A 56,175-nucleotide genomic window follows, 5' to 3' on the forward strand; every position below is an offset into this window, starting at 1 on the left:
CCCCCACCCGCCCCGCCATCCCCCATCAGGCCATCAGTACCTCCCCCCGCCGCCAGGCGAACGGCACGCCCGCCCGCCACCAGGCGAACGGCACGCCCGCCCGGCGCCGGACGAACAGGGCGTCCGCCCGGCGTCGGGCGGACGGAACCTGCGCCCGGCGCCGGGCCGACGGCATCCGCCCCCGCGGCCGAGCGGACCGTGCGTCCACCCGCCGCCAAGTCGACGGAGCGTCTACGCGGTGCCATGCGAACGGCGACGGAGCCGGAACCAGACCGCCCCGCCGGCCGCGGCCAGACCCACGGCGAGCGCGCCGGCGACCGGGCCGACCGCGGTCTCACGGGCGACTCCGCCACCGCCTGCCGGCGGGCCACCGTGCGGGGGCGGCGCCGTGGTCCGGGACGGGGACGGGGACGGCGTCGCGACGCAGTCGACCCTGAACACCTTCTGCTTGCCGGCGCCGCTGCCGCCTTCGATGTTCCAGACGAGCTTGTACTGGTCGTCCGGCAGGACGATGTCCTCGGTGTGGCCGGTGCCGTCCGGGTTCAGCGTGATCTCACCCGAGAGCGTCGCGCCGTTCGGGTCCAGGGGCTGGGTCTCGATGGTCCAGGTGATGTTCTGGCCGTCCGGGAGGTCGTCGAAGTGGGCGGCGTCGATGTAGAAGCTGCAGACCTTCGGCTCGTCCTTCGGGTCGCCGACCGGTGTGCGGGGGTTGGCCGCGGAGTGGATCTTGACGGTGCCGTTGTCACCGGGCGCCATGGGCACGGCGACCGCGGCCGGCGCCGCCGTGAGGGCGCCCCCCGCGATGGTGAGGGCCGCGAGGGCGGCGGCGCGGACGCCGGCGCGGCGTGGACGGGGCGTGGCGTGCATGCGAGTTCCTCCGAGTCTGGTGATTATCGTACAAATCACGCTTCACCTGACTCTTTTTCACATGTCGGACCACAACGGTGGGAGCATCGCCCGACGCCTCGTCAGTTGTCCTCCTTCCGGCCCACAGCGGACCCGGGACGAGGGACCTCGACGTCCGGCTCCGGCTCCGGCTCCGGTTCCGGCTCCCCGGCCGCCTTCACCGGTGACCGCAGCGCCACCCCCGACGACAGCAGCAACAGCGCCCCGAGCATCACGAAGGGCGCGGCCACCCCCGCGACCCCGGCGACCAGACCCGCGGCGGCGGGCGCGGCGACCTGGCCGAGCCGGTTGCCGGTCAGGCGCAGCGCGAGGGCCGTGGAGCGGGCGCCGTCGGGGGCGGCCTGGACGACTGTCGTCATGGACAGCGGCTGTCCGACCCCGAGGCAGAAGCCGAGCGCGGCGAGCATCACGGCGAGCGCCCACACCGGCACCGGCAGCGCGATCCCGGCGCACAGCAGGGCCGCCAGCAGACAGGTCACGGTGAGCAGGACCGTCCGCCCGAGCAGCCGCAGCAGCGGGGTGAGCACCAGTCGGCAGGCGATCGTGGCCGCCGCGCGCAGGCTGAGCAGAAGGCCGATGACGGAGGGCGCGATGCCCCGGTCCTCACCGACCACGGGGAGATAAGCGGTGAGGATGTCGGTCGCGGACAGCACGGAGAGGCTGACGAGGATGCCCGCGGGAACGCCCCGGGCGCGCAGGATACGCAGGACGGGGACGCGGTCACCCTGTGCCGTACGGGACTTGGGCACCGTGTCGCGGTGTTCGATGCGCCACAGCGAGGTGAACGCCACCGCGGCGCCCGCGCCCGCGACCACCAGGGCGAGGGCGCTGGTGCCGGCCATGTCGGAGCCGCCGATGAGGGCGCCCGCCGCGATGGGGCCGATCAACTGACCGAGGGAGGCGCCGATGGTGAAGTGGCCGAAGTTGCGGTCCTGTTCGTGCGGGGCGGACTGCCGGGCCACCAGGGACTGGGAGCCGATGACGAAGCTGAGGTGGCCGAGGCCCATGACCCCGCTCCACAGGGCCATCGCCCACAGGGAGTTCACCAGGCCGCTGAGCGCGCAGCCGCCGGCTATGAGGACCACGCCGACGGGCAGCAGGGGCGCACAGCGGCCGTGGTCGGTACGGCGGCCCAGCGGAACGGCGGCGAACAGCGGCAGCAGCGCGTACACCCCCGCGATGACGCCGATCGCCCGCTCGTCGGCGCCCAGCGCGAGGGCCCGGTAGGAGACGGCGGGCCGGGCCATCGACACCGCCCCCTGCGCGAAGCCGAAGGCGATGACGAGGCGGAGCAGCCAGCCGCGGTTCCCACCGGGCCTCATGTCGGGTCCTCCAAGGGGGGTTGTGGTGGGGTCAGATGATGCCGAACAGGATTCCGGCGCCGAGGATCACCAGCGAGGTGATCGCGGCCCACTTCACCACGAACCTGGTGTGGTCGCCGAATTCGACCTTCGCCATGCCGACGAGCACGTACACGGCCGGGACCAGCGGGCTCGACATGTGCAGCGGCTGGCCGACGAGCGAGGCGCGGGCGATCTCCAGCGGCGACACCCCGTGCGCGGCGCCGGCCTCGGCGAGGACCGGCAGGACGCCGAAGTAGAAGCCGTCGTTCGACATGAAGTACGTCAGCGGCAGACTCAGGAAGCCGGTGACGAGCGCCATGTGCGGGCCCATGCCGGACGGAATGCCGTCGACGATCCACTTGGCCATCGAGTCGACCATGCCGGTGCCCTGCAGGACGCCGGTGAAGACGGCGGCGGCGAAGACCATGCCGGAGACGTTGAGGACGTTGTCGGCGTGGGCGGCGAGCCGGGCCTTCTGGTCGGGGATGTGCGGGAAGTTGACGGTCAGGGCGAGCGCGGCACCGAGGATGAACAGCACCGGGATCGGCAGCCACTCCATGATCATGGCGGTGAGCAGCGCGACCGTGAGCAGCGCGTTGAACCAGTAGAGCTTGGGGCGCAGCGTCGGGCGGTTGGGGTCGAGGCCCTGGAGGCGGACGTCGTCGCCGTCGTCACCGTCGTCGGAGTTCTCCGCGTCGGTGCCGGAACCGGCGCCGCCGGTGGCCTTCGTCAGGCGGACCTTGTCGGAGCCGCCGGAAGCGCCGGCGCCCACGAGCACCGTCTCGGACTCCTGGTCCTGCTCGCCGTCCTTGACGATCTTCTCCTGCTCCAGGACCTCGTTCAGGCTCAGCACCCCGAGCCGCTTGCGCTCGCGCAGACCGAGGAAGTAGGCGAGGACGAAGACGAAGAGCAGACCGACGAGGAGCGCCGGGATCATCGGGACGAAGATGTCGCCCGCGTCGAGCTTGAGGGCGGTGGCGGCGCGGGCCGTCGGGCCGCCCCAGGGCAGGGTGTTCATGACGCCGTTGGCGGTGGCGGCGACACCGGTCATCACGACCAGGCTCATCTTCAGGCGCTTGTACAGCGGGTACATCGCCGAGACGGTGATCATGAAGGTGGTCGAGCCGTCACCGTCGAGCGAGACGATCGCCGCGAGGACGGCCGTGCCGACGACGATGCGCAGCGGGTCGGCCTTGCAGAACTTCAGGATGCCCCGGACGATCGGGTCGAACAGGCCGACGTCGATCATGAGGCCGAAGTAGACGATGGCGAACATCAGCATCGCGGCGGTGGGCGCGAGGTTGCCCACCCCCTCGATGACGTAGTCGCCGAGCTTGGCACCTTTTCCGACGAAGACACAGAAGAGTGCGGGGATCAGTACGAGCGCCGCGATCGGCGACATCTTCTTCATCATGATCAGGACCAGGAAGGTCGCGATCATGGCGAAGCCGAGGATGGTCAGCATGAGTGGATACCTAACGTTCGCCCTTGAACATCCCACCTGGGGGTCGGCGGTGCGTTGACGTTAGGGCCGTTCAAACGGTGTTAACAAGACGTTGACGCGCGAGCAATAAGCGCAAAACTCCTGGTCACAGCTTTGCTCAGGTCAGAGGCATGAGCTTTTCGGTCACGGAACGGCCTCTCTCAGTCCGCCGGGGCGACGTCGACGGGCACGCCATTGAGAACCGCGTTGCCCGACAGCGGGTCGAGCAGGCTGCCGTCGAGGAGCTGGTTGACGTTGACGCCGGGGTCGGCGGAGGCATGGCTCAGCCGGGTGCCGGGCCGGTCGTGGCCCCAGCCGTGCGGCAGGCTGACGACGCCCCGCCGCACGCCGTCGGTGACCTCGGCCGGGGCGGTGACCTCTCCCCCGGCGCCCTTCACCCGCACCGCGGAACCGTCCCGTACGCCCAGCCGCTCGGCGTCCTCGGGGTGGATGTGCACCGTGCAGCGGTTGGTGCCGCCGGTGAGGGCGGGCACGTTGTGCATCCAGCTGTTGTTCGACCGCAGATGCCGGCGCCCGACGAGGACGAGCCCGGCAGGCCGCTCCTCCCGTGCCCGCCGCAGACGCGGAAGATCGTCGACGATCGGCTGCGGCAGCAGTTCGATCCGCCCGCTCCTGGTCTTCAGCGGCTGCGGCAGACGCGGCTGCAGCGGTCCGAGGTCGATGCCGTGCGGATGCTCCAGCAGCCCGGCCAGGCTCAGCCCGTCGGGCCGTACGCCGAAGCCGTCGCCGTAAGGGCCGAGGCGCAGCATCATGTCCAGCCGGCGCTCGGGGCCGTTCTCGCCGGTGAGGTGCGCCGCGAGCTCCTGCGGGTCGCGGCCGTGCACCGGGGAGTGCGGTTCCCTGACCGCCTTGCCGAGGGTCTGGCCGATGACGAGGTCGTCGACGGCGGACGGGTCGGCGCCGTGCATTCCGGTCACGGCCAGGGTCAGCCGGGCGAGGATCTCGCTCTCGGCCATCCGGCCGGCTTCGAGGGGGACGGCGGGGCGGGTGTAGCGGACCTGGTTGCGGACGGCGAGGGTGTTGAAGGCGAAGTCGTGGTGCGGGCTCTGGGAGGGCGGGGGCGGCGGCAGGACGACGTGGGCGTGGCGCGAGGTCTCGTTGAGGTACGGGTCGACGCTGACCATGAAGTCGAGGGAGCCGAGCGCCTTGTCGAGCCGGTCACCGTCGGGCGCGGACAGCACCGGGTTGGCGGCCACGGCGATCAGGGCCCGGATCGGCTCGCCCTCCTCGGTGGCGGTGTCGATCTCCTCGGCGAGCGCGGACAGCGGCAACTCGCCCTTGGCCTCGGGATGCCGGCTCACCCGGGAGTGCCAGCGGGCGAGCTGGAAGCCGTGGCCGGGACCGGCGGGGCGGGGCGTCCTGTCGGTGGCCGACTGCGGGAAGAGGGCGCCGCCGGGCCGGTCGAGGTTGCCGGTGAGGATGTTGAGGACGTCGACGAGCCAGCTGGCGAGGGTGCCGTACGGGACCGTGCAGCTGCCGATGCGGCCGTAGACGGCGGCGGTGGGGGCGGCGGCGAGTTCACGGGCGAGGGTGCGGACGAGTGCGGCGTCCACGTCACAGGCCGGAGCCACGGCCTCGGGGGTGAAGTCCCGTACGGCGTCCCGGAGTTCGTCGAGGCCTTGGACGTGCTGGGTCAACTCCCCCAGATCCACGAGTCCTTCCTCGAACAGCACCTGTGCCATCGCCGCGAGCAGCAGGGCGTCCGCGCCGGGCCGGATCGCGATGTGCCGGTCGGCGAGCCTGGCGGTGCGGGTGCGGCGCGGGTCGACGACGGTGAGGGTGCCGCCGCGGGCCTTCAGGGCCTTGAGCTTGCCCGGGAAGTCGGGGGCGGTGCACAGACTCCCGTTGGACTCCAGGGGGTTGGCGCCGATGAGCAGCAGATGGTCGGTGTGGTCCAGGTCCGGTACGGGGATGGCGTTGGCGTCACCGAAGAGAAGCCCGCTGGAGACGTGCTTGGGCATCTGGTCGACCGTGGACGCGGTGAACAGGCTGCGGGTGCCGAGCCCGGCGAGGAGCACCGGCGGGTAGAGCGCGCCGGCCACGGTGTGCACGTTGGGGTTGCCGAGGACGACCCCGACCGCGTTCGGCCCGTACCGCTCGACGACCGGCCGGATCCCGGCGGCGACCGCGTCGAAGGCCTCCTCCCAGGTGGCCTCGCGCAGTTCCCCGTCCCGGCGCACGAGGGGGGTGCGCAGCCGGTCGGGGTCGCCGTCGACGGCCCCGAAGGAGGCGCCCTTGGGGCAGATGAACCCCTTGCTGAACACGTCGTCGCGGTCGCCTCGGGCGCCGGTGACCGTGGTTCCGTCGATGGTGAGGGTCAGCCCGCAGGTGGCCTCGCACAAGGGGCAGATTCGCAGGGCGGTGCGGGACACGGGTCCTCCCGGAAGGCGGCGGCTGTGGCGCTCTCGTCCCGCCGAGCATACCGACCGGTATGCACGCTGGGGAGGCCCCGGCAGGAGGGAGCCGCCGGCCGGGTCAGTCGAGCGCGCGCGCCAGATAGGCCCGCAGCAGCTCCCGCGTCTCCTCGATGACCCTCTCGTCCCCCTCCGGATCCATCCGGAAGGCCAGGTGGACGAGGGTGTCGGCAGTCTCCACGGCGATCAGGAAGGTGCGGCGCAGCTCCTCGTCGGGCTCCCGGCCGAGATAGCCGGCGAGCAGGTCGGTGAGGCGGTCGGCGACGCGATGGTTGGGTTCGGCGCGGGTGCCCACCGGGATCTGGTTGCCGAAGTCGACGAGGGAGAAGCCGGGCGCCGTGCGCTTCATGGCCAGGTACTCGTCGAGTACGGCGTCCATGGCGGCCCGCCAGTCCCCCCGGCGGGCGTCCTTCAGCCGCTCGGTGACGCGCTCCGCGTAGCGCTCCAGGTTGCGCTGGGCGAGGGCGTCGGCCATCTCCTTCTTGTTGCCGAAGAAGCGGTAGACGGAGCCGATGGGGACGCCGGCGCGCTGGGCGACGGCGCGGGTGCTCAGGGCGTCGTAGCCCACCTCGTCGAGGAGGTCGGCGCAGGCGTCGAGGATTCTGGTCAGCCGTTCGGCACTGCGCCGCTGCACGGGCGCACGACGGAGCGATGTCGCGTGGGGCACGGGCTTCATGATGCCTTTCCGCCGTGGTCGGGTGAACCTCGCCCCTCGGTACGGGGAAAGATGCCCGGTGCACTCAGTACGGAGGACGAGGCGGAGGGCGCGTTCTCCGGGGACGCCCCCGCCTCCGGGGAAGCCTCCGGCCCGGAGGGCCTGTCCGGCGCGGGGGACGCCTCCGGTTCCGAGGACGCCTCCGGTGCCGACGCCGTCACGTCCGCCGTGCTCTCGATCGGTTTGCCGTCGACCGCCCACACCGTGCCGTCGTCGGCGTACAGGCGGGCGGTGACCTGGTGGGTGCCGTGCGGGAGGTAGCCGGCGGGGAGGTCGCAGGCGGGGCCGCGCAGGTCGGCGACGGGGCGGTCGTCCACGAAGAGCCGGGCGGTGCCGCGGCCGCTGACGGCCCGCGCCTTCGTCCCGGCCGGCGAGAACCGGAAGTTGCGCACCTTCAGGCGGACGTCCCAGCCGCCGTCGGCGTCGGGCTCCACCTCGACCCCCACGTCCGGGGCGCCCTTCTTGTCCACCTCCCGGTAGCGCCGCCCCTCGCCGTCGGTGTCCTCGAGGACCTTGCCCACCGGCGAGGGCGAGACCGCCGCGCTCGCCCCGTCCCCCGGTTCGCGGGCAGCACCGGAACCGCAGCCCGCGGATCCGGTCAGCAGCAGGACACAGACGGCGAGCGCGGGGAGGCTTCCTCGCGTCCACGACATGCGGGCGAGCGTAGAACACCGGTACGACACGCGAATCCCCCTGGAGTCGGGTTCTCGCCACCCCGTGATCGTCCTCCCAGAGGAGGAGCCCCGGGCCTCTTGCGCCCCCGAAAACGTAATCCTACGGTGATGCATAGGAATCGGCGGCGCAAGGGAGCACGCATGAGCAGCGGGGACGCACGCAAGACGGCCGAGGGGCTGACCTACCTCTCGGGGTTCGGCAACGAGCACGCCTCGGAGGCCGTCCCGGGCGCCCTGCCCGAGGGCCGCAACTCGCCGCAGCGCGCCCCTCTCGGTCTGTACGCGGAGCAGCTCAGCGGTACGGCCTTCACCGAGCCGCGCGCCCACAACCGCCGCTCGTGGCTCTACCGGATCCGCCCGTCGGCCGCGCACCCGGCGTTCACCCGCACGGACCAGGGCACGCTGCGCACGGCCCCCTTCACGGAGACGGTCCCCGACCCCAACCGCCTGCGCTGGAACCCTCTGCCGGAACCGGCACCGGGGACCGACTTCCTGGCGGGCCTGTGGACCCTCGGCGGCAACGGCGACGCCACCCAGCGCACCGGCATGGCCGTGCACCTCTACCACGCCGACACCTCGATGGACCGGGTCTTCAGCGACGCCGACGGCGAGCTGCTGATCGTCCCGGAGCGCGGCGGACTGCTGCTGCACACGGAGTTCGGTCTGTTGCACGCCGAGCCGGGCCATGTCGCCCTGATCCCGCGCGGGGTCCGCTTCCGTGTGGAGCTCCTGGACGCCGCGTCCGAGGGCGGGCAGAGCCCGACGGCCCGCGGCTACGTCTGCGAGAACTACGGCGCCCCCTTCCGCCTCCCCGACCTCGGTCCGATCGGCGCCAACGGCCTCGCCAACCCCCGCGACTTCCGCGCGCCCGTCGCCGCGTACGAGGACGTGGAGGGCCCGGTGGAGGTGGTGAACAAGTTCTGCGGCTCCCTCTGGCGGGCCACGTACGACCACTCCCCGCTGGACGTCGTCGCCTGGCACGGCAACCACGTCCCGTACGTCTACGACCTGCGCCGCTTCAACGTCATCGGGACGATCTCCTACGACCACCCGGACCCGTCGATCTTCACGGTGCTGACGTCGCCGTCCGACACCCCGGGGCTCGCCGGCGTGGACTTCGTGGTCTTCGCGCCGCGCTGGCTGGTGGGCGAGGACACCTTCCGGCCGCCGTACTTCCACCGGAACGTGATGAGCGAGTACATGGGCCTGATCGAGGGCGCCTACGACGCCAAGGCGGCCGGAGAAGGCGGTTTCGTGCCGGGCGGCGGTTCCCTGCACAACATGATGTCGGCGCACGGGCCGGACCGGGAGACGTTCGACAGGGCGAGCGCCGCCGAGCTGAAGCCGCACAAGGTGGACGACGGGCTGGCGTTCATGTTCGAGACGCGGTGGCCGCTCACCCTCACCCCGCACGCGGCCCGCGCGGACCATCTGCAACAGCGGTACGACGACGTGTGGTCGGGCCTCGAACGCCATTTCCGCCCCTTGCACTGAGGATTCCCTGCCGGTACGGATGGCCCCGTGACCTCCTTCGCCCCGGACTCGATCGTCCTCAACCGCAAGCTGCCGCTCTGGTACCAGGTGTCGCAGTCGCTGCGCGCCTCGATACTCGGCCGCTCGCCCCGGGACCCGCTGCGCCTGCCCACCGAGGAGCAGTTGGCGGGGCACTACGGGGTGAGCGTGCTGACCATGCGGCAGGCGCTGAAGGAGCTGGAGCACGAGGGGCTGATCACCCGGCACCGCCGGCGCGGCACGTTCATCGAGCCGACCGCCCGGCGGGGAGCGCCGGTCCGCCTGCTGGGCTCGGTCGACGCGATCGTGGCCCAGCAGTCCGGCATGGCGACGCAGCTGCTCGACCGGGGCACGGTGGCGACCCCGGCCGAACTCGCCGAGTACTTCCCGGACCTGGCGGAGGTGGCGACGTACCACCGGCTGCGCGGCGACGAGAAGACGGGCGAACCGACCAACCACGCCCGCAACTACGTCCGTCCCGAACTCGCCGCCCTGATCGACCCCGACGACCTGGTCCGCTGGCCGATGACCAAGGTGCTGCGGGACGTCGTGGGCGCGGACATCAGCCGTATCACGGACACGGTCGAGGCCCGCCTGGCGGACCCGGAGACGGCCCGGCTGCTCCACGTCCCGCTGCTGAGCCCGATCCTGCACTACACGGGCGTGACGTACGACGCCGACGGCCGCCCGCTGGACGTGGCCGTCATCCACTACCGGGGCGACCGCTTCTCCTTCACGGTGACGCTGGACGCCACCTGACACGCGCACCCCGAGGTCGTCGTACGATGCCCGGCGTGACGCACGACGACGCTCCGCCGCTGGCGGACCTCATGCCGTGGTCCGTCGCACCGCCGCGGCTCGGCCGGGGGTGGCCGACGGCCCCCGACCCGGCTTCCCTCAAGGCCCGTTGGGACGCCCTGATGAAGGCCGAGGGTCCGGAGCGCGAGGCCCTGTTCGAGCCGACGCGCTCACGCACCCTGCACACGGCGGTCGGGCGGCTGCCCAGCCGATCCGCCGGCACGGAGAAACTGATCCGCGCCTCGGGCCCCTGCCCCGAGCCCGTCCGCGTCCTCGCCGCGCCCTTCGACGAGCAGTGGCTCCTCCCGGACCATCGCCTGATCGACGCGGCCCGCCCCGAGCTGTGGCGGGTGGCGGACGAGCACCAGGTCTTCGTGGTGGAGACACCGGACGCCCCCTTCCTGCTGGCGACCTCCCTGTTCCCGTTGCTCCGCACCGGCCGCGTCCGCCCGCTCCACCGCCGCCCGGGCGCCGCGGAACCCAACCTGGCCCCCGGCCTGCTGGCCCACCTGGGCCACTCCGCCGACCCGCTGGACTTCCTGGCCTGGACCCTCACCGCCGTCCGCCCCGACCTCACGGTCCCCCTCCCCCGGGACCCCGGCCTCTGGTCCCGGGGCGTCGAGCTGGGCCACCGCATCCTCTGGCTCCTGCGCCGCGACGGCGACCGCCCCAAACTCCCCGGCGGCCGCCGCCCCTACGTCCGCGCCCCGCTCCCGGCCCGCCCCCTGACCCTCCACTACGACCGCGAGGAGGAGACCCTCCACCTCGACGAGGGCCGCATCTCCCCGGTGCCGCCTCAGGCCTGGGACTTCGAGGCGGGAGGAGTGCGGGTCCTGGAGCAGTGGTTCACGACGCGGACGGCGGAGCCCGAGCCGGGCACCCTGTCGGCGATCCGCCCGACGACCTGGCCGCAGACGTGGACGTCCGAACTCCTGGAACTCATCACGGTGTTGGCCCTGCTGGCGGAAGTGCGCCCCCAGCAGGAGGAGTTGAAGGTGACGGACCCGATCACGACGGCGGAGCTGCGCGAGGCGGGCGTCCTCCCGGTCCCGGACCGGGCCCGCCGCCCTGCTTCGATCCTGGACCACGACGAGGAGGGCCCGGAGGGCCAGCTCGCTCTGATCTAGTCCTTGGGCGCGAACGCGTCCAGGACCCTGTTGAGCGCCAGCTCGAACACCGCCTCCAGATCGATCGGCCCCGGGTCCTCCCCGAACGCCGCGGCCATCCGTGGGAACGCCCCGCTTGCCAGCTGCCCCCCGAGATAGGCGATCCGCACCGCGTTCTCCTCCTCCTCCGACCAGGGCAGCGACCGCGACCGCTCGGCAGTGGCCAGCTCGTTGGCGACGTACGTCGTCACGGTCCCGTTCAGCATGCCGACGAGCTGCAGCTTCATGCCGTACGTCATGTCCAGCGGGTCCAGACAGGCCAGGCAGTGCTCCAGATACCGCAGCGCGTTCGGACTGAACCCGTACACGGGTGACATCAGCCGGGGCAGCCAGGGATGCCGTCGCATCAGCTCGCGCGTCTGCCGCCCCACCCGCAGCATGTCGGCCCGCCAGTCCCCGCTCGGCTCCCACAGTTCGTGCTCACCGCTGACCGCGTCGAACATCAACTCGTACAGGTCCTCCTTGCGGGGGACGTAGTTGTACAGCGACATCGTTCCGCAGTCCAGCGCGGCGGCCACGTGCCGCATGGACACCGCGGCGAGCCCCTCCGCGTCGGCGATCCGTACGGCCGCCGCCGCGATGTCGGCACGCGTGTGGGCCGGCTTCGGCCCCCGGCCCGTCCGCTCGGGACGGGCCCAGATCACTTCGGGTACGGCCGCTCGGCCCGCCATCGATCATCACCTCGGCCACCATCGTAGTTACGTACACCGTACGTAGTGCGCTATGGTCGACCCATGACAACTACGTACGCTGTACTTAGTGAGGGTCTGGAGAAGCGGTTCGGCGAGGTGCACGCCCTGCGGGGCCTCGACCTCGCCGTCCCCGAGGGCACGGTCTGCGGGCTCCTCGGGCCGAACGGGGCGGGCAAGACCACGGCCGTACGCCTGCTGACGACGCTGCTGCGACCGGACGCCGGCTCGGCCCGGATCGCGGGGCACGACCTGGTCCGGGAGGCCGCGGCCGTCCGGCGGGTCATCGGCGTCACCGGGCAGTACGCGACCGTCGACGGCGACCTCACCGGCCGGCAGAACCTGCGCCTGTTCGCCCGTCTGCACCGGGTGCGCGGGCCGGCCGAGCGCGCCGACGAGCTCCTCGACCGCTTCGGCCTGACCGAGGCCGCCGACCGTCCCGCGTCGACCTGGTCGGGCGGGATGCGGCGCCGTCTCGACCTCGCGGCGAGTCTGATCCGCCGCCCGGACGTGCTCTTCCTCGACGAGCCGACGACCGGTCTCGACCCGGCCGGCCGAGGCGCCATCTGGGACGCCGTCCGCGAGCTGAAGCAGGACGGCACGACGGTCCTGCTGACCACCCAGTACCTGGAGGAGGCGGACCAACTCGCCGACGACATCGCCCTGGTGGACCGGGGCCGCGTCGCGCAGACCGGTTCGCCCCGGCATCTCAAGGCGCTCATCGGCTCCTACGCGGAGGTCGTCGTCGCGGACGCCGGCCTCCTGGCGAGGGCGGCGGGCGTCCTGGACCGGCTCACGGGCGGCGAGCCGACGTTCGACCACGCCCGGCGCGCCGTCGGCGCGGTCAGCCGCGACACCACACTCACCCTCCCCCGCCTGGTCCGCGAACTCGACGCGGCGGGCGTGCCGTTGCTCGACGCGCGCATCGAACCGCCCACGCTCGACGAGGTGTTCCTGCGCCTCACCGACGACAAGGAGATCGCGGCATGAGCACCCTCGCGTACGACGGCTCGGCCATGCTGGGCCGGCAGCTGCTGCGGATCCGGAACAACCCGGCGCTGGTGATCCTCACCCAGACCATGCCGATCACCATGCTGCTCTTCTTCGGCTACGTCTTCGGCAGCGCGCTGGCGATGCCCGGCGCCGAGTACCGCTCCTTCCTCGTGCCGGGCCTGCTGGTGGCGACCGCCGCCAACGGGATCATGACCGGCATGTTCCAGGCGGCCCAGGACGTCCACCGGGGCGTGACGGACCGGCTGCGCACGCTGCCGGTGAGCAGGGCGGCGGTGCCGCTGGGGCAGGCGGTGGCCGACCTGGTCGCCACGGCGGCGGGGACCGTGCCGTTCCTGCTGGTGGGCCTCGCGGTGGGCTGGCGTGTGGAGGGCTCGGCGTTCGCGGCGATCGGGGCGGTGGCGCTCCTGCTCCTGTTCCGGTTCGCCTGCACCTGGGTCGGGATCCACCTCGGACTGCTCTCCCGCAGCGAGGAGGCGGCCGGCCAGCTCGGCAGCGCGACCTTCATGCTGCCGCTGCTGTCCAACGCCTACATCCCCACGGACAACCTGCCGGGCTGGCTGCGCACGCTCGCCGAGTGGAACCCGATCAGCGCGGTCACCACGGCCCTGCGGGACCTGTTCGGCAACGCGCCCGTCCCGGAGGGCGCCGCCTGGCCGGTGGCGCATCCGGTCGCCGGTTCACTGGCCTGGTGCGCGGTGCTGCTCGCGGTGTTCGCGCCGCTGGCGGTCCGCGCCTACGCGCACCCCCGTGCATGACAGATCCGCCGGTCGGGGGCCATGATCCACCTCATGGACCAGCTCCCCCTGCCCCTGGAGGGCATCACCGTCGTCGCCGTCGAGCAGGCCGTCGCGGCCCCGTTCGCCACCCGGCAGCTCGCCGACCTGGGCGCCCGGGTGATCAAGGTCGAACGGATCGACGGCGGTGACTTCGCGCGCGGCTACGACACCGCCGCAGGCGGCCTCGCCTCGCACTTCGTGTGGTGCAACCGCGGCAAGGAGTCCATCGCCCTCGACCTGAAGGACCCGCGCGGCCTCGACCTCGTCCGCCGGCTGATCGCGGACGCGGATGTGTTCGTGCAGAACCTCGCGCAGGGCGCGGCGGCCCGGCTCGGCCTGGACGCGGCCGCCCTGTGCGCGGCGCACCCGCGCCTGGTCGCCGTCGACATCTCCGGGTACGGGGCGTCGGGGCCGTACGCGGACAAGCGGGCGTACGACATGCTCATGCAGTGCGAGGCGGGGCTGGTGTCGGTCACGGGGACGCCCGGGCAGCCGGTGAAGGCGGGGATCCCGGCGGCCGACATCGCGGCGGGCATGTACGCCTTCTCGGGGGTGCTGGCGGCACTGGTGCGGCGGGGTGCGACCGGGCGGGGCGGGCCGGTGGAGGTGTCGATGCTGGAGGCGCTGGCCGAGTGGATGGGCCATCCGCTCCATCACACGATGCACGGGGGGACGGCCCCGGCCCGTACGGGTCTCGCGCACGCCGTGATCGCGCCCTACGACGCCTATCCGACGGCGGACGGCGGGCGGGTGCTGCTGTCGGTGCAGAACGACCGGGAGTGGCGGCGGCTGGCCGAACAGGTGCTGGGCCGGCCGGAGGTGGGCACGGATCCGGCGTACGCGACGAACGCGGCGCGGGTCGCGCGCCGGGAGCGTACGGACGCGCTGGTGGCGAAGGCGCTGGGAGTACTGGACACCGACGAGGCACTGGCGCGGCTGGAGGGCGCGGGCATCGCGTGCGCGCGCCTGCGGGATCTGCGCGAGCTGGCGGAGCATCCGCAACTGGCGGCCCGTCAGCGGTGGCGGGAGGTGGACTCGCCGGTCGGGCCGCTGCGGGCGCTGCTGCCTCCGATCACACTGCCGGGCGGGGCGGAGGCTCGGATGGGGGCCGTGCCCGCGCTCGGGGAGCACACCGGGGCGGTGCTGCGTGCCGTGGGGATGACGGACGACGAGATCGCAGCGCTGCGTCGGGATGGTGTGGCCGCCTGAGCGCGGGCCCTCAGTGCTTGTTGCCGCCGAACAGCGAACGGCGCAGCCGACGCAGCGGCGCGAAGAGCGAGACACGGCTCACTCGGGCGCCCCTGGGGCTGCGGCGTGCGGGCTCACGCGCGGTCAGTTCCCGCATCAGCGAGGTCGCCTCGGCCGTCTCCCGCTGCGGGATGGCGGGACCCGCCAGCACCGAGAGATGGCGGTCGAGGCGCGAACTGGTCGCGCTGCTCCCGCAGGTGATCGCAGGGACCCTGGCCCTGCTGCGCACTGTTATCTGTTCCATGTCACTCCCCACCCGTACGAGTCCACCCGGCCCGGGCAGGGTAACCCTATCGCCTGGGCGAGGCACACGTGTATCGCGGTCACAGGATTCACCTTCCCCGTAAGGGGGTTGACGACCCCTTGCCGGTCACTCTCCGAATCCGACCGATTTCAGGGTGAGTTGGACAACTGGCTGCGTAGTGGGCTGCGGTGATCCCCCGTCGGGTTCGACGGTTACGGCCAGTGACGTCGAGGATTGATCGAGACCGGTCGCGACCAAGGGCGTGTCGCCGTCGAAGAGGCCGAGGGAGCGTGGTTGCGCACCGGGGCGCACGACCCAGAGCTGGTGCACCTGTCCGCCGGCCGGCTCGCCGTATCCGCTCAACGTGACGACGGCCTCCCCCTCCGCAGCGGAAGCGATCACTCCGATACTGCGGCCCTGGGCGTCTCTGCCGGTGCTCGCACGGGCGTCCGGAGCTGCGAGAACGTGGGCGATCTCACGTGCCTGGGCCCGTTCGGCGTTCAGCTGGTCCTGGGTGCGGTCGGCCTGGACGGCGAAGAGCGAGGCGACGACGAGGGCCGCCGCCGCCGTCGCCGTGGCGAACGGCACGAACAGGGGGCGGCGCGCACGGGGCGCACGGGTGCGCGCGGGCGGCGGCTGCATGCCCCAGACGTGCGGCGGCAGTTGAGGCGCCCGCTCCCGCACCGGGGCGGCGGCCGCCGACTCCTGCGGCGTGGCCCGTACGGCGGCCAGCACCCGGTCGCGCATCGCGGCGGGCGGCGGGGCGGCCGCCGACCAGGCGAGCCGGACGGCGTCCTCGGACAGCTCCCGCACCTCGGCGGCGCAGCGGTCGCACTTGTTCAGGTGCTTCTCGAAGCGGCGGCGCTCGTCGGGATCGAGGGCGTCGAGCGCGTAGGGCGCGGCCAGCGAGTGCAGATCCTCACGGCGGAACAGGCTCATGCGGCACCTCCCAGGCAGTCGCGCAGCCGCGTGAGTCCGTCGCGCATCCGGGTCTTCACGGTGCCCAGCGGCAGGGAGAGCCGCTCGGCCACCTCACGGTAGGTGTAGCCCTCGTAGTAGGCGAGAGTGACGGACTGGCGTTGCAGGGTCGTCAGCCGGTTCAGGCAGCGGCGCACCCATTCGCGCTCCAGGCCGGCCTCGACCTCCTCGGACACCTGGTCGAAGGCGGGGTGGTGGGCGCGCTGCGCCTCGCGCTGCTCGCGTTCGCCGGCCGCGCGGGCGCTGCGCACCCGGTCGACGGCGCGGCGGTGGGCGAGGGTGAGGATCCACGACAGGGCGCTGCCGCGGCCGGGGTCGAACCGGGCCGCGGAACGCCAGAGTTCCAGCAGCACCTCCTGGGACACCTCCTCCGACTGAGCCGGATCCCGCACCACGCGCCGGACCAGACCGAACACCGGTCCGGACACCAGTGTGTAGAGCTGTTCGAATGCCTTCTGGTCGCCTCGCGCGACGAGCAGCAACAGCTCGTCCGCCTCCATCCGGTCCCCCTCCCTGCGGCCGCACCCGGACCGTCCCGTCTTACCAGGCATTCGCAACAGACACACCTCCGGTGGGGGTGTACGGATCCGAGGGCCCGAAACGCGGGTGAGCAGGAAAGAAAAAGTTTTTGGGTTTCGACCAATCCGATCACCCCCCTCGCTCCGTATCACTGTCCGTCAGGCAAGTTGGCACAGAGGACGGACGGCATGACAGCAGCTATCTCCAGGGGCGGAACCGGACGCAGGGGCGTCGCAACCCTCATATGCAGTGCGCTGGCCGCCGGGGGGCTCGCAGCCGCCGGCGTCGCCACGCTGGAACCGGGGGAGGCCGCCGCCTCCAGCCACCGGGAGGCCCCGCTCATCTCGGGGACCCCGCAGTACGACAACACCGACGTGTACGCCTTCGTGAGCCCGGACCACCCGGACACGACGACGATCGTCGCGAACTGGACCCCGTTCGAGGAGCCGGCGGGCGGCCCGAACTTCTTCCCGTTCGCCGAGGACGCCCAGTACGACCTGCACGTCGACAACAACGGTGACGCGAAGGAGGACCTGACCTTCCGTTACACGTTCAAGACGCACACGAAGAACAAGAAGACGTTCCTGTACAACACCGGCGTGGTCGAGAGCCTGGACGACGCGGACCTGAACATCCTGCAGACGTACGACCTCGAACTCCTCAAGTTGAAGAAGGGGAAGGTCGAGCACAAGACGAAGCTCGCGGACGACGTGCCCGTGGCGCCGTCGAACGTGGGCAAGGCGTCGATGCCGAACTACAAGAAGCTGCGCGACCAGGCGATCTACAAGCTGTCCAACGGCGCGAAGACCTTCGCCGGCCAGGCCGACGACCCGTTCTTCCTGGACCTGCGCGTCTTCGACCTGCTGTACGGCGGGAACCTCTCCGAGGTCGGCAACGACACCCTCAAGGGCTACAACGTCAACTCGATCGCGCTGCAGGTCCCGAGCGACCTGATCGTCGAGTCGGGGCACCAGCCGATCGTCGGTATCTGGTCCACCACCCAGCGTGAGAACGCGGAGGGCTACTACACGCAGGTCTCGCGCCTGGGCATGCCGCTGGTGAACGAGGTCGTCAACCCGATCAAGGACAAGGACAAGTTCAACGCGTCCGAGCCGAAGGACGACGCCCAGTTCCTGAAGAACGTCACCAACCCCGAGCTGCCGAAGCTCATCGAGGCGATCTACAAGATCAAGGCACCGGCCGAGCCGCGCAACGACCTCGTCGACGTGTTCCTCAAGGGCGTCAAGGGCCTCAACCAGCCGCCGTACGTGACCCCGTCGGAGGAGCTGCGCCTCAACACCTCGATCAAGCCGACCGCCAGCCCGAAGCGGCTCGGTGTGCTCGACGGCGACAACGCCGGCTTCCCGAACGGCCGTCGCCTCACCGACGACGTGATCGACGCCTCGCTGCAGGTCGTCGAGGGTGAACTGCTCGGTGCCAAGAACGACCTGGGTGACGCGGTCGACAAGAACGACAAGGAGTTCGAGAAGGCCTTCCCGTACGTCGCCCTGCCCACCGAGGGTTCGCGCGGCCCGCTCGCCAAGGGCACCGGCAGCGGCAACGAGGTCCGCAACCAGCTCGGCGACGCCCTCAGCACCGACGGCAACACCGGCCTGATCGCCGCCTCCGCGGGCGCCGGCGCGGCCGGAATCCTGCTCATCGGCGGCGGCCTGATGTGGTGGCGCCGGATGCGGGGCCGGGCGTACTGAGCCCTGACCCCCTGAACCGGGCCGGGGAGAATCCTGCGCTCCCCGGCCCACCCCACCGACTGGCGCGGCCCGCGTACCCATCCCCCACGACGCGGGCCGCGCCACCCCCACACCAGCAGGACGATCCACCCAGGCGACCGAGGAGAGGGCATGTCCCCGCGTACGAACGACGGCGAACCGGAGCGCGAGCACCCGGCCGACGGGCCGGGCCCCGAGCACCACGCCCGCCAGGACGGCGAGCCGGAGAGCGGGGCCGCCGAGGAGTCGTCGCAGGCATCCGGCAGGGGAGCCACCACCCCGGAGGCCACCGCACCTCGCACCGCGGCCGACGCCGAGGGGCCGGGCGAGGCGCGGGACGGGAAGGACGCCGGGACCGGCACCGAAAGCGCTGTGGAGACGCAGGGGGCCGAGGGCGCGCAGGCCGCTCCGGGTGCCGCCGAGAACGTCCAGGAAGCGCATGCGGGCGCCGGGACCGCGCAGGACACCGAGGGCGCTCCGGAGGCCGACGCCTCGGACCCGGCCCCGCAGGACACCACTCCCCGTACCGAGGAGGCCGTCGACCTCCGGGTCGCCGCCGTCCGCCGGGTCGCCGCCGCCGGTCGTCGCTGGCGGTCCGTCCAGCTCGGGGCCTGTGCGGCCATGCTGGCCATCGGGCTCACCGCCGGGGCGATCGCGTTCGGGGCGGTGCGGGACGGCAAGGAGACGCCGGTCGCCGCGGCCGCGGCGGTTGCGCCGGGGCTGCTCGCGGGGGCCGGCCTCGACACCGGGATCACCTCGCTGCAGGCCCATCTGCGCGCCCAGCCCAGGGACTTCGGTGGCTGGGCCACCCTCGGGCTCGCCTACGTCGAGCAGGCCCGGACCAACGGTGACCCGTCCCGCTATCCGCAGGCCGAGCAGGCCCTGAAGCGCTCGCTGAAGCTGCGTCCCGGCAACGACCAGGCCCTGTCCGTCCGTGCCGCCCTCGCCGCGGCCCGCCACGACTTCACCGGCGCACTGAAGTACGCCGACCAGGCACTGAAGCAGAACCCCTACAGCGAACGCGCCCTGTGCTCCCGTATCGACGCGCTCGTCGAGCTCGGCCGGTACGAGGACGCCGAACGGGCGGCCGAGACGGCCGACGAACGGCGGCCGGGCGTACCGGTGTTCACGCGGTACGCGTACGTCCACGAGCTGCGCGGCGACGTCGCCACCGCCCGCCGGGTCCTGGACCGGGCCCTCGCGGCCTCGACCACACCCGGAGACATCGCCTACGTGGCCACCCAGCTCGGTCAGCTCGTCTCGAGCCAGGGCGACCACACCGGCGCGCTCACCTTCTACGCCCGCGCCCTCGCCGCCGACGAGAACTACCTCCCGGCGCTCGAGGGCCGCGCCCGCGCCCAGGCGGCGGGCGGCCAACAGGCGGAAGCGATCGAGGGGTTGGAGAACGTCGTCGCCCGCTTCCCGCTCCCCGGCCCGCTCGTCGAACTCGGCGAGCTGTACGAGGCCCGGGGCGGCGAGGGCGACGCGGCGAAGGCCGAGGACCAGTACACGCTCGTCGACGCCTGGACCGCCCTCGCCCGCGCCAACGGCGTCAACGCCGACCTCGACACCGCGCTCGCCGCCGCCGACCACGGCGACAGGGCGGCGGCCCTGCGCGCGGCCCGCGCCGAGTGGGCCCGCCGCCACACCGTGCACACCGCGGACGCCCTCGCCTGGGCCCTGCACGTCAACGGCAGGGACGAGGAAGCCCTCCCCTACGCCCGGCAGGCCACGGCCACCGGCTACCGCAACGCGACCTTCCTCTACCACCGCGGTCTGATCGAACGCGCCACGGGCCACGCGGAAGACGCCCGGACCCACCTCACGGCGGCCCTGAAGCTGAACCCCGGCTTCTCGCCCCTGGGCGCCCGGGAGGCCCGTACCGCACTGAAGACGCTGGAGGCGGCCAAGTGAAAGCCCGTCGTGTGTTCGCCTCCTGCGCGGCCGTCCTGACGGCCGGCTGCGCGCTCGCGCTGATCCCTTCCACCAGCGCGAGCGCGCACCCCCTCGGCAACTTCACCGTCAACCGCTACGACGGCCTGGTCGCCGCCCCCGGGCAGCTCCGCGTCGACCACGTCGAGGACCTCGCCGAGATCCCGGCGACCCAGGCCGAGCGCGACGTCGAACGGCTCGGCCTGACCGAGTGGGCGCGGCAGCGCTGCGCCACGGCCGCCACGGACAGCAGACTGACCGTCGACGGCCGCGCGGTCGCCCTCACGGCCGGCGCCGCGAAGGCGGTCGTACGGCCCGGGCAGGCCGGTCTCGACACCCTGCGCGTGGAGTGCCGGCTGACGGCTCCGCTGCCCGAGGACGAGACGGTCTCGCTCGCCTTCCGGGGCGCGGGCGCCTCCTCCGGGCCCGGCTGGCGGGAGATCACCGCGCGCGGCGACCGGATGACGCTCACCGACTCCGACGTGCCGACCGAGTCCGTGTCGGACGAACTCGCCGACTATCCCCAGGAGTTGCTCTCCTCCCCCGCCGACACCGCGACCGCGTCCCTGCGGGTGCGGCCCGGCGGCGCCGCCCTCGCCGAGGGGGAGCGGGACGCGCCCGCCGCGTCCGTCCTGCCCCGCGGGGTCGACCGCTGGACGCGGGCTCTGGACAGCCTGGTCGCCCGGCAGGACCTCACCCTCGGCTTCGCCGCGCTGGCGCTGGTCATCGCGGTCGGCCTGGGCGCGATGCACGCGGTCGCCCCGGGCCACGGCAAGACCATCATGGCCGCGACCGCCGCCGCCCGGGGCGGCAAGGCCCGGATGAAGGACGTCCTGCCCCTGGCCGCGTCGGTCACGGTCACCCACACCCTGGGCGTGGTCGCCCTCGGCCTCCTGGTCACCGCCGGTTCGGCCGCGGCCCCCTCGGTGATCGCCTGGCTGGGCCTGGCCAGCGGTGCCCTGGTCCTCGTCGCGGGCGGGACGCTGGTCCGCCGCGCCTGGCACAACCGGGGACACGGGCACGGCCACACCCACAGCCACGGCGGTCACACCCATACCCATGGCCCGGGCGGTCACGTCCACACCCATGGCCCGGGCGGTCACACCCACCCGCACAGCCCCGGCGACGATCACCCGCACGGCCACGACCACGACCATGCCGAGGCCCCCGAGCGCCGGCTTGTCCTCGCCGGCGCGCACGCCGCGCCACACGCCCCCGCGCCTGTGAAAGCCCCGGCACACCCCCACGATCACGACCACAGCCACGATCACGCCCACAGCCACGACCACGGTCACCACCATCACGGTGACACCCACACCCACACCCACGGCGGCTCCACCCACACCCACTCCACCGCCCCCACGCTTCGCGGCACGATCCTCCTCGGCTTCGCCGGGGGTCTCGTCCCCAGCCCCTCCGCCGTCGTCGTGCTCGTCGGCGCGGCGGCGCTCGGGCACGCCTGGTTCGGTCTGCTGCTGGTCGTCGCGTACGGCGTCGGCCTCGCGCTGACCCTCACCGCCGCCGGGTTCGCCGTGGTCAGGCTGGGTACCGGCGCGGCCCGCTTCCTGGACCGCTCCCCCCGCTGGACCACGCACCCGACCGTGGCGCTGGTCCGCCGGAACATGCCCCTGTGGTCCGCGCTCGTCGTCGTGGCCCTCGGGGTCGGACTGGTGCTCAAGGGGGCCGCATCCGTCCTCGCCTGAGCTACGTTTGTGGAGGTATTCACCCGGATGCGAAGGGGGAATGGGGTGCGCGGTGTCCGAAGAACCGGGCAGTGAGCGTCTGATCGCGGGCCGCTACCGTCTGCTGTCCCCGCTCGGCGAGGGCGGCATGGGCACGGTGTGGCGGGCCCGGGACGAGGTGCTGCACCGCGAGGTCGCCGTCAAGGAGGTGCGCGCCCCGGCCGGGCTGCCCACGAGCGACGTCGAGCGGCTGTACGCCCGGCTGGAGCGCGAGGCCTGGGCCGCCGCCCGGGTCGCGAACCGGAACGTGGTGACGGTGTACGACGTGGCCACGCAGGACGGGCGGCCGTGGATCGTCATGGAGCTCGTGCGCGGCATCTCGCTGGCCGATCTGCTCGACGCCGAGGGACCGTTGGAGCCGGCCCGGGCCGCGCACATCGGCGCCGAGGTGCTGGCCGCGCTGCGGGCGGCGCACGAGGCGGGCGTCCTGCACCGGGACGTGAAACCGGCCAACGTGCTGATGTCGAACGACGGCCGGGTCGTGCTCACCGACTTCGGTATCGCCACCGTCGAGGGCACCTCCGCGCTGACCATGACCGGCGAGGTCATCGGCTCCCCCGAATTCCTCGCGCCGGAGCGCGCGCTGGGGCGCACCCCGGGTCCCGAGTCGGACCTGTGGTCGCTGGGCGTGCTGCTGTACGCGGCGGTCGAGGGCAACTCCCCCTTCCGGCAGAACACCCCGCTGAGCACCCTGCGTGCCATCGTCGACGAGGAGCTGCCGCCGCCGCGCCGGGCGGGTCCGCTCGCCCTCGTGATCGAGGGTCTGCTGCGCAAGGACCCGGCCGAGCGGCTGCCGGCCGACCTCGCCGAGCAGGACCTGAGAGTCGTCGCCGCTGGGGGTACCCCCTCCGGGGGAGGCACCCCGTACGCCGGCACCGTCCCGACGACGCCGTACACGCCGACGGTCGCGGGCCTGCCGGCGACGGGGGGCACGGAACCGTTCACCCAGCGGCAGCCGGCGCCGCCGCCTATGTGGACCGGGCCCGCGACGACCACCAGGACCGAGCCGGACGGCAACCGGCGTACCGCCGGCGTGCTGATCGCCGGCGTGGTGGCCGTGGCGCTGGCGGTGTCCGGGCTGACGTACGCGCTGCTGAACCGGGGCGACGGGAACGACGGCGCGAGCGGGGGCGTCACCAACAGCCAGTCGCAGGGGGTGAGTCCGTCCGCGTCGCCCGAGGAGAGCGCCACTGAGAGCAGTGAGGAGCCCTCGCCGAGTCCGAGTGTCAGCGAGAGCGCCACGAGCGAGGCTCCGCCGCAGTCCGTCGCGGTCACCGTCACCGGGGCGCACACGGACTACGCGGGAGCCTGTCCGCCGCCGGACGAGGGGGCGCCCGCCTTCACGGCGACCATCACGGTGGGCCGGCTGCCCGCACAGGTGTCCTACCGGTGGGTGACGGAGGACGGTGAGCTCGCGGACTCGGGCTGGAAGACGCTCGACTTCCCGGCGGACGGCGGGAAGTCGAAGCAGGACAAGGTGATCGTGACGACGTACGCGGAGAGCGGGACGTACCGGAACTCCATCGGTGTCGAGGTGCGTGAGCCGCAGCGGACGACGTCCAACTCGGTGCCGTTCTCGGTGACGTGTGAGACGGAGGCCCCGTCGGGCGAGGCCTCCCCCTCCGCGTCACCCTCGGAGTGACGGCTCAGGCCACGCCGTTGAAGACGGGCAGATAGCCACCCGACTGGCCGGATGCGGTCGGGTGGTACGACTCGCCGATGTTGAGCCAGTTGACGCTGTGCAGCCAGGCGCTGCCGGAGCAGATCTCGTGGCCGGTGAAGGTGGTGCGGACGTCACCGAAGGCGAAGCCGTGGGCGGCGGCGCGCTTGGCGATGGCGGTGTTGAGGTGGTCGGCCGCGTTGTTGATGGCGGTGCGTTTGGTCCCGGACAGGCCCAGGCAGGCCGTGCCGAGCTGGTAGAAGCGGGGGTAGCCGATGACGACGACACGGGCGCCGGGTGCCTTGCCGCGGATCGCCGAGTAGACGCTGTCGAGTTTGCCGGGGAGTGTCGAGTCGACGTAGGCGCGGGCGGTGTTGATGCGGTTGACGCAGGTGCTGTCGGAGCTGGTCACGCAGGTGGTCATGACGTCGGCGAAGCCCGCGTCGTTGCCGCCGACGGTGATCGAGACCAGCGCGGTGGAGGAGTTGAGCGGTCCGAGCTGACCGGTGAGAACATCACCCGTTCGGGCGCCGGAGCAGGCGGTGAACGCGAAGGACGTGGGGGCGTGCGCGGTGTTCCACAGGTACGGGTAGGCCTTGGTGCTGCGCTTGCAGTTGCCGCTGGAGCTGATGTAGCTGCCGGCCCCGACGCCGGAGGAGTAGGAGTCGCCGAGCGCCACATAGCCGCCGGTCGCGGCGAGTTGGGCGCTCTGCGCCGAGGCGGCCCCGGTGAGGGCGGCGCCGACGGCGAGGAGGAGAGAGCTGACGAATACGACAAGTCGGGAACGTCTCATGGAACCTCCGTTTAGCAGGATCTCTGCCACAACCGTCGTAGCAACTACGCGTGTTGACGGGAAGTGCTCATGTCAAGTCTTTTCGTGCCGTAACACGACTGATCATGCCCGCCTTGTTACGTGGCCATGTCAAATTTGTTGACAACGCTTCAACTCTCTTGTTCTACGCCTGTAGATGGCAGAAGCTTTGCCTCAGCCGAGAGCGGTACGCCGCGACGCTCGACGCCGTGTGCGCGAGACACCGCGCGCATCCCCCACAGACGTGCGCCCCACCCGGGCGCGCGCCGCCTAGAGGAGGACTCCCTCGTAATGGCACAACTTCGCAGCAACAAGGTCCGCGTCACCGCCGCCGCCACCGTGGTGGCCGCCGCCCTCGTCGGCGGGCTCACCGCGCTCCCCGCCCAGGCCGCCCCCGCCGAGGGCAAGGTGCTCGCGGCCGGCTCCCCCACCGCCGTCAAGGACAGCTACATCGTCACGCTGAAGCAGGACGCGGGCTTCAAGGCGTCCTCGGCGACCGGCAAGGACCTCATCAAGGAGTACGGCGGCACGGTGAAGAAGACGTTCGGCGCCGCGCTGAACGGCTACACCGCCACCCTCTCCGCCGCCGAGGCGAAGAGACTCGCCGCGGACCCGGCGGTCGCCACCGTCGAGCAGGACCAGACGGTCCACGTGGCCGACACCACGCAGTCGAGCGCCCCGTGGGGCCTGGACCGCATCGACCAGACCTCGCTTCCCCTGTCCGGCACGTACACCTACCCGGACAACGGCGGCAGCGGCGTGACGGCCTACGTCATCGACACCGGCGTCCGCATCACGCACTCCCAGATCAGCGGCCGGGCCACCAACGGCTACGACGCCGTCGACGGCGACAACGTCGCCCAGGACGGCAACGGCCACGGCACCCACGTCGCCACCACGATCGCGGGCACCACCTACGGCGTCGCCAAGAAGGCGAAGATCGTGGCGGTCCGGGTGCTGAACAACTCCGGCTCCGGCACGACGGCCGGCGTGATCGCGGGCATCGACTGGGTGACGGCGAACCACTCCGGCCCCTCGGTCGCCAACATGTCGCTCGGCGGCGGCGTCTCCACCACCCTGGACGCGGCCGTGCGCCGCTCCATAGCCAGCGGCGTCACCTACGCCGTCGCGGCGGGCAACAGCAGCACCACCGCCTCCTCGTCCTCCCCGGCGCGCGTCACCGAGGCCATCACGGTCGGCGCCACCACCAGCACCGACGCCAAGGCCAGCTACTCCAACTACGGCTCGGCCCTGGACATCTTCGCCCCCGGCTCCTCCATCACGGCCGGCTGGTACACCAGCGACACCGCGACCAACACCATCTCCGGTACGTCGATGGCGACCCCGCACGTGGCGGGCGCGGCCGCGATCTACCTGGCGAGCCACACCTCGGCCACCCCGGCCCAGGTCGCCACGGCGCTCGTCAACGGCTCGACCACCGGCAAGGTGACCAGCGCGGGCACCGGCTCGCCGAACCGTCTGCTGAAGATCGTTCCGTGATTCAACGCCGCTGAGGCGGCAGTGAGTTGACCCGTTCCCCGGAGGCCCTGGGCGCCTCCGGGGAACGCTTGTGTCAGGTCCCTTATCGCGCTTGTCCGGGTTGACTACCGGACGACCCGTTGTGTAACGGTCAAACGAACAAAAAGGTGAGGTCTCTTTCCAGGCCTTGCCATACGGGCGTAATAGTCAATACCGTCAGACATCTCACCCGCATCGGACCGTCAGCAAGCGGCTCTAGGGGAGGGCTCAAGGACCGCGACGGTTCCGGAGCGGGGCGCGGTAGGGGGGTGCCGTGCTCGGTGACACCGCTCTTGTGACCGAGCCGTGCCGCGCAGTCGGCTGCCGTTTTCCGGGGGCCGACCAGATTTGCCAGCTCACCCGGCGTGCGCGGAGAAGTCCTCCGCCATGCCGTGCCACGGGGCCGGCGGAGAGGTCTTCCGCCATGCCGTGCGGCCGTGGGTGAGAACCAACCCCCCTTTCGAACCGGACGTGGATCCGGGCCGCCCAGGGGCGGGCGGCCCACCGGACGAGAGGGACCAGACTCATGAGTTCCGTTCTGCAGCCGGCGACATCGGGCCAGGATTTCGAGGCTCCGTCGACCGTCGGCAAGTACCGGCCCATCTCCTCTCACCTGGCCATCGCGCCGCCGGTGAGCGTCGTGATTCCCGCGATGAACGAGGCCGAGAACCTTCCGTACGTCTTCAAGACCCTGCCGGACTGGATCCACGAAGTGGTGCTGGTCGACGGCAACTCCACCGACAACACCGTCGAGGTCGCGCGTGAGCTGTGGCCCGGCGTCAAGGTCGTCGGGCAGCAGGGCCGGGGCAAGGGCGACGCCCTGATCACCGGCTTCGAGGCGTGCACCGGCGACATCATCGTGATGGTCGACGCGGACGGCTCGGCCGACGGCAACGAGATCGTGTCGTACGTCTCCGCCCTCGTCTCCGGCGCGGACTTCGCCAAGGGCTCCCGCTTCGCCAACGGCGGCGGCACCGACGACATGACCTTCATCCGCTGGCTGGGCAACCGGGTCCTGTGCGCGGTCGTCAACCGCAAGTTCGGCGCCCGGTACACCGACCTGTGCTACGGCTACAACGCGTTCTGGCGGCACTGCCTGGACAAGATCGAGCTGGACTGCACCGGCTTCGAGGTCGAGACCCTGATGAACATCCGGGTCGTCAAGGCCGGGCTGAAGGTGCAGGAGATCCCGAGCCACGAGTACCTGCGCATCCACGGCGTCAGCAACCTGCGGGCCGTGCGCGACGGGCTGCGGGTGCTGCGGGTGATCCTCAACGAGCGGTCCAACCGGCGGGCGCTGCGCCGCAGCGGTCACCGCTCGCCGATGCTCGACACGGTCCGGGGAGAGGTGTCTTGAGCACGAACGGCACCTCGGCCGGCACCTCGGCCGGCGTCCCGGCCGGCGCTGCGAGCGACATCTCCGTCGTCATCTGCGTCTACACCGAGGACCGCTGGGAGGACATCCTCGCGGCCGTCGCCTCGGTGCGGGCGCAGACCCGGCCGGCGCGGGAGACCCTGCTGGTCGTCGACCACAACCCGGCGCTCCTGGACCGGCTGGCCAAGGAGTACAAGGAGGTCGACGAGGTCCGGGTGCTGCCCAACGCGGGTCCGCGCGGCCTGTCGGCCGGCCGCAACACCGGCGTCGCGGCCTCGCACGGCGAGATCATCGCCTTCCTCGACGACGACGCCGTCGCCGAACGGGACTGGCTGCGCCGCTTCGCCGACCCCTACAGCGACCCTCGGGTGATGGCGGTCGGCGGCCGGGCGGTGCCCGTCTGGTCCTCCGGCCGGCGGCCCGACTGGTTCCCGGAGGAGTTCGACTGGGTGGTGGGCTGCTCCTACCGGGGCCTGCCGTCCGGCCGGGTCCGGGTGCGCAACATCCTCGGCGGGAACGCCTCGTTCCGACGGGAGGCCTTCGACATCGCGGGCGGCTTCGCCACCGGCATCGGACGCGACGGCGACAAGCGGCCGCTGGGCGGCGAGGAGACGGAGCTGTGCATCCGGCTCAGCCGTGCGAGACCCGACGCGATCCTGCTCGTCGACGACCGCGCGGTGATCCACCACAAGGTGCCCGAGGCCCGCGAACACTTCGCCTACTTCCGCACCCGCACCTACGCCGAGGGCCTGTCCAAGGCGCTGGTGGCCCGTAGCGTCGGCGCCGACAAGGGCCTGGAGTCCGAACGCCGCTACACCACCCGGGTGCTGCCGGCCGGTGTCGCCCGGGGCCTGCGCGACCAACTCCTCGGCCGCTCCGGTGGAGCCCGCCGAGCCGGCGCGATCGTCGCCGGCGTCCTCACGGCCGCAGGCGGCTATGTGGTCGGCAGCGTGCGGGCCCGGCGCAACGGGACGACGTTCTCGGTGGTGCAGATCGGCGAAGGGGCTGACGGGACGGCCGAGGAGACCGGCTCCCCGGCGGACGCCGGGACGGCCAGGGCCGGGGCCCTCGCGGACACCGGAGCAACCGGCTTACTCGCGGACACCGGAGCAACCGGAGGCGCCGGCTCACTCACGGGCGTCGGTACGGCCGAAGCGATCCAGCCGCCCGGAGGCCCCGAGGCCGCCGCCCGTGCCGTCGGGACCGGGCCGACACCCCCCGAAGTGGAGGGTGCCGCATGACGGAGGCTCGGGTTCCGATTCTGATGTACCACGCGGTCGCGGCGGAGCCGAACGAGGCCACCCGGGCCCTTTCGGTGACGCCGGAGGCGTTCGGTGAGCAGATGGCGCTGGTCGCGGAGCGGGGACTGACCCCGCTCACCACGGCCGCCCTGGCGGCCCGTTGGCGCTCCGGGCGGGCACTGCCCGCCCGGCCCGTCCTGATCACCTTCGACGACGGCTACGAGGGCGTGCACCGCCACGCCCTCCCCGCCCTGGCCAAACACGGCTTCCCGGCCACGCTGTTCGTGTCCACCGGCTGGATCCGGGGCGCGTACGACACCGGCGGCGGCCTGGACACCATGCTGGACTGGCAGCAGGTGCGCGAACTGGCGGACGCGGGTGTGGAGATCGGCGGCCACAGCCACACCCACCCGCAGCTCGACCAGATCGGCGACGCCACCCTGCGCGCCGAGCTGACCCGCTGCCGGGACATCGTCGCCGACGAACTGGGCGCCCTGCCCGTGTCGTTCGCCTACCCGTACGGCTACTCCAGCCGACGGGTGCGCACAGCGGTGCGTGAGAACGGGTTCGCCCAGGCGCTCGCCGTCGGCAACTCCCTCGCCCGCCGCGCCCAGGGTCCGTACGCCCTGCGGCGGGTGACCGTGCGGCGCCGCACGGGCACCGAGGAGTTCGAACGGCTCCTCGACGGCCGGGCCATCGCCCGCACCTTCGCCCGGGACCGCGCCCTCACCAAGGGGTACGCGGTGGTCCGCAGGACCCGGCAGATCCACCGGAGGGCGGTCGACGCCCTCGTGTGAGCGGTGAACGGTGAACGGTGGCCCCGGCGGAGGCGTCCGCCGGGGCCATTCGTGTGCTCCCCACCTTCTCGGCGCGTACCGGACACATCCGACACACCGCCGCGCAGCACGGAAACCGGGTGCACGCGGGCCCCGCGTGCCGGATCATGGCCTGCATGTCCGCGCACCCACACGACGCTCTGCCGATCCGGCTCACCGTCGACGACTCCGACTCCCCGTCCGACGTCGTCGACGCGCTGTTCCTCGGCCGCTTCGCGACGGGCGAGCAGCCTTTCTCGCACGCGGCGAACATCGACCGCGTGCGCTCCGGCGCGACCCTGATCCCGCCGGGCGCGCGTGTGCTGCGCGTCGCCCGCGACGACGACCGCAGCGCCACGCTGGCCGAGGGCGACGGCTGGACGCTGCTGATCTCCCGCTGGAACCGCGGCGCCGACGTCACCGTCACCGCGACCAGCGCCGAACTGGCCGCGCAGGTGCTGGGCGAGGCCACGGACGGTGCGGCGGACGAGCCCGAACCCCAGCCGGAGAACGTGACCATGGGCTTCTGGTACGTCTCTCCGAGACGGGGCCCGCACCGCACCACCCGCCAGATCTCCGCGGGCACGTGGGACGAGATCCGCCCCAACTACACGGCCCCGGTGGCCGAGGCGATGGACCGCCTGATGGGGACGACCCCCGAGGACATCGCCGGCCGGCTGCTCCTCCTGCACGGCCCGCCCGGCACCGGCAAGACCTCGGCGCTGCGCACGCTGGCCCGCTCCTGGCGGGACTGGTGCCAGGTGGACTGCGTCCTGGACCCGGAGAGACTCTTCAGCGACGTCGGCTATCTGATGGACATCGCGATCGGCGAGGAGGACGGCACCGGCAAGGGCCGCTGGCGGCTGCTGCTCCTGGAGGACTGCGACGAGCTGATCCGCGGCGAGGCGAAGCACACGGCCGGGCAGGCCCTCTCCCGCCTGCTCAATCTCACCGACGGCCTGCTCGGCCAGGGCCGCAACGTCCTGGTCGGCGTCACCACCAACGAGGACCTGGAGCGTCTGCACCCGGCCGTCGTGCGTCCGGGCCGCTGTCTGGCGCGGATCGAGGTCGGCCCGCTGACCCGCCGGGAGTCGGTGGACTGGCTGGGCACCGAGGAGGGGGTCGGCCGTGAGGGCGCGACCCTGGCGGAGCTGTACGCGCTGCGGCGGGGCACGTCCCCGACCTCGCTGCCGGAGCCGCGGGGCGGGGCGGACGCGGGGTTGTACCTGTAGTGCTTTGATGGGTTTATGACCCTGTTCGTCGGCACGTCGGGGTGGCAGTACAAGGACTGGAAGGGCGTCCTGTACCCGACCGACGTCCCCGTGCGGCGGTGGCTGGAGGAGTACGCGGCGCACTTCGCCACCGTCGAGATCAACAACGCGTTCTACCGGCTGCCGTCCCGTGAGACCTTCGTGTCCTGGGGCGAGCGCGTCCCGCCGGACTTCGTGGTCGCGGTCAAGGCGAGCCGCTATCTGACCCACATCAAGCGGCTGAAGGACCCCGAGGAGCCGGTGCACCGCCTGATGAGCCACGCGGCCGGGCTCGGTGCCCGCCTCGGCCCGGTGCTCCTCCAGCTCCCCCCGAACCTGCACGCCGACCCGGACCTGCTGGACACCTGCCTGGCCCGCTTCCCGTCCGGCACGCGCGTCGCGGTCGAACCGCGCCACGACTCGTGGTGGACACCGGCGGTCCGCGAGGTCCTTCAGGCCCGGGGCGCGGCCCTGTGCTGGGCCGACGCCCACTCCCGCCCGGTCACTCCCCTGTGGCGCACCACCGACTGGGGCTACGTCCGCTTCCACCAGGGCCGCGCCCACCCCTGGCCGCACTACGGCCGCCGATCCCTGGAAACCTGGCTCGACCACATCGCGACGACCTGGCCGGCCGAGGCGGACGTGTACGCGTACTTCAACAACGACCCGGGCGGCGCGGCGGTCAGGAACGCGGTGATGTTCGCGAGGACGGCGGAGCGGGCGGGCCTGAGTCCCACCCGCGTCCCCGACCGCGCCTCACTCGCCCGGCAGTGACACCTGCGCCGCCGGCAGCGAAGGGTCACCGCTCGTAGGCCGCCCGCAGCGCATCCCGTACGGCGGCCAGCGCTTCCTCCTCCGTGAGCCCCAGCCGGCGCGCCCGCTCCACGTAGGCCTGCGCGGCGGCAGCCAGCTCGCGTGCCTCCGAGCCGGCGGCGGCGACGTACGTGCCGTGCCGGCCCCGGGTCTCGATCACCCCGTCGGTCTCCAGCGCCCGGTACGCCTTGGCGACCGTGTTCGCCGCCAGCCCCAGCGACTCGGCGAGGCCCCGTACGGTCGGCAGCCGGTAGCCGACGGGCAGCTCGCCCGACCGGGCCTGCTCGGCGATCTGCGCCCGCACCTGCTCGTACGGCGCGGCACCCTCAACGATGTGGATCTTCAAGGTCACGGCCCGATTGTCCCGCACCCGCCGGAAAATGGGAGGCATCCGCTCCCCGCTCCCCCGTAGCGTGCGCTCACATGACCGTCATCGTGCGCGATCTTCACTCTGACGCGATCGCCGACATCGAGGGCTTCGTCCGGGTACGGCACGCCGCCCTGCCGTACATGTACTTCAGCCCCGAATCCGTGCGCCACCATCTCTCCCTGACCCCGGCCCGCGCCCGATACCGCGCGCTGGTCGCCGAGGAGGACGGTGAGATCATCGGCACGGCCCAGGTGGGCCTCGCGCACGAGAGCCCGGAGCCCGGGCAGGGCTGGCTCAACGTGTATGTGGACCCTGCGCGCACCGGCCGGGGCGCGGGCACGCTGCTGATGCGCACCGCCGAGGAGCACCTTGCGGCGCACGGGGCGACGCACCTGTACGCCTGGGTCCTGGACGAGCCCGGCTACCGCGCCTTCGCCGAGCGTCACGGCTACCGCGCCAGCCGCTCCGCGCACTTCCTGGTGCTGGACCTGGCACACACCGAGCTGCCACCGCTCCAGAACCCCCCGGCGGGCGTCGAGTTGCGCACGGCCGCCGACTTCGCGGACGACCCGCGTCCGCTGTTCGCCCTCGACGCGGAGGCGGGCTCCGACGAACCGAGCGACATCGACACCGAGCTCACGGACTATGACGCGTGGGTGGCGGAGTATTGGAAACACCCCCACCTCGACCTGGAGCTGACCTCCGTCGCCGTGGCCGACGGCCGCCCGATCGCCTTCAGCCTGGCCCACACCAACGGCGTCGGCCGCTACGGCACCGGCATGACCGGCACCGCCCGCGCCTTCCGCGGCCGAGGCCTGGCCAAGCTCGTCAAGAACGACTCCCTGCACCGCGCCCGCGCCGTCGGGTACACGGAGGCATACACCGGAAACGACTCGGACAACGGCCCGATGCTCGCCATCAACAAGTGGTTCGGGTACGAGATCCGCGCGACGGAGGTGCGCCATGTCCGCGAACTCGGCTGACTCCCCCGGCTCCACGGGCCGGGTGGACGTCGTCCTCGTCAAGGGCGGTCGGACGAAGATCCGTTACCCGGCCGAGCTGCTGTCCGACGACGGCACCCGCCTCGCCGTCCGCGCTCCCTGGGCGGGCGACGCCGTACGCGACTTCGGCTTCGTACGCTTCGAGGCGGGTGACGTCTTCACGGAGTACTACTGGCGTGACCGCTGGTACTCCGTGAAGGAGGTCCGCGACGCGGCGGGCGTCCTGAAGGGCTGGTACTGCGACATCACGCGCCCGGCCGTTGTCACCGGCGCCGAGCTGGTCGTCGAAGACCTCGACCTGGACCTGTGGCGCTCCGCCGACGGCACGGACGTACGGCGGCTGGACGAGGACGAGTTCGAGGAGAGCGGCCTGAAAGAGACGGATCCGCAGGCCGCAGCGGCCGCCGTGGCCGCCCTCGACGAGCTGGAGGTGTTCGCCACCGTCGAGGGCGGACTGGAGTCGCTGCTGGCCTGAGCGGGCCCGTCAGACCGTCGCCACCACCGCGTACCGCTCGTCCTCCACCGCTCTCCCCCACAGCCGCGCGTCGTCCGACAGTCGCTCCACGCGCGCGTGTTCGGTGAGCGGGGCGAGGAGGTCGGTGAGCAGGTCCGCGGGTATGCCGACGGGGCTGACGGTGCCCCAGACACCCTCGACCAGCACGAGTCGCCCTCCGGGACGCAGCAGGTCGCGCCAGTGCCGCAGGGCACGGCCGGGGTCCGGCAGAGTCCACAGCACATGCCGGACGAGGACGGTGTCGAAGCGCTGTTCCCCGACCGGGGGCGTCGCCGCGTCACCGACCAGGAACACCGCGTCACGCCCGGCGAGTTTGGCGCGGGCCAGGGCGATCATGGCTGGGGAGAGGTCGACGCCTGTGACGCGGTGGCCCTGTTCGGCCGCGAGGAGCGAGAGACTGCCGGTGCCGCAGCCGAGGTCGAGCAGGTCGCCGGGACGCTCCGGAAGCCAGGCGCGCAGCCGCCCCGCCCAGGCGGCGCGCACCTGCGGGTCCCGTAGCCCGTGGTCGGGCTCCTCGTCGAAGGCGGCGGCCGCCGCGTTCCAGTCGACACTCACCGAAGTCGTGTCATCACTCTGGTTTGCCATGCGCCAAGAGTGACACCCGCCACTGACAACCGAATCGTGACAGCCGCCACTGACAGACCGGGCGGCGATGAGGAACTCTCCCCGAAAGGGTCTGCCTCCGTGAAACCGCGGAACCCGGTGGTCCCTCTAGGAGGCAGCGATGCGCCGTACGACCGTGCAGAAGCCCCTGAAGAAGACGGACTCCCGCAGGATCCGCGAGGAAGCCGACGAACGCCCCGCCGGGCGCCCCGAGGTGCGCAAGGACATCGCGCGCACCTGGTGGCCGGACGGATGACTGTGCCGAACCCCTTCAGGCCCCTTCAGCCCAGCCGTTTGCGGTAGTGGACGCGGTCGTACGGACCGTCGACCCGACGCTCCACGATCTCGTACCCGTACTTCGGATAGATCTTCTGGTTCTCCCACATCATCGCGTTCGTGCAGAGCCTGACTTCGGGCAGGCCGAGCGCACGCGCGTGTGCGTCCACGAAGTGCAGCAGCCGCCGCCCCACGCCCGTGCCCCGGGCGTCGGGGCGGACGGCGATGCTGTCGAGGAACAGGTGGTCCGCGAACTCCTCGACCACCACCAGGCCGGTGACGGGATCGCCGGTCACGAACACCTTTCCCCGCGGCCACGTTCGCCGCGTGGTCCGCCTCCATGGGCTGGGGCACGACCCCGATGCGTTCGACGTAGTGCTCGTACGCCGCGTCGGTCACGGCTTTCACGGCCGGCACGTCCGCCGCCGTGGCGGGCCGGATCCCCTCGTTCGTCATGACGCGCACGCTACCTACCTGATCTCCGTCTCAGCACTTCCTTAAGGCGACCCTAAAGATCGTCTCCGACGGTCCGCGGCGGGCGATTTCGCGGTTTCTTGGTTCCGGCACCCCGCACGCACCGGTTCCGAGGAGACCCTCATGCCCGCACGCCGCACGGCCGTCGCCGTCACCGCCCTGGGCCTGGCCCCACTGGCCCTGACCGCGCTGTCCGCCGCCCCTGCGGCCGCGCACGGTTCGATGGGCGACCCGGTCAGCCGCGTGGCGCAGTGCTACGCGGAGGGACCCGAGAGCCCCAAGTCGGAGGCCTGCGGGGCGGCTGTCGCGGCCGGCGGGACGCAGGCGCTGTACGACTGGAACGGCGTCCGCATCGGCGACGCGGGCGGCCGTCACCAGGAGCTGATCCCGGACGGCAAGCTGTGCAGCGCGAACAACGAGGCGTTCAAGGGCCTCGACGTGGCCCGCGCCGACTGGCCGGCGACGAGCGTGCGCGGCGGCTCATACACCTTCACGTACCGCGTGACCGCCCCGCACAAGGGCACCTTCACGGTGTATGTCACCAAGGCCGGTTATGACCCCACCCAGCCACTGGCCTGGTCCGACCTGGATCTGGAGCACCCGGTGGCGACGGCCACCGACCCGGTCGCGGCGGGCGGCTTCTCCACCTTCTCCGGCACCCTGCCCGAGCGTTCGGGCCGGCATCTGCTGTACGCGGTGTGGCAGCGCTCGGACAGCCCGGAGGCGTTCTACTCCTGCTCGGACGTCACGTTCGGCGGGGCAGGCGCCCCGGCGGCTCCCGCCGCCTCCGCGCCCTCCGAGGAGCAGATCGAGGACGGTACCGACAAGTCGACGATCGAGCACGGCGGTCACGGCGACGACGATCCCGCCACGACCACGGACCCGGCCACGGACCCGACCACCGCACCGGCCACTCAACCGGTCGGCCGACCGGCCACCGCCCCGTCGTCCGCGGCCCCGGCGGCCGACGAGCCGAAGGCGGCCGGGGCCGGCGTCGGCGAGGACCTCGCCGAGACCGGTGGCGACGGCAGCACGCCGTACCTCGCCGTCGGCGGCGCGGCCGTACTGGCGCTGGGCGCGGCGCTGCTGTTCGCGTCGGTGCGCCGGCGCGCGGTGGGCGGCCGGCCCGGCCGCTGACCCCAGGAACTCCGGGGCCTGACCGGCGGCTCAGACCGGTCAGGCCCCGGCGGACACACCACGGCGGTCAGCTGATCGCCGACGCACAGGTGGTCGGGGTGGCGTGCGCCGGGTCGAGCGCGTTGGCCACCTCGTGGAAGGCGATCCGGTCGGTCAGTCCGAGCAGCGCGTGCTCGGACAGGTCGAGCGGGCACAGGTCCTGGATGAGGACGTTGTCGACGTTCGCCCCGCTCAGGAACTGCGACCGGTACGGCGTCACCACCTCGTCGTACCGGGTGGCGATGACCGTGTAGCGGACGCCGGGGACGGTGTCGCCGCCCGCGTTGAGCTTGGTCATGAAGTCGGAGCCGGCGATCTGCTGGGCGAGGGCGGGGGTGGCGGCGGTGAGGAGGTCCTCGGCGCCGGGGAAGTACGGGAGCAGGTGGGTGAGCCCGGCGAGGGTGGTGCCGTGGTTGTTGGGGGCGATGCCGACGAGGGCGTTCACCTTGGCCGCTCCACCGAGGAACTTGAGGTAGTAGCGGGGCATCATGCCGCCCTGCGAGTGTCCGACGAGGTCGGCCTCGGCGGCGCCGGTCGCGGCGAGCACCTTGTCGACGTAGACGGACAGTTGCTCGGCCGACTTGTCGATGGGGCCGAGGGCGTGGAAGAAGGGGACGCCCGGCAGTTGGCCGTAGTCGAGGGAGAAGACGCAGTAGCCGCGGTGCGCCAGGTAGGGCGCGAGGGCGAGCCAGTTGTCCACGGAGTTGGCGAGGGTGCCGTGGACCAGGACGACGGGGCGGGGGTGGGCGGCGGAGGGCTTGCAGTCGTAGTCGTTCCAGCCGCTCGACGAGGAGACGGCGGCGTCGGAGGCGTGGGCGGCGGTGACGGGGAGGATGGTGGCCGAGGCGGCCAGCAGCAGCGCGGCCAGCGGTCTGAGCAGGCGTTTCCAGGGCAGCATCGCGTGATCTCCTTGCGGCTCAAGGGACGTTCGACGGCCTTACGCCCTGTGATCCGGATCACGAGGATGCTGTTCACTCGCCAAGTTACGGGCGAGTAGGTGAGGTGTGAAGTTACGCGTCAGTAAAAACTTCCAGTGATAGCCCGGGACTGCCGAGACCCCTGACACTCCGTCACCAGGCGGGCCTGAGGGGGCCGTAGGGGGCGATGCGCACCAACCGGTCGTACAGCAGGCGCACGTCACCCTCCCCGAGCACCTCCACCCACGCCCGCACGGCATCGGCGGCGGCCTCCTCCGCGGCCCGGGTGCACTCCCACCCCCGCTCGGTGAGCACGATCAGGCGGGCCCGCGCATCCTCGGGATGCGGCCGCCGCTCGACGTACCCCTTGCGCACGAGCTCGTCGACGAGCTGGCTCGCCGCCTGCTTGGTCACCCCGAGATGGGTGGCCAGCTCGGTGACCGTCGCGCCACCCCGGGCGAGCCGCGTGAAGGCGAAGCCATAGGCGGGCCGCCCCTCGAATCCGCGGGCCTCGACCCCGTCGTTGATACGCCGCGTGAGGTCGCCGGCGGCGGCGAGCAGGGCGGCGGTCAGGGCGAGGGCTTCGGAGTTCTGCACGCCTGCATTGAAACACCCTTGACGATTTGGTCAAGCTACTTGACCATGACCTCAGACGATTTAGTCAAGTTACTTGACCAACACCGACCCGAGTCAGGAGTCACCCGTGCCCGTCATCCGCGCCTCCGACGCCGTCACCCACGAGATCCACGGCGCCCGCTTCGTCTCGTACGCCACTCCGCTCACCGGCTCCAAGGAGCTCGCCGCCTGGCGGGGCGAGATCCCCCCGGGGACGAAGGCGCCCGCGCACACCGTCAACCGGGAGGAGATCCTCCATGTGCTCATCGGGGAGCTGGAAGTCACGCTCGACGGCCGCACCGAGCGCATCGCCGCGGGTGACACGCTCATCGTCAACCCCGGCGCGACCCTGAGCGTCGAGAACCCGACCGGTCACACCGCGCTCACCTGGGTCACCACGTCCATCGGCCTGGAGGCGGAGCTGGCCGACGGCACCCGGATCACCCCTCCCTGGGCCAACTGACCTCCGGGCCGGGCGGGGTCACGCCGCCGATCCCCCGGGCATCACCGCCTCGGCCAGTGCCTCGTCCGGCGGCAGGGCCTGGACGACGGGTGTGAACTCCTCCAGCAACCCGAGCAGCCCCGGCAGGGCCGCCTCGTGCGCCGGCGGCAGCTGGAAACGTACGCAGAGGATGGTCATCCCGCACTCCCCGGACTCTGGTGCCACAACTTCCGTGCTGTCGAAGGCCCATGCAGCAGCCAGGAGTCGAAGACGGTGTGGGCGCAGGCGTCGTGGGAGTCGTCGAAGAAGGCGAGGTCGACCAGGCCGGTGCCGTCGCCCACTCCACCGGGCGCTCGCACACCGATAGCCCCGCAAGCACCGGAGCATGCACGAGGGACGGCGGACACTGGTCGCCCATTGTCCGCCGCCCGCGGTGCTCGGTGGCCGGGTGGCCCGCCGCCTTCAGTCGTCTCGAGCACCTGGAAGAGCGGCCCGCATAGGCAGGGCGGCGGAATGGGGCAGCCCCACAGTGCATTGCACGGGCACAGTTGATACATCAACTATGGAGGCTGACTCGACGATCGGATCGGCGGAAGTCCGACTCATGATGCGCCTTTCCAGGGGTCAGTGCCGCGGGGGATTGCGGCGCGGGGTCATGACGGCGTTCGGCAGGGCAGGAGCGGGAAGGCGGCCGCCCGGATATCCCTCGACGGCGCCGAATCGGCCGGAGGAGGCCTCCCAGTCCTCGCGGGCCCGGACGATGTCGTCGTGGCTGCGTCCGATGAAGTTCCACCACATGACGATCTCCTCCTCGAAAGGAGGCCCTCCGAGCAGCATCACGCGCGCCGGGCCGTCCGACTCGTTCACTACCGTCAGGGTGTCGGTGCCGCAGGGAACATAGCCGAGTTCGGCCGGGCGCAGCACCGTGTCGATCAGGCGGACGCCCCCGCTGTCCACGAGAAGTCCGTGCTCAAAGGCAGTGTCCACGGCGAGAGTGATCGCGGCACGCGGTTCGAGGGTGATCTCCGCGCCCAGCAGAGGCGTGAAGGTCCGCACCGGCGACGCGCTTCCGGCGAGCGAACCCAGAAAGACCCTCATCTCGGCCCCCTCGGTCCGCACGACTTCGGGAACGTAGTGCTGGAAGTCCCGGTCGGCGTTCCGGTGCTCCTCGGGAAGCGCCACCCACAGCTGGACGCCGTGGAGAACGGTGGTGCCCGGGGTGGAGACCTCCGAGTGGCAGATGCCGTAGCCGCCGGTCATGAGGTTCATCTCGCCGGGGCGGATCAGCGCGTGGGTGCCCAGGCTGTCGCGGTGCTCGACCTCCCCGCTGAACAGCCAGCTCACCGTCTGCAGCCCGGTGTGCGGATGCGGGGCGACGTCCATGCCGCCCGTCGCAGGGACATCGGTCGGGCCGTAGTGGTCCGCGAAGCACCAGGCACCGATCAGCGTCCGGGAACGCTGCGGCAGGGTCCGGCGCACGCGCATCGCACGCGGACCGCCCAGGGGTACCTCGCGCGCCGACAGGACGTCGACCACAGGCGCTCCGCCCTGCCGCCCGCCGTCGACCGGGGCTCCGCACCTCAGCTCCGCGGGTTCGGTTTCCACGTTGCTCACCGGGACCACCCTCCACCAATCTAGTTGTTACATCAACTATTATGTCATGAGAGCAGGCCGCTGGGCCACAACAGACATCAGACACACGGGACGGCCCCAGCGGCCGTCAAGGAGGGTCACCATGAGCAACCCCGCCACCGGCGGGTGTCGATCATGAGCAAGCACCCGGTATCGGCGTCGCCCAAGGCGTCCGGTTGACGAGTCCGGTCAGCGCTGGTCGTCGTCCAGCTTGTTCACGACGCGTTCGGAGAGCTGGGCCAGCACCCGCAGTTCCGACGGCGTGACATGGTCGAGGAACAGTTCGCGTACGGCCTCGACATGGCGTGGGGCAGCGGCCTCGATCGCCGCGCGACCGGCGTCCGTGATCACCACGAACGCCCCACGCCCGTCCTCGGGGCAGTCCTCCCGCACCACCAGCCCACGGCCGGCCATCCTCGCGATGTGGTGGGACATCCTGCTCTTCTCCCAGTCCAGCGCGCGGGTCAGCTCCTGGTAGCGCTGCCGACCGTCCGGCACATCCGTCAGATGGACCAGCACCGCGAAGTCAGGACCCGACAGATTCGACTCCGCCTGCAGCAGGCGGGACAACCGGCCCCCAAGCCTCTCGTGCAGGCGAGTGAAGCTCCGCCAAGCGTGCTGTTCCTCCGGCGTCAGCCATCGCACCGTCTCTGCCATGAAGAAAGTCCAAACCTAGTTGACACTTCATCGAACTACGGCAGGCTCTACGGTACCCCCAGCGAACCGGTGTGGGCGGCGTCGAAGGCGACGAGGGTGAGGACGCGTACGGGGCCGCCCGCGAGCTCGATCGAGTCGGGGATCTCCCCCTGGCGGAGGCGTCGAGGACCGCGTCGACGCCGTGGGCGCTCGATCAGTCGCTGACCCTGCTGCGGGACTGGTACAGCAGGTCCTGGTACTCGGGATGCCGGGCGATCCAGCCCGCGAAGAAGGGGCAGGTGGCCAATACCCGCAGTCCCGAGGCGCGTGCCTCGTCGAGGGCGGTGCGGACCAGCGCGGATCCGACTCCCTTGCCCTCGTATTCCGGTGCGACCTCTGTGTGTACGAACGCGATGAGTTCCGACGTACGGATGTACTCCGCGACGCCCGCGACCTCGGGCTCTCCGTCGACGCGGGCCTCGTAGCGCTTCGCCTCGGCGACGTTGCTCACTTCGACCGCCATGCGTCCTCCTCATGAACCTGGTCCCGCTCATGCGACGGGACAGTCAGTCGGCCGCGCACCAGATTAATCTCATTCAGTTGATGTATCAACTTTGACATCGGGGACCGTCTCCGCGCGGGTCTGCTCGCGGAACCGGTCGGGCTCGATCACGGCCCGCCGTGCCCCGGTGTCCGTCCACGCCAGTGGGACAAGCGGCCAGTCCGCCAGAGCGGCTGGACGTACAGCCTCCGGCCCGAAGCGTAGGCGGGCACGGTCTGCTGCGGCTTCCGCTGCACGGGCACGGGCATCACCGGGGTCCAAGGAGAGCTGGCGGTAGGCGCTGTCAGCCGGCAGCAAGTCGTCAGCACGGATCACGAAGGCACGGACTCGCGCTCGCTGCAGACCCAGGACGGTCAGCAGACCCAGGGCAGCCGCAGCCAGGGCCGGCGAGTGGCTGGTGGGTTCCGGCAGCGCGCGCGTACGCGTGGTGGAGCTGCGATCGGCGTACCTCACCGTGAGGGTGAGTCGGCCGGTGATCCGGCTCTCGCCGCGCAGGCGTCGGCCGATCTGGTCGGCGAGTCCCAGGACTGCCCGGTGATGCTGTGCCGGGTCGAGGCAGTCCCGCTCCAGCACGAGGTCGGCGACCAAGTGCGCTGCCGGTTCCGAAGGGGTGACCGGGCGGGGATCATGACCTCGGGCACGCTCGGCCAGCAGCCGGGCGGGGCCCGCGCCGAGAAGTCGCTGCAGAGTCCCCGCGGGCAGGTCGATGACTTGGCCGATGGTGTGCAGGCCGTATCTGCTGAGCGTCTCCGCAGTGGTGCGGCCAATACCGGGCAGCGCGGTGACCGGCCGCGGATACAGCCAGTCGACCGCCTGTCCGGTGGGAACCCACGTGGTGTCTCCCGGTGCGGACGCGTCGGCCGCCATGGCCGCCAGCATGCGGTTGCCCGCGAGGCCGGCGCTGCTGTCGATGCCGTAGAGGGCCTTCAGGCGGAGCTTCGCCAACTGGACGACGTCGTAGGGGGACAGGTCGAAGTATCTGAGCGCCGATGTCAGGTCGAGCTGGACGGCGTTGGGCGGGACGGCCTGGACGTGAGGCGTGATACCGGACATCAGTTCGACTACGTCGGCGTACTGAGCCTCGCTCAATGTGGCGTGCAGATGGAGGTGGGCGATGTGCCGCTGACGTGTGGTCATCCCGCGCTCCCTGGACTGGTGTAGCCGAACTTCTTCAGGTCGGCCGAACGGCTGCCGGCGGGCTGGAGGTCGGCGTAGGGGTGGAGGCGGGCGCCGGTGGTGCCGTTGGCCAGGGTGCGCTGCGGCTGGGCGGGGGTCGGGTGCGGGCGGTCGGCGCCGAGGAGGGCGAGTGCGGCCTCGGGGCCGTTGTCGCGGCGGGCGGCGGCGATCTCGTCCAGGTCCCAGGCCATGGTTCCGACGACGGTACGGCGGGTGCCGCGCACCTGGACCGTGCCGCGCACCAGCAGCAGACCGCTGTGGAAGACGGTGTGCGCGCAGGCCGGGTGGGAGTCCTCGAAGAAGGCCAGGTCGACCAGGCCGGAGCCGTCCTCCAGGGTGACGAAGATGATGCGCCGACCGCTGGCGATGGGCGGGGTCTGGGTGGAGGCCCGTACACCGGCGACGAGGACCTGCTGCCCGGCCCGCAGGGCGGCCAGGTGCGCCGCGTCGGTCGCGCCGATCTCGCGCAGCAGCCGGTGGTGGTGCTCCATCAGGTGCTTGGAGACGTCGATGCCCAGGGTGCTCAGCTCGGCGCTCAGGGCTTCGCGTCCGGTCATCTCCGGCAGGCCGCTCGGCTCCGCTCCGCCGACGGCACCCGTGTCGATGGGCAGCTGCCCCTTGCCTGCGGACCGGGTGCGAGAGGCCCGGTGGAGTTCGGCGATCTGCAGCAGCAGGTCGCGGCGGGTGAGGCGGCCGTCGTGGAGGGAGTTCAGGGCGCCGATCTCCGCGAGGCGTTCGGCGACCGGCCTGCTGGGGCGGGCCCGCTGCCAGAAGTCCGACAGCGATCCGTACGGTTGCCCCTCCTCTATCCGGGCGCACTCGTCCTCGCTGATGCCGTGCACCGCGGACAGGGCAAGGCGTACGCCCCACTGCTCTCCGTCGGCCTGCTCCACGGTGTGCTTCACCTTGGAGTGGTTGATGTCGACGGGCAGCACCGGCACGCCACGCCGACGAGCGTCGGAGACGAGGACGCGCTTGGGCCACATACCGGGGTCGTGTTCGAGAAGGCCGGACAGCAGGTATGCCGGGTAGTGCGCTTTGAGCCAGGCGCTCTGCAGGGCCGGTACGGCGAAGGCGACCGCGTGCGCCCGGCAGAAGCCGTAGGCACCGAAGGCCTCGATGGTCTTCCAGACCTCCTCCCGCACCTCCGGGCTGTAACCGCGGGCCCTTGCCTGGCGGTGGAACCAGTCCTTGATCCGGGGCAGCCGGTCCTTCTCACCGAGTGCCCGACGGGCTACCTCGGCCAGCGCGTAGTCGCAGCCGGTCATCACCGACAGCGTCTCGATGATCTGCTCGTGCCAGATGGTCACGCCGTAGGTGTCGGCAAGCACCGGCTCAAGGTCCGGATGGGCGTACGACGGAGTGCCGCCATGGCGTGCGGCGATGTACCGCTCGGGCATGCCGCCGGCGACCGGACCGGGACGGAAGAGACTGATGTCGGCGATGACGTCCTGCGGATCGCGTGGCTGCAGCCGAGACAAAAGATCTTGCTGACCGGGTGACTCCAACTGGAACAAACCCAGGGTTTGACTCTCCTGGATGAGCTTGAACGCGAAGACGTCGTCGAGCGGCACCTGCTCGGGGTCGTCCAGGTCGATGTGGTTGCCGGTCGTCCGTTCGATCTCAGCGACGGCATGGGCCATCGCGGACTGCATGCGGACACCCAGGACGTCGAGTTTGATGTTGCCCAGGTCCTCGATCTCCTCCTTTGCCGCCATGGCCATGGGGTAGTCGCCCTGCGGCGTGGGCTGCACCGGAAGCCGGTCGAGAAGGGTCGCGTCGCTGATGACCACGCCGCAGGGGTGCATGGCCATGCCGTGGACCAGGGAGTCGAGACCTTCGGCGAGCTCCCACAGCGGTCCGTACCGGTGTGCTTCGGCGGCCAGTTGTCGCAGTTCGGGCAGTTCGGCGAGGGCGCCGGTGATGTCGGAGGCCCTCAGGTGCGGGAAGCTCTTGGCGATCCGGTCGACGTCCGGGGGTGCGATGCCGAGGGCAAGGCCGGTGTCGCGCAGGGCACGGCGGGCCCGGTAGGTCTCGGGCATCGCGGTGACCGCCACCCGTTCCTTGCCGAACCGGTCGAAGATCGCGTCGTAGCACTCCAGCCGTCGGGCCGATTCCACGTCGATGTCGATGTCGGGCAGCGACGCCCGGCGCACGCTCAGGAAGCGTTCGAACAGCAGGCGGTGGTCGAGCGGGTTGGCCGTGGCGATGCCCAGCGCGTGGCAGACCATCGACCCGGCGCCCGAGCCGCGGGCCGCGACCCTGATGCCCTTCTCCCTGATGTCGGCCACGACCTGGCCTACGGCGAGGAAATACGGGTCGTAGTCCAGCTTGGAGATCACGTCGAGTTCTTCGTCCAGCCGGCCGAGCGCCACTCGGTCACGGTCGAGGCCGCGTCGGGCCATGCCGGCCTCGCACTGCCGGCGCAGCAGCTGTGCGGCTCCTCCCGCTCCGGGCTCGGCGCCGAAGAGCGCCGGTTCCGGGAAGTGTGGCGTGCCCAGCCCGAGGTCGGCTACGGGGTCGACGGTGCACGCGGCCGCCGTGGCAGCGGTGTCCGCCACCAGGCGGCGTGCCCGTCGGACATCCGCTCCGGCGCACTCGGCGACCATCGACGCGATGACCGTCATCGCCCTTCCGTCCTTGAGCCAGCGCTGCCCGCTGTCCAGGTGGCGCCGGTCGATGGGCCGCAGCAGCCGCGCGGCGTCCAGGACGTCGGCGAGGCGGTGCTGGTCGGGGTCCGCGTAGCGGACGGCGTTGGAGAGCACCGCAGTGGTGCGGGTGCGGTCGGCCAGCGCCAGCGTTCGGGCAGCCAGCCGGAGCGATCCAGGCCCGATGCCGAAACGTTTATGCACAACAGTTTCCAGCCTGAGTCCACTACCGAAGATCTCCTGCCACGGCGCCAGCAGCTTCATCGCGACGTCTTCGCGACCAGCCGCCAAGGCGCGCACCGGCTCCGAGAGCGGTCCGAGCAGTACGGCCAGGCCGGGGCCGCCGTACTCGCGCAACGCCTCCCACGGCACCACCGGCGCCGTACCGGACACGGCACCGACATGGGCAGCCGACGTGATGCGGCACAGCCGCGCCCATCCCGCCCGGTTCTGCGCGAGCAGCACGAACCGCAGAGGCGGCTCGACGACGTGCGCGCCACCGCGTGCCGGGGTGCGGCGCCGCTGGGCAGGCGGTGGGGGCGCAAGGGCCTCCACCGCCAGATCGACACCGAAGATCGGCCGAACCCCGGCGCCGGCGCACGCCTGCGCGAACCGGACGACCCCGGTGACCGTGTCCCGGTCGGTGAGCGCGAGCGCCGTCATGCCCCGCTCGACCGCCCGCCGGACGAGATGCTCGGGATGGGCGGCACCGTAGCGAGCGGAGTAACCGGACGCGACGTGCAGATGGGCGAAGCCCGCCATGCCGCACCTCCATCACTCCACCCCTTTTGCGCCATACACCCGATATGTTCATCGTACTCGCGTTCGATTACTCTAACCCCATCAGCGCCGGTCAGCGACCAGATTCGAGACCAGATTCGAACACATCAACGATTCCTTGGCGAGATGAGCAGCGGCCGAAACAGGTACCGCCCGCCACCTCCCCCACCGGGCGGAGCAGTTGGGGAAAATCGCCCCACGGCGCGCACCAGGGCGACGTCATTCACCGAGTCGGAGCAGGGCGACCCCGGCAACGATCTGCAGCGGGAACGACACTTTCCGTGACGGAAGACGGGTCGCCGGCACCCACACAGCGATACAACGCGACGGCAGGCGCTACACGCACCTCACCGAACGGGCACAGGCCGCCGCAGGCGCTGAGCGCACCCGCCACAGACCACCCGCACCACCGGCACCACCCGCCACAGACCACCCGCACCCGCCCACAACGCGAAAGTCCCGCCCCTCGCGCGCGGGGCGGGACATCACACAAGCCGTACGAACCGGAGCGTCAGCCGATCTGCGTACCGGTGGCCGACAGCGCCTCCGTCACCGGCTGGAAGAACGTCTCCCCGCCCGAGGTGCAGTCACCGCTGCCGCCGGAGGTGAGACCGATCGCGTTGCTGCCCGAGAAGAGGGAGCCGCCGCTGTCGCCGGGCTCGGCGCAGACGTCGGTCTGGATGAGGCCGTTGACGATGTCGCCGTTGCCGTAGTTCACGGTGGCGTCCAGGCCGGTGACCGTGCCGTCGTGCACCTGGGTCGTCGAGCCGCTGCGGGTCACCTTCATGCCGACGGTGGCCTCGGCCGCCCCCGTGATCTGCTGGGCGGAGCCGTTGTAGAGGTTGACCTCGCTCGGGTGGTCGACCTCGGCGGTGTACTTGACGAGGCCGTAGTCGTCGCCGGGGAAGCTGGAGGTCTCGTTCGTGCCGATCTCGGTGCCGGAGGAGTCCGACCAGGTCGAGATGGACTCGGTGCAGTGGCCGGCGGTCAGGAAGTACGGCTCGCCGCCCTTGACCACGTTGAAGCCGAGCGAGCAGCGCCCACTGCCTCCGGTGATGGCGTCACCGCCCGCGATGAGGGGCTTGAACTCCCCCTTCGTGCGCTGGAGTTCCGCCGTGGCGCCGAGGCCCTCGACGACCTTGGTGAGCTTGGCCCACTCGGCCTCGGAGACCGTGCGGTCGGCGGTGACGACGACCTTGTTGGTCGTCGGGTCGGTCACCCAGGAGGTGCCGGGGATCGTCGCGTCGTTCTTGAGCGTCGTACGGGCGCTCTTCAGCTCGGCGAGGGAGTTCTCCACCAGTCTGGCCTTGGCGCCGGCCGCCTCGACGGTCTTCGCCGCGGTCTCGTCGAGCACGTTCACCACGAGGCTCTTGGTCTTCGCGTCGTAGTAGGTGCCCGCTGCGTCGGCGCCGAGGTCCTGGCCGAGCGTCGAGGCGAGCTTTCCGGCCGCAAGGGCCGTGAGGAGCCGGGGCTCCGGGGTCTGCGGGGTCTCACTCGCGTTCGCAGTCTGGAAGGTGACTCCCGCGGCGACGAGGGCGGCGATACCCGCTCCCGTCATGACGGCCCGTCGCCTGGGTATGCGTCGGTGCTTCAACTCACGTCCTCCTGTGGGGGGTTCGGCCCGGACGGTTGTGGGGACCGTGCGGGCCGGAAGGCTGGTTGACGGGCGCCCACTCTTCCGAACCCCACAGGGAGCACACAAGGTCGACTTCAGGACGCGCACACGGTGACCACCGCGCGCCCTCCGCACGTTCACCACCCCGTTCACCACGGGAGAGTCACAGGAGAGTTGCAGAAAGTTCGCACTGCAAATGCTACGCGTGAGTAACCATGCACCGGGTGGTGAGGTCTAGTCCTGACTTGAACTCGCCCTCGCCTCGGACGCCGAAGGTGTCGGAAACGTCGGGGATGTGAAGGACCTAGGGGGAAGCGGTTGCCGCATCTGCCGGGCCGCCTCCGCCGGCTTCTTGTACGGACAAGAGCGAGCCCCCGCACGCCGGTTGCGTGCGGGGGCTCGCCTGCCGCTGGCTGCGAAGCCTGAGACCGATCATCTACCGGTCGCAGGGACCGGTAGGGGACCGATCACAGAACGGCCGGAGACCGATCACAGACCGGTCGGAGACCGATCAGAAGACGCTGACGCCGTACGCGTTCAGTGCCTCCACCACGGGCTGGAAGAAGGTCGTACCGCCGGAGGTGCAGTTGCCGCTGCCGCCGGAGGTCAGACCGTAGGCCACACCGTTGGTGCCGTAGAGCGCACCGCCGGAGTCGCCGGGCTCGGCGCAGACCGTGGTCTGGATCATGCCGTAGACGATGTCGCCGCCACCGTAGTTGACGGTCGCGTTCAGGGCGGTGACGCGGCCGCTGTGGATACCGGTGGTCGAACCGTCACGGGTCACCGTGGTGCCCACGCTCGGGGTGCCCGCGCTGGTGATGTCGGTGTTGCCGGCGGTGCCCGACTTGGTGATCGACGTGTTGGTGTACCGGACGAGGCCGTAGTCGTTCGTCGGGAAGCTGGAGCCCGCGGTCGGACCGAGAACCGTGGTGCGGGCGGAGTTGGAGTACCAGGTGCCCGCGCCGTCGGTGCAGTGACCGGCCGTCAGGAAGTAGTAGTTGCCCGCGCTGTCACGGACGTTGAAGCCGAGGGAGCAGCGCCAGCTACTCGCATAGATGGCGTCGCCACCCGCGATGTACTTCTGGAACTTGCCCTCGGTGCGCTTGATCGTGAGGGCGTCGGCGTTGCCGCCGGCCTCCTGCTTGATCTGCGCGATCTCGGCCTGGGACACCGTGCTGTCGACGGTGACGACGACCCGGTTGGTCTTGCTGTCGACGGCCCAGGCGGTACCCGGGATGTCGGCCTTGAGCACCGAGCCACTGGCGCTCTTGAGTTCGGCGGCGCTGAAGGTGGCGGTGTCGGCCGCGCTCGCGTGGGGGATGGCGATGGCGGCCGCGGCGACGAGGCCGGTGGCGACGGCGGTGAGCCGAGTCCGTCTCGTGATGCCGCTGGTGGGGGTGGTGCGCTTGATCCTCACGTTTCGTTCCCTCCCAGGGGAAGTCGGGGGCCCGCGTGGGGTCGGGGCCCGTGAGGCGCAGTCGAGGGCCGACATTGTCCGGATTCCGGACATGCATGACCCTGACAAGCGCTGTGGGGGAGTATTCGGCCGAACGGCCGGTCGGCGCAAGGGTGCCTTTCGGCCGTCAACCTTTGAACGGATCATGTGCGTTGAGCCCCGTTGGCCCCCCTTGGGCGCCTCGGGCGGCTTCCAGCCCCTCAATCCCCTTGCCCCCTCGACCCCCTGGGCCCCTGCCCGGTCTCAGAGCAGGTTGCGCTCCCCCGCCCCGATCGCGACGGACAGCGTGTTCCCCGGCGGCGGGAAGGGGCAGATGAAGTGGTCGGCGAAGGCGCACGGCGGCAGTTGGGCGCGGTTGAAGTCCACGGTCGTGCGCCCCTCGGCGTCGGGCGCGGCCGGGTGCAGGAACCGGAACCGGTAACTGCTGTCCCCGCTGGTGGCGTCGGCGAACACCGCCCACAGCGAGCCGTCGCCCCGCACGCTCACCTGGAGCGTGAGCTCCTGCCCGTCGAGCCGGAACGCCACCGCCCCGCCGAGACCGAGCCCTCGCTCGCGCCCGTCGGCGTTCGGCACCCGCACCGTCCGGTCCTCGTCGTACGGAGTGAAGCGCCCCGGCACCGACCAGCGCGGGTCGTACGGGGTGGCCTCGATGCCCCGGAACCGGCGCCTGGCCTCGGCTTCGGGGTCGAAGTCGCGTACGCCCCACACGCCTTCGCGGACCAGCACGACCAGCCGCCGCTCACCGTGCGCGACCCGGGCCGCGCCGACCGGCCCCTGGTCGGCGGCGAGCCGCACCTCTCCGTCGAACGGCTTGCCGTCGACGGTCAGCCCGTCGGACTCGGCCGCGGTGAGCACCACCCCGTCCTCTTCGGCCACCCAGGTCCCGGGGATGTCCGGAAGTCGCCCGTCCGGATAGTCCTCGAGCCAGTGGGTGCCGGTGAGCGCGAGGGGCCCGTAGGGCTCCGACACCGCGCCGACACGGTGCTCGTGCCACTGCTGCCAGTCGGCGGATGCGTCCGTCATGTGATCAACCCTTCCGTACCGGGTCGGACAACCCGAGGTGTGAGCGCAAGGTGGTTCCCTCGTATTCCGTGCGGAAGACGCCGCGTTCCTGGAGCAGCGGCACCACCCGGTCGACGAACTCGTCGAGCCCGCCGGGCGTGAGGTGCGGGACGAGGATGAAGCCGTCGGCGGCACCGTGCCGCACGAACGTCTCCAGTTCGGCGGCGACCGCCTGGGGCGTGCCGACGAAGGACTGCCGGCCGCTCGCCTCGATCACGGTCTGCCGGATGGACAGCCCCTTCTCCTTGGACAGCGCCCGCCACTTCTCGGCGATCGCGACGGTGTCACCGCGCCGGGTGCGGCCCTGGGTGAGCTGCGGTTCGGCCACCGGGTCGATCTCGGGCAGCGGCCCGTCGGGGTCGTACGCCGACAGGTCGACGCCCCAGATCTGCTCCAGCACGAGGATCGCGGTCTGCGGGGAGACCTGCTGCCGTCTGATCTCCGCGGCCCGCTCCTGCGCCTCGGCGGCGGTGTCGCCGAGGACGACGGTGACGCCGGGCATGATCTTCAGGTCGTCGGGTGTCCGGCCGTACCTCTCCAGGCGCCTCTTCACATCGGTGGAGAAGGCGCGGCCCGCCTCCGGTGAACCGTGCCGCGTGAAGATGACGTCCGCCGCGGAGGCCGCGAACTCCCGGCCCTCGTCCGAGTCCCCCGCCTGGATCACCACCGGGTGCCCCTGCGGTGAGCGCGGCACGGTGAACTCCCCCGCGATGTCGAAGTGCCGGCCGCGGTGCGCGAACGGCCGCGGCGCCCCGTCGGCAGTCCAGGAGTCCCACAGCTCCCGTGCGGTGGACACGAATTCGGCGGCGCGCGTGTATCTCTCCGTGCGGTCGAGATAGCCGCCGCGCCGGAAGTTCTCGCCGGTGAAGGCGTCGGAGGAGGTCACCACGTTCCAGGCCGCCCGGCCGCCGCTGAGATGGTCCAGCGAGGCCAGTCTGCGGGCGAGTTCGTACGGCTCGTTGAAGGTGGCGTTGACCGTGGCGGCGAGGCCGAGCCGCTCGGTGACGGCCGCGAGCGCGTTGAGCACGGTGAGCGACTCCGGCCGCCCGACGACGTCCAGGTCGTGGATACGGCCCTTGTGTTCGCGCAGCCGCAGCCCCTCCGCGAGGAAGAAGAAGTCGAACAGTCCGCGTTCGGCGGTGCGCGCGAGATGCTCGAAGGAGGAGAACTCGATCTGCGACCTCGAGCGGGGATCGGCCCAGACGGTGGTGTTGTTGACGCCGGGGAAGTGCGCGGCGAGATGCATGCGTTTCGGGGGCCGTACGGTCATGAGGTGCCCCCTGTCACGGCGTACTGGTTGGCGGGGCGGGCCAGTCCCAGGTGCTCCCGGAGGGTGCTGCCCGGGTAGAACGTGCGGAACAGGCCGCGGTGCTGGAGCAGCCCGACCGTGCCGTTGACCAGCCGTTCCAGGTCGCGGCGCGGTTCGACGGGCGTGAGGTGGAAGCCGTCGACGGTGCCGTCCTGGTGCCAGGAGGCGATCAGCTCGGCGAGGTCGACGGGGCCGCCGCGGTAGAGCGGGCCCTGCGCGCTCGGCCGCGGGCCGCCTCCGCCGTGGCCGGGCTCGGCGGCGTGCTCCCCGTCGCCGAGGTCGACGAGGAGGCTCACCAGGACCCGCAGGGAGTCCGGGTCCCGGCCGAACTGTGCTGCCTGGCCACGCAGTTGGTCGCGTAGGGCGCGGGCCCGGGCGGAGCTCGCCGCCCGTACGAGCACGACGTCGGCGTACCGGGCGGCGGTGGTACGGGCGTGGTCCTCGGTGGCGTCGACCACGCGTACGGGGTGGCCCTGCGGAGGCCGGGGCACGATCGAGGGGCCCTTCACCGAGAAGGCCGAGCCGGTGAAGTCCACGTGGTGCAGCTTGTCCCGGTCGACGAAGCGGCCGGTCGGCACGTCCCGGATCTCGGCGTCGTCCTCCCAGCTGTCCCACAACCTCGCGGCCACGTCGGCGACTTCACCGGCCTCCTGCCACAGCGCGGCCGGCGGAGCGGCGTGCCGGCGGCCGAAGAGGCGGGCCTCCCCCTCGGTGGTGGACACGTCGATCCGCCAGCCGGCCCGGCCCCGGCTGACCCAGTCGAGGGTGGCGACGGCGGCCTGGACGTGGAAGGGCTCGGTGTGCGTGGTGGTGACCGTGGGCACCAGGCCCACACGGTGCGTGGCGGGCGCCACCCGGGCCAGTACGGCCGGCGCGTCGAGCCCGGGGCGGGCGAAGGTGTCGTCCAGCGTCACGAAGTCGAGACCGCCGCGCTCGGCGAGCCGCGCCAGCTCGACGTAGGGGCCGGCGTCGTACACCCCGGGCCGGTCGACGGAGGCGGCCAGGTGCAGCAGGCCCCGGCCGGGCGAGGAAGTCATCTCAGGAAACCTTTCTCCGGTTCACAGCGGCGGGGAGGCTCACAGCACCTTCGACAGGAACAGCCGCGTCCGCTCCTCCCGCGGCCGCTCCAGCACCTCCCCCGGCGGCCCCTGCTCGACGATCCGCCCGTCGTCCATGAACACGACCGTGTCGGCGACCTCGCGGGCGAACCCGATCTCGTGCGTGACGACGATCATCGTGGTGCCCCGGTGTGCCAAGTCCCTTATGACGTCAAGGACTTCGCCCACCAGTTCGGGGTCGAGCGCGGACGTCGGCTCGTCGAACAGCAGCAGCTTGGGCTCCAGCGCGAGCGCCCGCGCGATGGCGACCCGCTGCTGCTGCCCGCCGGACAGCTGCCTGGGATAGGCGTCGGCCTTGTCGGCGAGCCCGACCCGCTTCAGCAGCCGGTGCGCGCTCTCCACCGCCTCCGCGCGCGGCCGCTTCAGCGCGGACACCGGCGCCTCGATGACGTTGTCGAGCACGGTGAGGTGCGGGAACAGGTTGAAGTTCTGGAAGACGAACCCGATCCGTGTGCGCTGTCGCAGCACCTCGCGCTCGGGCAGCTCATGCAGCTTGTCCCCGGAGCGCCGGTAGCCGATGAGCGCGCCGTCCACGCTGATCGCGCCCCGGTCCACCTTCTCCAGGTGGTTGATGGTCCGCAGCAGCGTCGACTTGCCGGAGCCGGAGGGACCGAGGACGACGGTGACCTCTCCGGTGCGCACCGACAGGTCGATGCCCTTGAGGACCTCCAGGGAGCCGAAGCTCTTGTGGACGGACCTGATGTCGACCATGACAGTCATGGCGTGCATTCCTTCGGTTGGCAGGGGAGTTCGGAGGGCGGCGGTCACGCGACGGCGTGACAGGCCAGGTCGCGCAGGAAGGCCAGGGCGGCCCGCGCGGTGGCGTCGTTCTGCCGGAAGGCGGGCCCACCCGTGCGCGGCCGGGTGAACGCGCCCGGCGTACGGCTGTCGGTGTGCGGGCCGAGCGCGAAGCGCCGCGGGTGCGGCCGGCCGGCCCGGTCCAGGAGCCGCCCGTCGAGGCGGTCCACCCGCAGCAGCCCGTCCGCTGTCTCGGCGGCGCCGTCCTCGTGCAGCGCGCGCAGCAGCGGATCGCGGGCGCGCCGGACCGTCGGCTCGGGCAGCCGCGCCTCGACCAGCGCCCGCGCCGCCACGGAGAACCCCGGCACGGTGGCACTCGACGCCCGGAACACCCCGTCCTCCGCCCGTACGGCCATGCCGGCGCCGACGAACTTCAGCACCCCCGCCCGCGACAGCGCGAGCAGTTGCCGCAGCCGGGGCCCGGGCGGCCCGGACGCGAGGTAGCTGAAGAAGCCGTGCCACCCGGGCCCGATGTCACCGAGCCGCACCAACTGGCCGTAGACGGACAACAGCCCCAGGAAAACGGCCAGGTCGGGGCTGTACGCGGGATCATGACGGCGCCCCAGGTCGTCCTCGACGTATCCGCGCAGCCCCTCCTGGAACTCCTCGAAGGATCCGTACCGCACCCCGTCCAGCGGACGGTCGAGCGCGGCCAGGTCGAGCCGGTCGCGCGGGTCGGGCACGGCGGACGCGACGAGGGCCTCCCGCTCGACGACCCCGTCGGCGGCGGCGTACTTCTCCTCGAAGTCGGTCCAGGCGATCGCGGTCCGCTCCGGGTGGGCCGTGAACAGCCGGTGGTAGTGGGCGAACCCCAGCTCCTTCTCCACCAGCGGCCACACGTCCCGCCGGAAGTCGAAGCCCCCCGGCCGTGCGAGCAGCCCGTCGATCTCGGCCGGCCCCAGGAAGCGGGGCAACGGCGGCCGCTCCCCGCTCCAGTCGTATCCGATCTTGGAGTGGTACGGCACTCCGCGCCGCGAGCCGACGTACAGCACCGGCTCCCGCCCCGAGGGGAGGTACGTGTCGCCCTCGTAGCGTCCGCCGCGTCCCTCGGTCAGCAGCACCATCAGGTCGACGAAGGCGAGCCCGAAGCCGCGGACGAGGACGGGCTCGCCGGGCCGGAGCCCGGACAGGTCGCTGTCGGCGGTGAAGTCCGGGGGAAGGTGGGTGAGGCCGTGCTGGTGTGCGTAGGCCGCCAACGCCCGCTGTTCGTCGTCGAGTTCGGCGTCGAGGTGGCCGAGGGTGAGGACGACGAGGTCGGCGAGCAGGGGCCGGGGGCGGCCCTCGAGCCACACCTGCTGACGCCCCTCGCGCGGCCCGTCGACCCGCAGGGCGCGCCGGAGGTGGTGGTGGACCTTGGTCTCCGGGGGCAGAGCGGCGACGGCCTGCTCGTGCACCCAGCCCAGGTAGGCGCCTTGGAGCTGCCGGTCGGCGAAGGTGCGGCCGTCGATGCCGGCCCACTCGTGCAGGGTGGGACCGGGACGCACGGGTCCGGCCATGTCCACCGTCTCGTCGGTGAACATGGTGACGTCCTCGGCGTGCGAGTTCATCCACAGCAGCGGCGACTGGGCGGCGCGCCAGATGCGTCCGGCGCCCGGCGGATGCGGGTCGACGAGGTGGATGTCGAGGCCTGTACCGGCGTACAGCTCGGGAGCGTTGGCGGCGATCCGCTCGATGAGACCGGTCCCCCTCGGCCCGGCCCCGACGATCACCAGGGAGTGCCTCATCGGGTCCGCTCCGCACCGCGCGCGTAGTACTTCTCCACGTGGTACTGGCCGACGCTGAGCACCGAGGTGACGATCGTGTACCAGACGGTGGCCACCATCAGCAGCGGGATGACCTGGTAGGTGCGGTGGTAGACGAGCTGCACCGAGAACAGCAGGTCCTGGACGGCGATGACGCTGACGATGGAGGTGCCCTTGAGGGTGCCGATCAGCATGTTCCCGGCCGGCGGCACGATGGAGCGCATCGCCTGCGGCAGCACGATCCGCCACCAGCGGCGCCACCGGCTCAGCCCGAGCGCCTGCGCGGCCTCGATCTGCCCGCGGTCGATGGAGAGGATCCCGCCGCGCACCACCTCGGCGGCGTACGCGGCCTCGTGCAGGGTGAGGCCGACGATCGCGACGGCGATCGGGGTCAGCAGGTTCACCGTCCTCACCCCGAAGAGCTGCGGGTACAGCGCCCCGATGTTGAACCACAGCAGCAGCTGCACCAGGATCGGGATCGACCGGAACAGCCAGACATAACCCCAACTGACGCTTCTGAGCACGGGGTTGGCGGAGAGCCGGGCCGCGGCGAGCAGCGCGCCCAGCGCGAAGCCGAGCGCCATCACCACCGCCGTCAGCCACAGCGTGAGCCACAGGCCGCGCAGCACGGAGGCGGAGGTGAAGTAGTCGGCGACGACGTCCCACTGGAACGCCTCGTTGCGCAGCACCGAGTTGACGGCGACGCCGAGCAGGACGAGGACGGCGACGGCGGCCGCCCACTGTCCGAGGCGGCGGTGCGGGACGATCCGCAGGGTGTCCGCGTGCTCCGGTATGTCCGGTGCGGCGGGGGCTTTGGCGAGGGCGTCGGAGGACATGCGAAGGCTCCGTGACATCGAGTCGGTCGAACACGGGTGGTGCCTTCACACGGATGCGCCGCGCGGCGCCGTACGGCCGAGCCCCTCAGCAGGGCCGTCCACCGAGACTACGGCGGCGTTTCCCCGCGCTGTCAAGGCCGTCCACACTGTGAGCCGTACGTCTCAACTCGGTTGACGCACAACCGGATGCCTGTTCCACTTGGCCCATGCATCCACAGCAGTGGCTGGTCACGCGCTCCCACATCGACTTCGGTCGAGTGTGGTCCTGTTCCTGTTGAGCTGACCCCCTGCGTGCCCTGACTCCAGGGCGCCTCTTCGCGTTCTCCCTCCCCCAGCACGGCCTTCACACGCGCGCCACTCCCCTCACCCAGCGCTTTCTCCCACCTCTTTGCTGTCTTGGAGACCGCACACGATGCGTACGTCCACGCGCTCCCGTAAGCGCATTTTCGCCCCCTTCGCCCTGATCACATCGGCGACGCTGCTCCTCACCGCGTGCGGCTCCGGCTCGGACGACTCCGCGGTCGGCGGTACCGCGCAGGCGGCGGCCAGGTCCGACGCGATTCCGACCGAGGACGTCGTCTCCGCGGTCCGGAAGGACGAGGCCGCCGCCAGATTGCTGCCGCCGGGGGTGACGAGCCTGACCGTCGCCGTCAGCGTCGGCGGCACCCCGCCCGGCACCAGCGTCCTGGACGACGGCAGGACCCTGGCCGGCCAGGACATCGACTTCACCCAGGCCGTCGCCAAGGTGCTCGGCATCCGGCTGAAGACGGAGCAGGCCAGTTTCGAGGCGATCCTGCCCGCCCTGGACAGCGGCAAGTACGACGTCGGCGTCAGCAACTTCGGCGTCACCACCGAGCGCCTGAAGACGATCGACTTCGTCACCTACATCAACGACGGCCAGGGCTTCGCCGCCCGCAAGGACTCCGAGCTGAAAAAGGTCACCGACCTGAAGCAGCTGTGCGGCCTGAACGTCGCCACCGGCGCCGGCACCACCTTCGAGGCCACGCTGGAGGAGAACAAGCACGTCTGCACC

The 56,175-nt window shown here is 71.6% G+C and carries 52 protein-coding genes and 1 pseudogene (1 of these 53 only partly in view); 22 read left to right on the forward strand and 31 right to left on the reverse strand.

Annotated elements, in window-relative coordinates:
• Nucleotides 1–231 precede the first annotated feature (231 nt).
• From IE263_RS41325 to IE263_RS41350, 6 genes are all read right to left on the reverse strand, one after another.
• Nucleotides 232–867: a hypothetical protein gene (locus IE263_RS41325; RefSeq protein ID WP_189943260.1), complete on the reverse strand. Its 636-nt coding sequence runs from the start codon at nucleotides 865–867 to the stop codon at nucleotides 232–234.
• A 101-nt stretch (nucleotides 868–968) separates the two neighbouring features.
• Entirely contained in the window at nucleotides 969–2,228 is a 1,260-nt protein-coding gene (locus IE263_RS41330) for an MFS transporter (RefSeq protein WP_229911456.1), read from the reverse strand.
• Between the two features lie 31 nt (nucleotides 2,229–2,259).
• Nucleotides 2,260–3,714 (reverse strand): CitMHS family transporter, encoded by a 1,455-nt coding sequence (locus tag IE263_RS41335; protein ID WP_189943261.1) that lies wholly within the window; start codon nucleotides 3,712–3,714, stop codon nucleotides 2,260–2,262.
• 179 nt (nucleotides 3,715–3,893) lie between these two features.
• Nucleotides 3,894–6,125: a molybdopterin oxidoreductase family protein gene (locus IE263_RS41340; RefSeq protein WP_189943262.1), complete on the reverse strand. Its 2,232-nt coding sequence runs from the start codon at nucleotides 6,123–6,125 to the stop codon at nucleotides 3,894–3,896.
• Between the two features lie 103 nt (nucleotides 6,126–6,228).
• Nucleotides 6,229–6,843: a TetR/AcrR family transcriptional regulator gene (locus tag IE263_RS41345; protein WP_189943263.1), complete on the reverse strand. Its 615-nt coding sequence runs from the start codon at nucleotides 6,841–6,843 to the stop codon at nucleotides 6,229–6,231.
• The gene (locus IE263_RS41350; RefSeq protein WP_189943264.1) at nucleotides 6,840–7,535 is read right to left on the reverse strand and encodes a hypothetical protein; all 696 of its coding nucleotides are present in this window, start codon (nucleotides 7,533–7,535) and stop codon (nucleotides 6,840–6,842) included. The genes IE263_RS41345 and IE263_RS41350 overlap by 4 nt, the downstream gene beginning before the upstream one ends.
• A gap of 162 nt (nucleotides 7,536–7,697) precedes the next feature.
• On the opposite strand from IE263_RS41350, the gene hmgA reads away from it, so the two are divergent.
• Genes hmgA through IE263_RS41365 form a run of 3 tightly spaced genes read left to right on the forward strand, consistent with a single transcriptional unit; the run spans nucleotide 7,698 to nucleotide 10,993 of the window.
• Nucleotides 7,698–9,050, forward strand: a complete 1,353-nt coding sequence (gene hmgA, locus IE263_RS41355) for a homogentisate 1,2-dioxygenase (protein WP_189943265.1) — start codon at nucleotides 7,698–7,700, stop codon at nucleotides 9,048–9,050.
• 27 nt (nucleotides 9,051–9,077) lie between these two features.
• On the forward strand, nucleotides 9,078–9,827 hold the full coding sequence (locus IE263_RS41360) for a GntR family transcriptional regulator (RefSeq protein WP_189943266.1): 750 nt from the start codon (nucleotides 9,078–9,080) through the stop codon (nucleotides 9,825–9,827).
• Nucleotides 9,828–9,853: 26 nt separating this feature from the next.
• Nucleotides 9,854–10,993 (forward strand): type ISP restriction/modification enzyme, encoded by a 1,140-nt coding sequence (locus IE263_RS41365; protein ID WP_189943267.1) that lies wholly within the window; start codon nucleotides 9,854–9,856, stop codon nucleotides 10,991–10,993.
• On the opposite strand, the gene IE263_RS41370 is transcribed toward IE263_RS41365, so the two are convergent.
• The gene (locus tag IE263_RS41370; RefSeq protein WP_189943268.1) at nucleotides 10,990–11,703 is read right to left on the reverse strand and encodes a TetR/AcrR family transcriptional regulator; all 714 of its coding nucleotides are present in this window, start codon (nucleotides 11,701–11,703) and stop codon (nucleotides 10,990–10,992) included. The two genes, IE263_RS41365 and IE263_RS41370, sit on opposite strands and share 4 nt — an antisense overlap.
• A gap of 63 nt (nucleotides 11,704–11,766) precedes the next feature.
• Here IE263_RS41370 and IE263_RS41375 point away from each other — a divergent pair, with 63 nt between their 5' ends.
• Genes IE263_RS41375 through IE263_RS41385 form a run of 3 tightly spaced genes read left to right on the forward strand, consistent with a single transcriptional unit; the run spans nucleotide 11,767 to nucleotide 14,720 of the window.
• On the forward strand, nucleotides 11,767–12,711 hold the full coding sequence (locus tag IE263_RS41375; protein WP_189943269.1) for an ATP-binding cassette domain-containing protein: 945 nt from the start codon (nucleotides 11,767–11,769) through the stop codon (nucleotides 12,709–12,711).
• On the forward strand, nucleotides 12,708–13,490 hold the full coding sequence (locus IE263_RS41380) for an ABC transporter permease (protein ID WP_189943270.1): 783 nt from the start codon (nucleotides 12,708–12,710) through the stop codon (nucleotides 13,488–13,490). Before IE263_RS41375 ends, IE263_RS41380 begins: the two co-directional genes overlap by 4 nt.
• A gap of 33 nt (nucleotides 13,491–13,523) precedes the next feature.
• On the forward strand, nucleotides 13,524–14,720 hold the full coding sequence (locus IE263_RS41385; protein WP_189943271.1) for a CaiB/BaiF CoA transferase family protein: 1,197 nt from the start codon (nucleotides 13,524–13,526) through the stop codon (nucleotides 14,718–14,720).
• A gap of 10 nt (nucleotides 14,721–14,730) precedes the next feature.
• Here IE263_RS41385 and IE263_RS41390 read toward each other — a convergent pair whose 3' ends face one another.
• The 3 genes from IE263_RS41390 to IE263_RS41400 all read right to left on the reverse strand — a co-directional run bounded on the left by IE263_RS41390 (nucleotide 14,731) and on the right by IE263_RS41400 (nucleotide 16,481).
• Complete coding sequence (locus IE263_RS41390) at nucleotides 14,731–15,003, reverse strand: hypothetical protein (RefSeq protein ID WP_189943272.1); 273 nt, start codon at nucleotides 15,001–15,003, stop codon at nucleotides 14,731–14,733.
• Between the two features lie 126 nt (nucleotides 15,004–15,129).
• A complete protein-coding gene (locus IE263_RS41395; RefSeq protein WP_189943273.1) occupies nucleotides 15,130–15,942 on the reverse strand; it encodes an anti-sigma factor in 813 nt (270 codons plus the stop codon).
• Nucleotides 15,939–16,481, reverse strand: a complete 543-nt coding sequence (locus tag IE263_RS41400) for a sigma-70 family RNA polymerase sigma factor (RefSeq protein WP_189943274.1) — start codon at nucleotides 16,479–16,481, stop codon at nucleotides 15,939–15,941. The genes IE263_RS41395 and IE263_RS41400 overlap by 4 nt, the downstream gene beginning before the upstream one ends.
• Before the next feature lie 207 nt (nucleotides 16,482–16,688).
• Here IE263_RS41400 and IE263_RS41405 point away from each other — a divergent pair, with 207 nt between their 5' ends.
• The 4 genes from IE263_RS41405 (at nucleotide 16,689) to IE263_RS41420 (ending at nucleotide 23,543) form a co-directional block, all read left to right on the forward strand.
• Nucleotides 16,689–18,209 (forward strand): DUF4331 domain-containing protein, encoded by a 1,521-nt coding sequence (locus IE263_RS41405; protein WP_189943275.1) that lies wholly within the window; start codon nucleotides 16,689–16,691, stop codon nucleotides 18,207–18,209.
• Between the two features lie 150 nt (nucleotides 18,210–18,359).
• Entirely contained in the window at nucleotides 18,360–20,141 is a 1,782-nt protein-coding gene (locus IE263_RS41410) for a tetratricopeptide repeat protein (protein ID WP_189943276.1), read from the forward strand.
• Entirely contained in the window at nucleotides 20,138–21,862 is a 1,725-nt protein-coding gene (locus IE263_RS41415) for a sulfite exporter TauE/SafE family protein (RefSeq protein ID WP_189943277.1), read from the forward strand. Before IE263_RS41410 ends, IE263_RS41415 begins: the two co-directional genes overlap by 4 nt.
• Nucleotides 21,863–21,914: 52 nt before the next feature.
• Complete coding sequence (locus IE263_RS41420) at nucleotides 21,915–23,543, forward strand: serine/threonine-protein kinase (RefSeq protein WP_189943278.1); 1,629 nt, start codon at nucleotides 21,915–21,917, stop codon at nucleotides 23,541–23,543.
• Between the two features lie 4 nt (nucleotides 23,544–23,547).
• Here IE263_RS41420 and IE263_RS41425 read toward each other — a convergent pair whose 3' ends face one another.
• Nucleotides 23,548–24,354 (reverse strand): SGNH/GDSL hydrolase family protein, encoded by an 807-nt coding sequence (locus IE263_RS41425; protein WP_189943279.1) that lies wholly within the window; start codon nucleotides 24,352–24,354, stop codon nucleotides 23,548–23,550.
• A 309-nt stretch (nucleotides 24,355–24,663) separates the two neighbouring features.
• Between IE263_RS41425 and IE263_RS41430 the strand changes: the two genes are divergently transcribed.
• From IE263_RS41430 to IE263_RS41455, 6 genes are all read left to right on the forward strand, one after another.
• A complete protein-coding gene (locus tag IE263_RS41430; protein ID WP_189943280.1) occupies nucleotides 24,664–25,872 on the forward strand; it encodes a S8 family peptidase in 1,209 nt (402 codons plus the stop codon).
• Between the two features lie 544 nt (nucleotides 25,873–26,416).
• Nucleotides 26,417–27,247: a glycosyltransferase family 2 protein gene (locus IE263_RS41435; RefSeq protein ID WP_189943281.1), complete on the forward strand. Its 831-nt coding sequence runs from the start codon at nucleotides 26,417–26,419 to the stop codon at nucleotides 27,245–27,247.
• Nucleotides 27,248–27,306: 59 nt separating this feature from the next.
• Entirely contained in the window at nucleotides 27,307–28,506 is a 1,200-nt protein-coding gene (locus IE263_RS41440; RefSeq protein WP_229911459.1) for a glycosyltransferase family 2 protein, read from the forward strand.
• Nucleotides 28,503–29,303, forward strand: coding sequence for a polysaccharide deacetylase family protein (locus tag IE263_RS41445; RefSeq protein ID WP_189943282.1), 801 nt, complete (start codon nucleotides 28,503–28,505; stop codon nucleotides 29,301–29,303). The genes IE263_RS41440 and IE263_RS41445 overlap by 4 nt, the downstream gene beginning before the upstream one ends.
• A 155-nt stretch (nucleotides 29,304–29,458) precedes the next feature.
• Nucleotides 29,459–30,553: a DUF5925 domain-containing protein gene (locus tag IE263_RS41450; RefSeq protein WP_189943283.1), complete on the forward strand. Its 1,095-nt coding sequence runs from the start codon at nucleotides 29,459–29,461 to the stop codon at nucleotides 30,551–30,553.
• Nucleotides 30,554–30,568: 15 nt separating this feature from the next.
• A complete protein-coding gene (locus IE263_RS41455) occupies nucleotides 30,569–31,345 on the forward strand; it encodes a DUF72 domain-containing protein (RefSeq protein WP_189943284.1) in 777 nt (258 codons plus the stop codon).
• 25 nt (nucleotides 31,346–31,370) lie between these two features.
• Here the strand turns inward: IE263_RS41455 and IE263_RS41460 are convergent, their stop codons facing one another.
• The gene (locus IE263_RS41460; protein WP_189943285.1) at nucleotides 31,371–31,736 is read right to left on the reverse strand and encodes a GntR family transcriptional regulator; all 366 of its coding nucleotides are present in this window, start codon (nucleotides 31,734–31,736) and stop codon (nucleotides 31,371–31,373) included.
• A 71-nt stretch (nucleotides 31,737–31,807) separates the two neighbouring features.
• Here IE263_RS41460 and IE263_RS41465 point away from each other — a divergent pair, with 71 nt between their 5' ends.
• The gene (locus tag IE263_RS41465) at nucleotides 31,808–32,737 is read left to right on the forward strand and encodes a GNAT family N-acetyltransferase (RefSeq protein WP_189943286.1); all 930 of its coding nucleotides are present in this window, start codon (nucleotides 31,808–31,810) and stop codon (nucleotides 32,735–32,737) included.
• Nucleotides 32,718–33,230 carry a ribonuclease FAU-1 family protein gene (locus tag IE263_RS41470; RefSeq protein WP_189943287.1) on the forward strand — a complete coding sequence of 171 codons (513 nt, stop codon included), beginning with the start codon at nucleotides 32,718–32,720 and terminating at the stop codon, nucleotides 33,228–33,230. Before IE263_RS41465 ends, IE263_RS41470 begins: the two co-directional genes overlap by 20 nt.
• Before the next feature lie 9 nt (nucleotides 33,231–33,239).
• Here the strand turns inward: IE263_RS41470 and IE263_RS41475 are convergent, their stop codons facing one another.
• Nucleotides 33,240–33,854, reverse strand: a complete 615-nt coding sequence (locus IE263_RS41475) for a class I SAM-dependent methyltransferase (RefSeq protein ID WP_189943288.1) — start codon at nucleotides 33,852–33,854, stop codon at nucleotides 33,240–33,242.
• A 139-nt stretch (nucleotides 33,855–33,993) separates the two neighbouring features.
• Between IE263_RS41475 and IE263_RS49645 the strand changes: the two genes are divergently transcribed.
• A complete protein-coding gene (locus tag IE263_RS49645; protein ID WP_133913577.1) occupies nucleotides 33,994–34,128 on the forward strand; it encodes a hypothetical protein in 135 nt (44 codons plus the stop codon).
• A 25-nt stretch (nucleotides 34,129–34,153) separates the two neighbouring features.
• Here IE263_RS49645 and IE263_RS41480 read toward each other — a convergent pair.
• A pseudogene (locus tag IE263_RS41480) lies at nucleotides 34,154–34,604 on the reverse strand (GNAT family N-acetyltransferase).
• A 141-nt stretch (nucleotides 34,605–34,745) separates the two neighbouring features.
• Between IE263_RS41480 and IE263_RS41485 the strand changes: the two are divergent.
• Nucleotides 34,746–35,759, forward strand: coding sequence for a lytic polysaccharide monooxygenase auxiliary activity family 9 protein (locus tag IE263_RS41485; RefSeq protein WP_189943289.1), 1,014 nt, complete (start codon nucleotides 34,746–34,748; stop codon nucleotides 35,757–35,759).
• Between the two features lie 67 nt (nucleotides 35,760–35,826).
• Here IE263_RS41485 and IE263_RS41490 read toward each other — a convergent pair whose 3' ends face one another.
• Complete coding sequence (locus tag IE263_RS41490) at nucleotides 35,827–36,696, reverse strand: esterase/lipase family protein (RefSeq protein ID WP_189943290.1); 870 nt, start codon at nucleotides 36,694–36,696, stop codon at nucleotides 35,827–35,829.
• Nucleotides 36,697–36,868: 172 nt separating this feature from the next.
• Nucleotides 36,869–37,312, reverse strand: coding sequence for a MarR family winged helix-turn-helix transcriptional regulator (locus IE263_RS41495; protein ID WP_189943291.1), 444 nt, complete (start codon nucleotides 37,310–37,312; stop codon nucleotides 36,869–36,871).
• 106 nt (nucleotides 37,313–37,418) lie between these two features.
• Here IE263_RS41495 and IE263_RS41500 point away from each other — a divergent pair, with 106 nt between their 5' ends.
• Nucleotides 37,419–37,793 (forward strand): cupin domain-containing protein, encoded by a 375-nt coding sequence (locus IE263_RS41500; RefSeq protein WP_189943292.1) that lies wholly within the window; start codon nucleotides 37,419–37,421, stop codon nucleotides 37,791–37,793.
• Nucleotides 37,794–37,811: 18 nt separating this feature from the next.
• Here IE263_RS41500 and IE263_RS41505 read toward each other — a convergent pair whose 3' ends face one another.
• From IE263_RS41505 to IE263_RS41575, 15 genes are all read right to left on the reverse strand, one after another.
• Nucleotides 37,812–37,970: a hypothetical protein gene (locus IE263_RS41505; RefSeq protein ID WP_189943355.1), complete on the reverse strand. Its 159-nt coding sequence runs from the start codon at nucleotides 37,968–37,970 to the stop codon at nucleotides 37,812–37,814.
• Nucleotides 37,967–38,131 carry a hypothetical protein gene (locus tag IE263_RS41510; RefSeq protein WP_189943293.1) on the reverse strand — a complete coding sequence of 55 codons (165 nt, stop codon included), beginning with the start codon at nucleotides 38,129–38,131 and terminating at the stop codon, nucleotides 37,967–37,969. Before IE263_RS41510 ends, IE263_RS41505 begins: the two co-directional genes overlap by 4 nt.
• Before the next feature lie 265 nt (nucleotides 38,132–38,396).
• The gene (locus IE263_RS41515) at nucleotides 38,397–39,386 is read right to left on the reverse strand and encodes a pirin family protein (protein ID WP_189943294.1); all 990 of its coding nucleotides are present in this window, start codon (nucleotides 39,384–39,386) and stop codon (nucleotides 38,397–38,399) included.
• A 207-nt stretch (nucleotides 39,387–39,593) separates the two neighbouring features.
• A complete protein-coding gene (locus tag IE263_RS41520; protein ID WP_189943295.1) occupies nucleotides 39,594–40,061 on the reverse strand; it encodes a MarR family winged helix-turn-helix transcriptional regulator in 468 nt (155 codons plus the stop codon).
• 193 nt (nucleotides 40,062–40,254) lie between these two features.
• A complete protein-coding gene (locus tag IE263_RS41525; protein ID WP_189943296.1) occupies nucleotides 40,255–40,563 on the reverse strand; it encodes a GNAT family N-acetyltransferase in 309 nt (102 codons plus the stop codon).
• A gap of 69 nt (nucleotides 40,564–40,632) precedes the next feature.
• Nucleotides 40,633–41,739 carry a DNA polymerase Y family protein gene (locus IE263_RS41530; RefSeq protein WP_189943297.1) on the reverse strand — a complete coding sequence of 369 codons (1,107 nt, stop codon included), beginning with the start codon at nucleotides 41,737–41,739 and terminating at the stop codon, nucleotides 40,633–40,635.
• Nucleotides 41,736–45,188, reverse strand: coding sequence for a DNA polymerase III subunit alpha (locus IE263_RS41535; RefSeq protein WP_189943298.1), 3,453 nt, complete (start codon nucleotides 45,186–45,188; stop codon nucleotides 41,736–41,738). Before IE263_RS41535 ends, IE263_RS41530 begins: the two co-directional genes overlap by 4 nt.
• A gap of 529 nt (nucleotides 45,189–45,717) precedes the next feature.
• A complete protein-coding gene (locus tag IE263_RS41540) occupies nucleotides 45,718–46,800 on the reverse strand; it encodes a S1 family peptidase (protein ID WP_229911457.1) in 1,083 nt (360 codons plus the stop codon).
• Between the two features lie 532 nt (nucleotides 46,801–47,332).
• Nucleotides 47,333–48,238, reverse strand: a complete 906-nt coding sequence (locus IE263_RS41545) for a S1 family peptidase (protein WP_189943300.1) — start codon at nucleotides 48,236–48,238, stop codon at nucleotides 47,333–47,335.
• Between the two features lie 282 nt (nucleotides 48,239–48,520).
• Entirely contained in the window at nucleotides 48,521–49,300 is a 780-nt protein-coding gene (locus IE263_RS41550) for a DUF1684 domain-containing protein (RefSeq protein ID WP_189943301.1), read from the reverse strand.
• Between the two features lie 4 nt (nucleotides 49,301–49,304).
• On the reverse strand, nucleotides 49,305–50,609 hold the full coding sequence (locus IE263_RS41555; protein ID WP_189943302.1) for an NtaA/DmoA family FMN-dependent monooxygenase: 1,305 nt from the start codon (nucleotides 50,607–50,609) through the stop codon (nucleotides 49,305–49,307).
• Entirely contained in the window at nucleotides 50,606–51,685 is a 1,080-nt protein-coding gene (locus IE263_RS41560; protein ID WP_189943304.1) for an LLM class flavin-dependent oxidoreductase, read from the reverse strand. The genes IE263_RS41555 and IE263_RS41560 overlap by 4 nt, the downstream gene beginning before the upstream one ends.
• A 39-nt stretch (nucleotides 51,686–51,724) precedes the next feature.
• A complete protein-coding gene (locus IE263_RS41565) occupies nucleotides 51,725–52,486 on the reverse strand; it encodes an amino acid ABC transporter ATP-binding protein (RefSeq protein WP_308430816.1) in 762 nt (253 codons plus the stop codon).
• Between the two features lie 44 nt (nucleotides 52,487–52,530).
• Nucleotides 52,531–54,288, reverse strand: coding sequence for an FAD/NAD(P)-binding protein (locus IE263_RS41570; protein WP_189943305.1), 1,758 nt, complete (start codon nucleotides 54,286–54,288; stop codon nucleotides 52,531–52,533).
• A complete protein-coding gene (locus tag IE263_RS41575) occupies nucleotides 54,285–55,142 on the reverse strand; it encodes an amino acid ABC transporter permease (protein WP_189943306.1) in 858 nt (285 codons plus the stop codon). Before IE263_RS41575 ends, IE263_RS41570 begins: the two co-directional genes overlap by 4 nt.
• A 412-nt stretch (nucleotides 55,143–55,554) precedes the next feature.
• Between IE263_RS41575 and IE263_RS41580 the strand changes: the two genes are divergently transcribed.
• Nucleotides 55,555–56,175, forward strand: the 5' portion of a protein-coding gene (locus IE263_RS41580; protein WP_189943307.1) for an ABC transporter substrate-binding protein. 336 nt of this gene lie beyond the right edge of the window; the window shows 621 of its 957 coding nt (coding positions 1–621); its start codon is at nucleotides 55,555–55,557; its stop codon lies beyond the right edge, outside the window.

The sequence above is a fragment of the Streptomyces aurantiogriseus genome (assembly GCF_014649375.1).
Taxonomy (GTDB): domain Bacteria; phylum Actinomycetota; class Actinomycetes; order Streptomycetales; family Streptomycetaceae; genus Streptomyces; species Streptomyces aurantiogriseus.

What these genes read in the sequence shown, in the direction of transcription:
- IE263_RS41520 (WP_189943295.1), bottom strand. Translation starts at nt 40,061, where the DNA reads ATGGCAGAGACGGTGCGATGGCTGACGCCGGAGGAACAGCACGCTTGG.
- IE263_RS41405 (WP_189943275.1), top strand. Translation starts at nt 16,689, where the DNA reads ATGACAGCAGCTATCTCCAGGGGCGGAACCGGACGCAGGGGCGTCGCA.
- IE263_RS41350 (WP_189943264.1), bottom strand. Translation starts at nt 7,535, where the DNA reads ATGTCGTGGACGCGAGGAAGCCTCCCCGCGCTCGCCGTCTGTGTCCTG.
- IE263_RS41430 (WP_189943280.1), top strand. Translation starts at nt 24,664, where the DNA reads ATGGCACAACTTCGCAGCAACAAGGTCCGCGTCACCGCCGCCGCCACC.
- IE263_RS41335 (WP_189943261.1), bottom strand. Translation starts at nt 3,714, where the DNA reads ATGCTGACCATCCTCGGCTTCGCCATGATCGCGACCTTCCTGGTCCTG.
- IE263_RS41345 (WP_189943263.1), bottom strand. Translation starts at nt 6,843, where the DNA reads ATGAAGCCCGTGCCCCACGCGACATCGCTCCGTCGTGCGCCCGTGCAG.
- IE263_RS41535 (WP_189943298.1), bottom strand. Translation starts at nt 45,188, where the DNA reads ATGGCGGGCTTCGCCCATCTGCACGTCGCGTCCGGTTACTCCGCTCGC.
- IE263_RS49645 (WP_133913577.1), top strand. Translation starts at nt 33,994, where the DNA reads ATGCGCCGTACGACCGTGCAGAAGCCCCTGAAGAAGACGGACTCCCGC.
- IE263_RS41475 (WP_189943288.1), bottom strand. Translation starts at nt 33,854, where the DNA reads ATGGCAAACCAGAGTGATGACACGACTTCGGTGAGTGTCGACTGGAAC.
- IE263_RS41570 (WP_189943305.1), bottom strand. Translation starts at nt 54,288, where the DNA reads ATGAGGCACTCCCTGGTGATCGTCGGGGCCGGGCCGAGGGGGACCGGT.
- IE263_RS41525 (WP_189943296.1), bottom strand. Translation starts at nt 40,563, where the DNA reads ATGGCGGTCGAAGTGAGCAACGTCGCCGAGGCGAAGCGCTACGAGGCC.
- IE263_RS41485 (WP_189943289.1), top strand. Translation starts at nt 34,746, where the DNA reads ATGCCCGCACGCCGCACGGCCGTCGCCGTCACCGCCCTGGGCCTGGCC.
- IE263_RS41450 (WP_189943283.1), top strand. Translation starts at nt 29,459, where the DNA reads ATGTCCGCGCACCCACACGACGCTCTGCCGATCCGGCTCACCGTCGAC.
- IE263_RS41465 (WP_189943286.1), top strand. Translation starts at nt 31,808, where the DNA reads ATGACCGTCATCGTGCGCGATCTTCACTCTGACGCGATCGCCGACATC.
- IE263_RS41470 (WP_189943287.1), top strand. Translation starts at nt 32,718, where the DNA reads ATGTCCGCGAACTCGGCTGACTCCCCCGGCTCCACGGGCCGGGTGGAC.
- IE263_RS41565 (WP_308430816.1), bottom strand. Translation starts at nt 52,486, where the DNA reads ATGACTGTCATGGTCGACATCAGGTCCGTCCACAAGAGCTTCGGCTCC.
- IE263_RS41390 (WP_189943272.1), bottom strand. Translation starts at nt 15,003, where the DNA reads ATGGAACAGATAACAGTGCGCAGCAGGGCCAGGGTCCCTGCGATCACC.
- IE263_RS41435 (WP_189943281.1), top strand. Translation starts at nt 26,417, where the DNA reads ATGAGTTCCGTTCTGCAGCCGGCGACATCGGGCCAGGATTTCGAGGCT.
- IE263_RS41575 (WP_189943306.1), bottom strand. Translation starts at nt 55,142, where the DNA reads ATGTCCTCCGACGCCCTCGCCAAAGCCCCCGCCGCACCGGACATACCG.
- IE263_RS41490 (WP_189943290.1), bottom strand. Translation starts at nt 36,696, where the DNA reads ATGCTGCCCTGGAAACGCCTGCTCAGACCGCTGGCCGCGCTGCTGCTG.
- IE263_RS41395 (WP_189943273.1), bottom strand. Translation starts at nt 15,942, where the DNA reads ATGAGCCTGTTCCGCCGTGAGGATCTGCACTCGCTGGCCGCGCCCTAC.
- IE263_RS41455 (WP_189943284.1), top strand. Translation starts at nt 30,569, where the DNA reads ATGACCCTGTTCGTCGGCACGTCGGGGTGGCAGTACAAGGACTGGAAG.
- IE263_RS41400 (WP_189943274.1), bottom strand. Translation starts at nt 16,481, where the DNA reads ATGGAGGCGGACGAGCTGTTGCTGCTCGTCGCGCGAGGCGACCAGAAG.
- IE263_RS41365 (WP_189943267.1), top strand. Translation starts at nt 9,854, where the DNA reads ATGCCCGGCGTGACGCACGACGACGCTCCGCCGCTGGCGGACCTCATG.
- IE263_RS41425 (WP_189943279.1), bottom strand. Translation starts at nt 24,354, where the DNA reads ATGAGACGTTCCCGACTTGTCGTATTCGTCAGCTCTCTCCTCCTCGCC.
- IE263_RS41325 (WP_189943260.1), bottom strand. Translation starts at nt 867, where the DNA reads ATGCACGCCACGCCCCGTCCACGCCGCGCCGGCGTCCGCGCCGCCGCC.
- IE263_RS41410 (WP_189943276.1), top strand. Translation starts at nt 18,360, where the DNA reads ATGTCCCCGCGTACGAACGACGGCGAACCGGAGCGCGAGCACCCGGCC.
- IE263_RS41530 (WP_189943297.1), bottom strand. Translation starts at nt 41,739, where the DNA reads ATGACCACACGTCAGCGGCACATCGCCCACCTCCATCTGCACGCCACA.
- IE263_RS41445 (WP_189943282.1), top strand. Translation starts at nt 28,503, where the DNA reads ATGACGGAGGCTCGGGTTCCGATTCTGATGTACCACGCGGTCGCGGCG.
- IE263_RS41560 (WP_189943304.1), bottom strand. Translation starts at nt 51,685, where the DNA reads ATGACTTCCTCGCCCGGCCGGGGCCTGCTGCACCTGGCCGCCTCCGTC.
- IE263_RS41505 (WP_189943355.1), bottom strand. Translation starts at nt 37,970, where the DNA reads ATGACCATCCTCTGCGTACGTTTCCAGCTGCCGCCGGCGCACGAGGCG.
- hmgA (WP_189943265.1), top strand. Translation starts at nt 7,698, where the DNA reads ATGAGCAGCGGGGACGCACGCAAGACGGCCGAGGGGCTGACCTACCTC.
- IE263_RS41375 (WP_189943269.1), top strand. Translation starts at nt 11,767, where the DNA reads ATGACAACTACGTACGCTGTACTTAGTGAGGGTCTGGAGAAGCGGTTC.
- IE263_RS41380 (WP_189943270.1), top strand. Translation starts at nt 12,708, where the DNA reads ATGAGCACCCTCGCGTACGACGGCTCGGCCATGCTGGGCCGGCAGCTG.
- IE263_RS41330 (WP_229911456.1), bottom strand. Translation starts at nt 2,228, where the DNA reads ATGAGGCCCGGTGGGAACCGCGGCTGGCTGCTCCGCCTCGTCATCGCC.
- IE263_RS41550 (WP_189943301.1), bottom strand. Translation starts at nt 49,300, where the DNA reads ATGACGGACGCATCCGCCGACTGGCAGCAGTGGCACGAGCACCGTGTC.
- IE263_RS41370 (WP_189943268.1), bottom strand. Translation starts at nt 11,703, where the DNA reads ATGGCGGGCCGAGCGGCCGTACCCGAAGTGATCTGGGCCCGTCCCGAG.
- IE263_RS41385 (WP_189943271.1), top strand. Translation starts at nt 13,524, where the DNA reads ATGGACCAGCTCCCCCTGCCCCTGGAGGGCATCACCGTCGTCGCCGTC.
- IE263_RS41555 (WP_189943302.1), bottom strand. Translation starts at nt 50,609, where the DNA reads ATGACCGTACGGCCCCCGAAACGCATGCATCTCGCCGCGCACTTCCCC.